General features: G+C 63.2%; 49 protein-coding genes and 2 pseudogenes (1 of these 51 only partly in view). 27 read left to right on the top strand and 24 right to left on the bottom strand.

Annotation, left to right across the window (positions count from 1 at the left end):
• Positions 1-247 carry the 3' portion of a YkgJ family cysteine cluster protein gene (locus tag ACIPZF_RS17210; protein ID WP_400801495.1) on the top strand. Its footprint begins 107 nt before the window's first position, so only the last 247 of its 354 coding nucleotides appear in the window; the start codon falls outside the window, past its left edge; the stop codon is at positions 245-247.
• 2 nt (positions 248-249) lie between these two features.
• Here the strand turns inward: ACIPZF_RS17210 and dadR are convergent, their stop codons facing one another.
• On the bottom strand, positions 250-738 hold the full coding sequence (gene dadR, locus ACIPZF_RS17205) for a transcriptional regulator DadR (protein ID WP_003258963.1): 489 nt from the start codon (positions 736-738) through the stop codon (positions 250-252).
• A gap of 153 nt (positions 739-891) precedes the next feature.
• Between dadR and dadA the strand changes: the two genes are divergently transcribed.
• The 5 genes from dadA to ACIPZF_RS17180 all read left to right on the top strand — a co-directional run bounded on the left by dadA (position 892) and on the right by ACIPZF_RS17180 (position 6,709).
• Positions 892-2,196, top strand: a complete 1,305-nt coding sequence (dadA, locus tag ACIPZF_RS17200; RefSeq protein ID WP_400801493.1) for a D-amino acid dehydrogenase — start codon at positions 892-894, stop codon at positions 2,194-2,196.
• Positions 2,197-2,341: 145 nt separating this feature from the next.
• The gene (gene alr / locus ACIPZF_RS17195; protein WP_400801491.1) at positions 2,342-3,415 is read left to right on the top strand and encodes an alanine racemase; all 1,074 of its coding nucleotides are present in this window, start codon (positions 2,342-2,344) and stop codon (positions 3,413-3,415) included.
• A gap of 109 nt (positions 3,416-3,524) precedes the next feature.
• A complete protein-coding gene (locus ACIPZF_RS17190) occupies positions 3,525-4,073 on the top strand; it encodes a cupin domain-containing protein (RefSeq protein ID WP_400801490.1) in 549 nt (182 codons plus the stop codon).
• Between the two features lie 154 nt (positions 4,074-4,227).
• Positions 4,228-4,632, top strand: coding sequence for a c-type cytochrome (locus tag ACIPZF_RS17185; protein ID WP_400801610.1), 405 nt, complete (start codon positions 4,228-4,230; stop codon positions 4,630-4,632).
• 217 nt (positions 4,633-4,849) lie between these two features.
• The gene (locus tag ACIPZF_RS17180; RefSeq protein ID WP_400801488.1) at positions 4,850-6,709 is read left to right on the top strand and encodes an acetyl-CoA hydrolase/transferase C-terminal domain-containing protein; all 1,860 of its coding nucleotides are present in this window, start codon (positions 4,850-4,852) and stop codon (positions 6,707-6,709) included.
• A 127-nt stretch (positions 6,710-6,836) separates the two neighbouring features.
• Here the strand turns inward: ACIPZF_RS17180 and ACIPZF_RS17175 are convergent, their stop codons facing one another.
• Positions 6,837-7,409 (bottom strand): xanthine phosphoribosyltransferase, encoded by a 573-nt coding sequence (locus ACIPZF_RS17175; protein WP_400801486.1) that lies wholly within the window; start codon positions 7,407-7,409, stop codon positions 6,837-6,839.
• A 64-nt stretch (positions 7,410-7,473) separates the two neighbouring features.
• On the bottom strand, positions 7,474-9,483 hold the full coding sequence (gene rep, locus ACIPZF_RS17170) for a DNA helicase Rep (RefSeq protein ID WP_400801485.1): 2,010 nt from the start codon (positions 9,481-9,483) through the stop codon (positions 7,474-7,476).
• 300 nt (positions 9,484-9,783) lie between these two features.
• Between rep and ACIPZF_RS17165 the strand changes: the two genes are divergently transcribed.
• A complete protein-coding gene (locus ACIPZF_RS17165) occupies positions 9,784-11,451 on the top strand; it encodes a putative bifunctional diguanylate cyclase/phosphodiesterase (protein ID WP_400801483.1) in 1,668 nt (555 codons plus the stop codon).
• Between the two features lie 89 nt (positions 11,452-11,540).
• Here ACIPZF_RS17165 and ACIPZF_RS17160 read toward each other — a convergent pair whose 3' ends face one another.
• Positions 11,541-12,923, bottom strand: a complete 1,383-nt coding sequence (locus tag ACIPZF_RS17160; protein WP_400801481.1) for a NorM family multidrug efflux MATE transporter — start codon at positions 12,921-12,923, stop codon at positions 11,541-11,543.
• Positions 12,924-13,078: 155 nt separating this feature from the next.
• Between ACIPZF_RS17160 and ACIPZF_RS17155 the strand changes: the two genes are divergently transcribed.
• The 3 genes and pseudogenes from ACIPZF_RS17155 to ACIPZF_RS17145 all read left to right on the top strand — a co-directional run bounded on the left by ACIPZF_RS17155 (position 13,079) and on the right by ACIPZF_RS17145 (position 16,176).
• Positions 13,079-14,005, top strand: a complete 927-nt coding sequence (locus ACIPZF_RS17155) for a LysR substrate-binding domain-containing protein (RefSeq protein ID WP_400801480.1) — start codon at positions 13,079-13,081, stop codon at positions 14,003-14,005.
• A gap of 269 nt (positions 14,006-14,274) precedes the next feature.
• Positions 14,275-15,315: pseudogene (locus tag ACIPZF_RS17150) on the top strand (Cache 3/Cache 2 fusion domain-containing protein); the annotation flags it as partial.
• Complete coding sequence (locus ACIPZF_RS17145) at positions 15,313-16,176, top strand: methyl-accepting chemotaxis protein (RefSeq protein ID WP_400801608.1); 864 nt, start codon at positions 15,313-15,315, stop codon at positions 16,174-16,176. The pseudogene ACIPZF_RS17150 and the gene ACIPZF_RS17145, both read left to right, overlap by 3 nt.
• 103 nt (positions 16,177-16,279) lie before the next feature.
• Here ACIPZF_RS17145 and ACIPZF_RS17140 read toward each other — a convergent pair whose 3' ends face one another.
• Positions 16,280-17,665, bottom strand: coding sequence for a VOC family protein (locus tag ACIPZF_RS17140; protein WP_400801479.1), 1,386 nt, complete (start codon positions 17,663-17,665; stop codon positions 16,280-16,282).
• A 151-nt stretch (positions 17,666-17,816) separates the two neighbouring features.
• A complete protein-coding gene (locus ACIPZF_RS17135; RefSeq protein ID WP_400801477.1) occupies positions 17,817-18,701 on the bottom strand; it encodes a LysR family transcriptional regulator in 885 nt (294 codons plus the stop codon).
• Positions 18,702-18,837: 136 nt separating this feature from the next.
• Between ACIPZF_RS17135 and ACIPZF_RS17130 the strand changes: the two genes are divergently transcribed.
• Positions 18,838-20,328 carry an aldehyde dehydrogenase family protein gene (locus tag ACIPZF_RS17130; RefSeq protein WP_400801475.1) on the top strand — a complete coding sequence of 497 codons (1,491 nt, stop codon included), beginning with the start codon at positions 18,838-18,840 and terminating at the stop codon, positions 20,326-20,328.
• 151 nt (positions 20,329-20,479) lie between these two features.
• A complete protein-coding gene (locus tag ACIPZF_RS17125) occupies positions 20,480-21,766 on the top strand; it encodes an NAD(P)/FAD-dependent oxidoreductase (protein WP_400801473.1) in 1,287 nt (428 codons plus the stop codon).
• Positions 21,767-21,863: 97 nt separating this feature from the next.
• Here ACIPZF_RS17125 and ACIPZF_RS17120 read toward each other — a convergent pair whose 3' ends face one another.
• The gene (locus ACIPZF_RS17120) at positions 21,864-23,291 is read right to left on the bottom strand and encodes a mechanosensitive ion channel domain-containing protein (protein WP_400801471.1); all 1,428 of its coding nucleotides are present in this window, start codon (positions 23,289-23,291) and stop codon (positions 21,864-21,866) included.
• A gap of 293 nt (positions 23,292-23,584) precedes the next feature.
• Here ACIPZF_RS17120 and ycaC (ACIPZF_RS17115) point away from each other — a divergent pair, with 293 nt between their 5' ends.
• From ycaC (ACIPZF_RS17115) to ACIPZF_RS17105, 3 genes are all read left to right on the top strand, one after another.
• The gene (ycaC, locus tag ACIPZF_RS17115; RefSeq protein ID WP_400801469.1) at positions 23,585-24,214 is read left to right on the top strand and encodes an isochorismate family cysteine hydrolase YcaC; all 630 of its coding nucleotides are present in this window, start codon (positions 23,585-23,587) and stop codon (positions 24,212-24,214) included.
• 114 nt (positions 24,215-24,328) lie between these two features.
• A complete protein-coding gene (locus ACIPZF_RS17110) occupies positions 24,329-24,637 on the top strand; it encodes a hypothetical protein (RefSeq protein WP_400801468.1) in 309 nt (102 codons plus the stop codon).
• Between the two features lie 129 nt (positions 24,638-24,766).
• Positions 24,767-26,749 (top strand): amidohydrolase, encoded by a 1,983-nt coding sequence (locus ACIPZF_RS17105; RefSeq protein ID WP_400801467.1) that lies wholly within the window; start codon positions 24,767-24,769, stop codon positions 26,747-26,749.
• A 66-nt stretch (positions 26,750-26,815) separates the two neighbouring features.
• Here ACIPZF_RS17105 and ACIPZF_RS17100 read toward each other — a convergent pair whose 3' ends face one another.
• From ACIPZF_RS17100 to ACIPZF_RS17090, 3 genes are all read right to left on the bottom strand, one after another.
• Entirely contained in the window at positions 26,816-26,965 is a 150-nt protein-coding gene (locus ACIPZF_RS17100) for a hypothetical protein (RefSeq protein WP_400801466.1), read from the bottom strand.
• A gap of 176 nt (positions 26,966-27,141) precedes the next feature.
• The gene (locus ACIPZF_RS17095; RefSeq protein WP_400801465.1) at positions 27,142-28,404 is read right to left on the bottom strand and encodes an OprD family porin; all 1,263 of its coding nucleotides are present in this window, start codon (positions 28,402-28,404) and stop codon (positions 27,142-27,144) included.
• Between the two features lie 209 nt (positions 28,405-28,613).
• Positions 28,614-29,525 (bottom strand): LysR substrate-binding domain-containing protein, encoded by a 912-nt coding sequence (locus ACIPZF_RS17090; protein ID WP_400801463.1) that lies wholly within the window; start codon positions 29,523-29,525, stop codon positions 28,614-28,616.
• Positions 29,526-29,660: 135 nt separating this feature from the next.
• Between ACIPZF_RS17090 and ycaC (ACIPZF_RS17085) the strand changes: the two genes are divergently transcribed.
• Positions 29,661-30,290: an isochorismate family cysteine hydrolase YcaC gene (ycaC, locus tag ACIPZF_RS17085; protein ID WP_400801461.1), complete on the top strand. Its 630-nt coding sequence runs from the start codon at positions 29,661-29,663 to the stop codon at positions 30,288-30,290.
• 178 nt (positions 30,291-30,468) lie between these two features.
• On the opposite strand, the pseudogene ACIPZF_RS17080 reads toward ycaC (ACIPZF_RS17085), so the two are convergent.
• Positions 30,469-30,763: pseudogene (locus ACIPZF_RS17080) on the bottom strand (DUF3077 domain-containing protein).
• Between the two features lie 514 nt (positions 30,764-31,277).
• Here ACIPZF_RS17080 and ACIPZF_RS17075 point away from each other — a divergent pair.
• Positions 31,278-31,556 carry a type II toxin-antitoxin system RelE/ParE family toxin gene (locus ACIPZF_RS17075; RefSeq protein WP_400801606.1) on the top strand — a complete coding sequence of 93 codons (279 nt, stop codon included), beginning with the start codon at positions 31,278-31,280 and terminating at the stop codon, positions 31,554-31,556.
• Positions 31,557-31,568: 12 nt separating this feature from the next.
• Entirely contained in the window at positions 31,569-31,853 is a 285-nt protein-coding gene (locus ACIPZF_RS17070; protein ID WP_400801459.1) for a HigA family addiction module antitoxin, read from the top strand.
• Between the two features lie 4 nt (positions 31,854-31,857).
• Here the strand turns inward: ACIPZF_RS17070 and ACIPZF_RS17065 are convergent, their stop codons facing one another.
• Together ACIPZF_RS17065 and ACIPZF_RS17060 are read right to left on the bottom strand one after the other, a co-directional pair.
• Entirely contained in the window at positions 31,858-33,645 is a 1,788-nt protein-coding gene (locus ACIPZF_RS17065) for a monovalent cation:proton antiporter-2 (CPA2) family protein (protein WP_400801457.1), read from the bottom strand.
• 122 nt (positions 33,646-33,767) lie between these two features.
• Positions 33,768-34,742, bottom strand: a complete 975-nt coding sequence (locus tag ACIPZF_RS17060) for a GlxA family transcriptional regulator (RefSeq protein WP_400801455.1) — start codon at positions 34,740-34,742, stop codon at positions 33,768-33,770.
• A 153-nt stretch (positions 34,743-34,895) separates the two neighbouring features.
• On the opposite strand from ACIPZF_RS17060, the gene ACIPZF_RS17055 reads away from it, so the two are divergent.
• Both ACIPZF_RS17055 and ycaC (ACIPZF_RS17050) read left to right on the top strand, forming a co-directional pair.
• Positions 34,896-35,267 carry a helix-turn-helix domain-containing protein gene (locus ACIPZF_RS17055; protein WP_400801453.1) on the top strand — a complete coding sequence of 124 codons (372 nt, stop codon included), beginning with the start codon at positions 34,896-34,898 and terminating at the stop codon, positions 35,265-35,267.
• Between the two features lie 75 nt (positions 35,268-35,342).
• On the top strand, positions 35,343-35,969 hold the full coding sequence (ycaC, locus tag ACIPZF_RS17050) for an isochorismate family cysteine hydrolase YcaC (protein WP_004375560.1): 627 nt from the start codon (positions 35,343-35,345) through the stop codon (positions 35,967-35,969).
• A gap of 102 nt (positions 35,970-36,071) precedes the next feature.
• On the opposite strand, the gene ACIPZF_RS17045 is transcribed toward ycaC (ACIPZF_RS17050), so the two are convergent.
• Positions 36,072-41,117 carry an AAA family ATPase gene (locus tag ACIPZF_RS17045; protein WP_400801451.1) on the bottom strand — a complete coding sequence of 1,682 codons (5,046 nt, stop codon included), beginning with the start codon at positions 41,115-41,117 and terminating at the stop codon, positions 36,072-36,074.
• A 228-nt stretch (positions 41,118-41,345) separates the two neighbouring features.
• Here ACIPZF_RS17045 and ACIPZF_RS17040 point away from each other — a divergent pair, with 228 nt between their 5' ends.
• Complete coding sequence (locus ACIPZF_RS17040; protein WP_400801450.1) at positions 41,346-42,338, top strand: response regulator; 993 nt, start codon at positions 41,346-41,348, stop codon at positions 42,336-42,338.
• Positions 42,335-42,715 carry a response regulator transcription factor gene (locus tag ACIPZF_RS17035; RefSeq protein ID WP_400801448.1) on the top strand — a complete coding sequence of 127 codons (381 nt, stop codon included), beginning with the start codon at positions 42,335-42,337 and terminating at the stop codon, positions 42,713-42,715. Before ACIPZF_RS17040 ends, ACIPZF_RS17035 begins: the two co-directional genes overlap by 4 nt.
• Here the strand turns inward: ACIPZF_RS17035 and ACIPZF_RS17030 are convergent.
• From ACIPZF_RS17030 to ACIPZF_RS17020, 3 genes are all read right to left on the bottom strand, one after another.
• Complete coding sequence (locus ACIPZF_RS17030) at positions 42,692-43,993, bottom strand: Nramp family divalent metal transporter (protein WP_400801446.1); 1,302 nt, start codon at positions 43,991-43,993, stop codon at positions 42,692-42,694. The two genes, ACIPZF_RS17035 and ACIPZF_RS17030, sit on opposite strands and share 24 nt — an antisense overlap.
• A 157-nt stretch (positions 43,994-44,150) precedes the next feature.
• Entirely contained in the window at positions 44,151-44,399 is a 249-nt protein-coding gene (locus ACIPZF_RS17025) for a DUF2790 domain-containing protein (protein WP_400801444.1), read from the bottom strand.
• Between the two features lie 153 nt (positions 44,400-44,552).
• Positions 44,553-46,043 (bottom strand): YifB family Mg chelatase-like AAA ATPase, encoded by a 1,491-nt coding sequence (locus ACIPZF_RS17020; protein ID WP_400801442.1) that lies wholly within the window; start codon positions 46,041-46,043, stop codon positions 44,553-44,555.
• 253 nt (positions 46,044-46,296) lie between these two features.
• On the opposite strand from ACIPZF_RS17020, the gene ACIPZF_RS17015 reads away from it, so the two are divergent.
• On the top strand, positions 46,297-48,318 hold the full coding sequence (locus tag ACIPZF_RS17015; RefSeq protein WP_400801440.1) for a DUF4034 domain-containing protein: 2,022 nt from the start codon (positions 46,297-46,299) through the stop codon (positions 48,316-48,318).
• Here the strand turns inward: ACIPZF_RS17015 and ACIPZF_RS17010 are convergent.
• Complete coding sequence (locus ACIPZF_RS17010) at positions 48,315-48,578, bottom strand: accessory factor UbiK family protein (RefSeq protein WP_400801439.1); 264 nt, start codon at positions 48,576-48,578, stop codon at positions 48,315-48,317. The genes ACIPZF_RS17015 and ACIPZF_RS17010 overlap by 4 nt on opposite strands.
• A 25-nt stretch (positions 48,579-48,603) precedes the next feature.
• Here ACIPZF_RS17010 and ACIPZF_RS17005 point away from each other — a divergent pair, with 25 nt between their 5' ends.
• The 4 genes from ACIPZF_RS17005 (at position 48,604) to sutA (ending at position 51,418) form a co-directional block, all read left to right on the top strand.
• Positions 48,604-48,807, top strand: a complete 204-nt coding sequence (locus tag ACIPZF_RS17005; RefSeq protein WP_400801437.1) for a hypothetical protein — start codon at positions 48,604-48,606, stop codon at positions 48,805-48,807.
• Between the two features lie 134 nt (positions 48,808-48,941).
• The gene (gene glnK / locus ACIPZF_RS17000; RefSeq protein WP_002555808.1) at positions 48,942-49,280 is read left to right on the top strand and encodes a P-II family nitrogen regulator; all 339 of its coding nucleotides are present in this window, start codon (positions 48,942-48,944) and stop codon (positions 49,278-49,280) included.
• Between the two features lie 47 nt (positions 49,281-49,327).
• Entirely contained in the window at positions 49,328-50,659 is a 1,332-nt protein-coding gene (locus ACIPZF_RS16995) for an ammonium transporter (RefSeq protein WP_400801436.1), read from the top strand.
• Between the two features lie 429 nt (positions 50,660-51,088).
• Positions 51,089-51,418 (top strand): transcriptional regulator SutA, encoded by a 330-nt coding sequence (gene sutA / locus ACIPZF_RS16990; RefSeq protein WP_172286945.1) that lies wholly within the window; start codon positions 51,089-51,091, stop codon positions 51,416-51,418.
• A 160-nt stretch (positions 51,419-51,578) separates the two neighbouring features.
• Here the strand turns inward: sutA and ACIPZF_RS16985 are convergent, their stop codons facing one another.
• The 6 genes from ACIPZF_RS16985 to ACIPZF_RS16960 are packed head-to-tail and all read right to left on the bottom strand — an operon-like array spanning position 51,579 to position 56,189.
• Entirely contained in the window at positions 51,579-52,274 is a 696-nt protein-coding gene (locus ACIPZF_RS16985; RefSeq protein WP_400801435.1) for an HAD family hydrolase, read from the bottom strand.
• Positions 52,271-53,170 carry a tyrosine recombinase XerC gene (gene xerC, locus ACIPZF_RS16980; protein WP_400801434.1) on the bottom strand — a complete coding sequence of 300 codons (900 nt, stop codon included), beginning with the start codon at positions 53,168-53,170 and terminating at the stop codon, positions 52,271-52,273. The genes ACIPZF_RS16985 and xerC overlap by 4 nt, the downstream gene beginning before the upstream one ends.
• Positions 53,170-53,880 (bottom strand): DUF484 family protein, encoded by a 711-nt coding sequence (locus ACIPZF_RS16975; protein WP_400801432.1) that lies wholly within the window; start codon positions 53,878-53,880, stop codon positions 53,170-53,172. The genes xerC and ACIPZF_RS16975 overlap by 1 nt, the downstream gene beginning before the upstream one ends.
• A 13-nt stretch (positions 53,881-53,893) precedes the next feature.
• A complete protein-coding gene (gene dapF, locus ACIPZF_RS16970) occupies positions 53,894-54,724 on the bottom strand; it encodes a diaminopimelate epimerase (protein WP_400801431.1) in 831 nt (276 codons plus the stop codon).
• A 4-nt stretch (positions 54,725-54,728) separates the two neighbouring features.
• Positions 54,729-55,976 (bottom strand): diaminopimelate decarboxylase, encoded by a 1,248-nt coding sequence (gene lysA / locus ACIPZF_RS16965; RefSeq protein ID WP_400801429.1) that lies wholly within the window; start codon positions 55,974-55,976, stop codon positions 54,729-54,731.
• 9 nt (positions 55,977-55,985) lie between these two features.
• Positions 55,986-56,189, bottom strand: coding sequence for a lipoprotein (locus tag ACIPZF_RS16960; protein ID WP_400801427.1), 204 nt, complete (start codon positions 56,187-56,189; stop codon positions 55,986-55,988).
• Between the last annotated feature and the right edge of the window lie 64 nt (positions 56,190-56,253).

The raw sequence follows: 56,253 nt of genomic DNA, 5'->3' as shown, positions 1-56,253 counted from the left end.
AGAGATGGCGCGCCTGCCGCGCAAGTCGCAGGGCGAGCAGGACGCCGCGCTGGAACGCCTGGACTGCGTACACCTGGGCCCCGACGGCTGCACCGTGTACGAAGAGCGGCCGATGATCTGCCGTCTGTTCGGTACCACGCCGCGCATGGCCTGCCCGCGCGGGCGCGGCCCGCAACCGATGATCGAACCCGAAGCCGAGCAGCTGGTGCACCGGTTCATCGCCACCACCCGCCAGGTGCTGGTCTAGCCTCAGTCCGGAATCGGCAGGCAGAGGCTTTCCTTCACTTCTTCCATCACGATATAGCTCTTCGATTCGCGCACGTGCGGCAGCTTGAGCAGGATGTCGCCCAGCAGCTTGCGGTACGACGCCATCTCGGAAATGCGCGCTTTCACCAGGTAGTCGAAATCGCCCGAGACCAGGTGGCATTCCAGTACGTGCGGCAGTTTGAGCACCGCGCGGCGGAACTCCTCGAAGGTGTCGCCCGACTTGTAGTCCAGGCTGATTTCGACGAACACCAGCAGGCTGCCCTTGAGGTGCTGCGGATTGAGCCGGGCGTTGTAGCCCATGATGATGCCCTCGCGTTCCAGGCGACGAACGCGCTCGGTGCAAGGGGTGGTGGAAAGCCCAACTTTCTCGCCCAGTTCGGTGAAGGAAATACGCCCGTCATTCTGCAGGATCCGCAGGATGTTGCGGTCGATCTTGTCCAGTTCACGCTTGCTCTGGTGCTGGGTTCTCATAGGGGATGCCCCTCCGTGAAAGGCGATTTTGCCGAGAATTCTCGCCAAATATAGGCTTTTATATAGTGAATTGCACTGGGCTGTAATTTTTATACTGCGCGCATCCATGCTATTTCAACAAAAATGCGGTGCGCCGCGTGCGAGGGATCAACGATGCGAGTTCTGGTACTTGGTAGCGGTGTCATCGGAACCGCCAGTGCCTATTATCTGGCCCGGCAAGGTTACGAGGTCACGGTGGTCGATCGCCAACCGGCGGTGGCCATGGAAACCAGCTTTGCCAACGCCGGCCAGATCTCGCCCGGTTATGCCTCGCCCTGGGCTGCCCCAGGCGTGCCGCTCAAAGCCATCAAATGGCTGCTGGAGCGTCACGCGCCGCTCGCCATCAAGCTGACCGGCGACGTCGACCAGTACCTGTGGATGGCGCAGATGCTGCGCAACTGCACCGCCAGCCGTTACGCGGTAAACAAGGAGCGCATGGTGCGCCTGTCCGAGTACAGCCGCGACTGCCTCGACGAACTGCGCGCCGAAACCGGTATCGCCTACGAAAGCCGCACCCTCGGCACTACCCAGCTGTTCCGCACCCAGGCCCAGGTGGACGCCGCCGCCAAGGACATCGCCGTGCTCGAGCAGTCCGGTGTGCCTTATGAACTGCTCGACCGCGATGGCATCGCCCGCGTCGAACCCGCCCTGGCCGGGGTCAAGAACATCCTCGCCGGTGCCTTGCGCCTACCCAACGATCAGACCGGCGACTGCCAGCTGTTCACCACCAAGCTGGCCGACATGGCGCTCAAGCTGGGTGTCGAATTCCGCTTCGGCCAGGACATTCAGCGCCTGGACTTCGCCGGCGACCGCATCAACGGTGTGTGGATCGACGGCAAGCTGGAAACCGCCGACCGCTACGTGCTGGCGCTGGGCAGCTACTCGCCGCAGATGCTCAAGCCGCTGGGCATCAAGGCGCCAGTGTACCCGCTCAAGGGCTACTCGCTGACCGTGCCGATCACCAACCCCGACATGGCGCCGACCTCGACCATTCTCGACGAGACCTACAAGGTTGCCATCACCCGTTTCGACAACCGCATTCGCGTGGGCGGCATGGCGGAGATTGCCGGTTTTGACCTGTCGCTGAACCCGCGTCGGCGCGAAACGCTGGAGATGATCGTCAACGACCTTTATCCTCGCGGCGGTGACCTGAGCGAAGCCAGCTTCTGGACCGGCCTGCGCCCGGCGACTCCGGACGGCACACCGATCGTGGGCGCCACCCCGTTCCGCAACCTGTTCCTCAACACCGGGCACGGTACCCTGGGTTGGACCATGGCTTGTGGTTCCGGTCGCCTGCTGGCCGACCTGATTGCGCGCAAGAAGCCGCAGATCAGTGCTGAAGGCCTGGATATTTCCCGGTATGGCAATACCCGGGAAGTGGCCAAGCACGGGCAGACAGCGCCGGCTCACCAGCAATAAGTTTGTCTGTACCGGCCTCTTCGCGGGCAAGCCCGCTCCCACAGATTCAGTGCAACCTGTGGAACTGCACAGATCCTGTGGGAGCGGGCTTGCCCGCGAAGAAGGCAACACTTATTTCAACCGGAACCACCATAAGGCAGCCGCCATGCGTCCCGCCCGCGCCCTGATCGACCTCCAGGCCCTGCGCCACAACTACCGCCTCGCCCGTGAACTGACCGGCGCCAAAGCTCTCGCCGTGATCAAGGCCGACGCCTACGGCCACGGCGCCGTGCGCTGCGCCCTGGCCCTTGAGCCCGAAGCCGATGGCTTCGCCGTGGCCTGCATCGAAGAGGCGCTGGAACTGCGTGCGGCCGGTATCAAAGCCCCGGTGTTGCTGCTCGAAGGCTTCTTCGAAGCCAGCGAACTGGCGCTGATCGCCGAGCACGACCTGTGGTGCGTGGTGCATTCGCTGTGGCAATTGGAAGCCATCGAACAAACCTCGGTACACAAGCCGCTGACCCTCTGGCTCAAGCTCGATACCGGCATGCACCGTGCCGGCCTGCACCCCAAGGACTACCACGCGGCCTACCAGCGCTTGCTGGCCACCGGCAAGGTTTCGCGCATCGTGCTGATGAGCCACTTCGCCCGCGCCGACGAGCTGGATGCCGACGCCACCGCCCAACAGATTGCCGTGTTCGACGCCGCCCGCCAGGGGCTGGCCGCCGAATGCAGCCTGCGCAACTCGCCCGGCGTGCTGGCCTGGCCGCAGGCCCCGAGCGATTGGGTACGCCCAGGCATCATGTTGTACGGCGCCACGCCGTTCGAAGTGCCGCAGGCCCAGGCCGAGCGCCTGCAGCCGGTCATGACCCTGCAATCGCGGGTCATCAGCGTACGTGAACTGCCCGCTGGCGAGCCGGTGGGCTACGGCGCCAAGTTCATCAGCCCGCGCCCGACTCGCGTGGGCGTGGTCGCCATGGGCTACGCCGACGGCTACCCGCGCCAGGCCCCTACCGGTACCCCGGTGATGGTCGCCGGCAAGCGCAGTCAGCTGATCGGCCGTGTATCCATGGACATGCTGTGCATCGACCTGACCGACGTGCCCGAGGCCACCATCGGCAGCCCGGTCGAGTTGTGGGGCAAGCAGGTGCTGGCCAGCGAAGTGGCCATGCACGCCGGGACCATTCCCTATCAGATCTTCTGCAACCTGAAGCGCGTGCCGCTGGACTATTTCGGCGAATGACACGCTGAAGCGGACAGCCTGAGGGCGGTGTGTTGTAAATACTGAACGGCATTGCCATGATATCGTTCACATTCACCCCGCCATCACACCGTTTCAGGAGGCTCCAGCTTTGGACGTCGGCGAACGACTGCAAGCCATCCGCAAGCTCAAGGGCCTGTCCCAGCGTGAACTCGCCAAGCGCGCGGGGGTGACCAACAGCACCATCTCGATGATCGAGAAAAACAGCGTGAGCCCTTCGATCAGCTCGCTACGCAAAGTGCTGAGCGGGATTCCCATGTCCATGGTCGAGTTCTTTTCGGTCGAGCTGGAGGCCGAAAGCCCCGCGCAGATCGTCTACAAGGCCCACGAGCTGATCGACATTTCCGACGGCGCGGTGACCATGAAGCTGGTCGGCAAGTCGCACCCCAACCGGGCCATCGCCTTTCTCACCGAGGTCTATCCACCGGGTGCCGACACCGGCGCCGAAATGCTCACCCACGACGGCGAAGAAACCGGCATTCTTCTCGAAGGCCGCCTGGAGTTGGTGGTGGGCACCGAGATCTTCATCCTCGAAGAAGGCGACAGTTACTACTTCGAAAGCACCCGCCCGCACCGTTTTCGCAACCCGTTCGATGAGCCGGCCCGGCTGATCAGCGCCGCCACGCCGTCGAATTTTTGATCCAGCGCAGTGCATTGATTCGGCAATACCCCTTTCCCGAGTAGGGTCGTTTCACGGCTTCTGGGTTCCCGCTATACTTTTCAACGCTCGCATTACCGTGGCCGCGGGCGTGATTAGCCACCATGAGGGTGTACGCGTGAACCAAATCAAGAAGATGCTGGCCGTACCAGCAGCCGTATTCGCCCTTTGGGCAATCAGTGCAACAGCTGCGACCAATGACGACCTCGCCAAACGGCTGGAGCCGGTTGGTCAGGTGTGCGTCCAGGGCCAGGAATGCAAAGGCATGGAAGTGGCTGCCACGGCGGGTGGTGGCGCTGCCAAGACGCCAGATGACATCATCGCCAAGCACTGCAATGCGTGCCACGGCACCGGTTTGCTGGGGGCGCCGAAAATTGGGGATACCGCCGCGTGGAAAGAGCGTGCCGATCATCAGGGCGGGCTCGACGGGATCCTGGCCAAGGCCATTACCGGCATTAACGCCATGCCACCGAAGGGCACCTGCGCCGATTGCTCGGATGATGACCTGAAGGGTGCGATCAAGAAGATGTCTGGGCTGTGAGCCACGGCTGAACTTCATAAAGCCCGCCATTTCTGGCGGGCTTTATTTTTGGGTCGCCAGTGCCGGCCCTTTCGCGGGGCAAGCCCGCTCCCACAGAGTCCGCAGCGCAGCAGAACCTGTGGGAGCGGGCTTGCCCCGCGAAGAGGCCCGCACTGGCAACGAATCAGCCCAAGCTCCTGTCCAACCCCTGAACCCCTAGAAGACTCAGGAGGCCCAGATGCACCTCTGCTCCATCGACCAAGCCGTAGAGCAGGTTCTATCTCGGCTACCGGCCCATATCCACATGGGCCTGCCACTGGGCCTTGGCAAACCCAACGCCTTCGTCAATGCGCTATATGCCAAGGTTCGCGATCTGCCCGAGCGCCGCCTGACCATCTACACAGCCTTGTCCCTGGGCCGCCCACCCTTGGGCGATGGCCTGCAGCGACGCTTCCTCGAACCCTTCATCGAACGCGTCTTCGCCGACTACGAAGAACTCACCTATCTCGCCGACCTGCGCAACGACACGCTGCCGCCGAACATCCGCGTCGAGCAGTTCTTCATGCAGCCCGGCAGCCTGCTGCACAGTGATGCCGCGCAGCAGGACTACGTCAGCAGCAACTACAGCCACGCCGCCCGCGACATCAACGCCAAGGGCCTGAACCTGATCGCCCAGCTGGTGGCTGCCACACCTGAAAAGCCGGTACACCTGAGCCTTTCCTGCAACCCCGACATCACCCTCGACCTGCTGCCGATGATCGCCAAGCGCCGCGAAGCCGGCGAAACCATCCTCATGCTTGGCCAGGTGCACGCCGAGCTGCCCTACATGCCCGGCGACGCGGAGCTGGGCATGGAAGCATTCGACCTGCTGATCGATCAGGCCGAGCAACGCCGGTTGTTCTCCACGCCAAACATGCCGGTCACCACCCAGGACCACTGTATCGGCCTGCACGCCAGCACCCTGGTGCGCGACGGCGGCACGTTGCAGATCGGCATCGGCGCCATGGGCGATGCCGTGGCCGCCGCATTGCTGGCGCGCCAGGGCGACAATGCGGGCTACCGAGCGCTGATGGATGAGCTGGATGTAAGCTCATGGCAAGCGTTGATCGAGCGGGAAGGGGGGCTGGACGCCTTCGCTCAAGGTCTGTACGGATGCAGCGAGATGTTCGTCAACGGCCTGCTGGCGCTGGCTGAAGCAGGCGTGGTGCGGCGCCCGGCAGACGAGCAGGGCGTGCTGGTGCATGGCGGATTCTTCCTTGGCCCGCGGGCGTTCTACCAGCGCTTGCGCGAGATGCCGCTGGAGCAGCGCGCGCAGTTTGCGATGACCCGCATCAGCTACATCAACGAGCTGTATGGTCAGGAAGAACTCAAACGCCGCCAGCGGCGGGATGCCCGCTTCATCAACACGGTGTTCAGCATGACCCTGCTCGGCGCCGGGGTGGCGGACCAGCTCGAAGACGGCCGCGTGCTCAGCGGTGTCGGCGGGCAGTACAACTTCGTCGCCCAGGGCCATGCACTGGAGGGCGGGCGGTCGATTCTGCTGCTGCGCAGCTGGCGTGAGGCGGGGGGCGAGGTCAGTTCAAACCTGTTGTGGGCCTACGGCCACTGCACCATTCCTCGGCACCTGCGCGATATCGTCGTGACCGAGTACGGTATCGCCGACTTGCGCGGGCAGACCGACAGTGAAGTGATTGCGCGGTTGCTGGCGATCAGTGATTCGCGGTCCCAGGGCGAGCTGATGGAGCAGGCTAAAAAGGCCGGCAAGCTGGCCAGGGACTTTGAACTGGATGCGCGGTTTACCGACAACACGCCTGAGCGGCTGGAAGCGATCAGGGCACGGCATCAGCGGCTGTTTCCCGAGTATCCGTTGGGGACTGATTTCACGGCCGAAGAGCGGGACTTGCTACGGGCGTTGAACTGGCTGAAGAGCAAGTTTCGTTTGAGCGAGGTGTTGGAGCTAGGTAAGGCTGCGCTGGATGCGCCTGGGCCGGAGGGGTATGAAGCGCATTTGGCGAGGATGCAGCTGGATAAGCCGCATGGGCTGAAGGATGAGCTTTATCAGCGGTTGCTGCTCGCGGGGTTGGCAGCAGCCAGATAGGGCAGTGTGAAGCCATTCGCGGGACAAGTCGGATCGCCGCACCGCCGCTCCCACAGGTTATCCACCAGCCTTAAGGGCGGCGGAGTCTCTGTGGGAGCGGGCTTGCCCCGCGAAACAGGCGCCGCGATCAATCGATGAACGAAACGACACCACCTTCCAGCGACTTCACCCGAGCCAGCGATTCAACGCGGTAACCCTGGCTGTCCAGCTCGGCACGGCCGCCCTGGAACGACTTCTCGATGACGATGCCCAGTCCGGCAACAGTGGCGCCAGCCTGCTTGATGATCGAGATCAGCGCCTGCGACGCCTTGCCGTTGGCCAGGAAGTCGTCGATCACCAGCACGCGGTCGCTGCTGTTGAGGTGGCGTGGCGAGATGGCCACGGTGTTCTCGGTCTGCTTGGTGAAGGAATACACCGAGGCGGTCAGCAGGTTCTCGGTCAGGGTCAGCGACTGGTGCTTGCGCGCGAAGATCACCGGCACGCCCAGCTTCAGGCCGGTCATCACCGCCGGGGCAATGCCCGAGGCTTCGATGGTGACGATCTTGGTCACGCCGGCATCGGCGAACAGGTGGGCGAACTCGTCACCGATCAGCTGCATCAGCGCAGGGTCGATCTGGTGGTTGAGAAACGCGTCGACTTTGAGAACTTGATCGGAAAGCACGATGCCTTCTTCGCGAATCTTCTGCTGCAGTGCTTCCACTGTGGTTTCCTCGATGTAGCAAAGGTGGCCGCATAACGCGGCAAAGTTAAAGAGTAAGGGTTGATCAGCGTTTGAGCATTGCCCGAATGTCGGCCAGTGCGTTGTTGCCGCGCGCGGCTTTGACTTCCACGGGCGCATCGTCCAGGCCTTCCCAGGCCAGGTCGTCCGGCGGCAGTTCGTCGAGGAACCGGCTGGGCGTGCAGTCGATGATTTCGCCGTATTGCTTGCGCTTGGCGGCAAAGGTGAAGGCCAGGGTCTGGCGCGCGCGGGTGATGCCCACGTAGGCCAGGCGGCGTTCCTCTTCGATGGTGTCGGCTTCGATGCTGGAGCGGTGGGGGAGGATTTCTTCCTCCATGCCCATGATGAACACGTAGGGGAATTCCAGGCCCTTGGAGGCATGCAGGGTCATCATCTGCACGCCCTCGGCGTTCTCTTCCTCTTCCTGCTGACGCTCGAGCATGTCGCGCAACACCAGCTTGCCGATGGCGTCCTCGATGGTCATGTCACCCTCTTCGTCTTTTTCGAGGGTGTTTTTCAGCGCTTCGACCAGGAACCAGACGTTGCTGATGCGGAACTCCGCCGCCTTGTCGCTGGCGGTCTGCTGGCGGATCCAGTTTTCGTAGTCGATGTCGCGGATCATCTCGTGCAGCGCGGCGATCGGGTCTTCCAGGGCAACCTTGTGGCGCACGCCGTCGAGCCAGTGCTTGAAGCGCTGCAGGCGCTCGGTGTAGCGCGCGTCCAGGTGTTCGCCCAGGCCCAGCTCTTCGCTGGCGGCGTACATCGAGATGCCGCGCTCGGTCGAGTAGTTGCCGAGCTTTTCCAGGGTCGTGGAGCCGATTTCCCGGCGCGGCACGTTGATCACCCGCAGATAGGCGTTGTCGTCGTCGGGGTTCACCAACAGGCGCAGATAGGCCATCAGGTCCTTGACCTCCTGGCGGCCGAAGAAGCTGTTGCCGCCCGACAGGCGATACGGCACCTGGTGGTGCTGCAGCTTCAGTTCGATCAGCTTGGCCTGGTAGTTGCCGCGGTAGAGGATGGCGAAATCGCTGTATGGGCGGTTGGTGCGCAGGTGCAGGGTGAGGATTTCCATGGCCACGCGTTCAGCCTCGGCTTCCTCGTTCTTGCAGCGGATCACGCGGATCTCGTCGCCCACGCCCATTTCACTCCACAGCTGTTTCTCGAAAGCATGCGGGTTGTTGGCGATCAGCACGTTGGCGCAGCGTAGGATGCGGCTGGTGGAGCGGTAGTTCTGTTCGAGCATGACGATCTTCAAGGAAGGGTAATCCTCCTTGAGCAGCATCAGGTTCTCTGGGCGCGCGCCACGCCAGGCGTAGATCGACTGGTCGTCGTCGCCCACCACGGTGAACTGGTTGCGCATGCCGATGAGCATTTTCACCAGCAGGTACTGGCTGGCGTTGGTGTCCTGGTATTCGTCCACCAGCAGATAGCGCACGCGGTTCTGCCAGCGCTCCAGCACCTCGGGGTGCTCCTGGAACAGCTTGACCGGCTGCAGGATCAGGTCGTCGAAGTCCACTGCGTTGAACGCCTTGAGCGTGCGCTGATAGTGGGTGTAGACGATGGCGGCGGTCTGCTCGCGTGGGTTGCGGGCTTTTTCCAGGGCTTCGGCGGGGAGGATCAGGTCGTTCTTCCAGGCACCGATCATGTTCTTGATCTCGTCGATGCCGTCGTCGCCGGAATATTCCTTCTGCATGATGTCCGACAGCAGCGCCTTGATGTCGGACTCGTCGAAGATCGAGAAGCCTGGCTTGTAGCCGAGCTTGTCGTGCTCCTTGCGGATGATGTTCAGCCCCAGGTTGTGGAAGGTGCACACCGTCAGGCCCCGGCCTTCCCCCGGCCGCAACAGCGTGCCGACCCGTTCCTTCATCTCGCGCGCGGCCTTGTTGGTGAAGGTCATCGCGACGATGTACTGGGCACGGATGCCGCAGTTCTGGATCAGGTGGGCAATCTTGCGCGTGATTACGCTGGTCTTGCCGGAGCCTGCACCGGCGAGCACCAAAAGAGGGCCGCCGACGTAGTCACGGGCTTCCTGTTGCCTGGGATTGAGTCGGGACATGCTAGAAACCGGGGGTCGCCAGAAAATAGCCGCGCATTCTAACAGGCATGGGGCGGTTGTGGCGCGACCGTCTGACGTCTGAGTCAGACTTTCTGCCAGCCTGATTACCATTAGTCAGGCTCATGCTATTCACGAAAAAAATCGTAATTGCCGGTTTCACGACTTTCGAGCAGGATGCACGTCAAAATGTGTCGGGACGCGCTGTGGGCAAGGATATGTCTAAAAGTGAAAATCATTTTCATTTATGCAGTAGCATACCTGACCTCCCTCGTGTCACCGTCCATGCTTTAAGGAGCCCGCTTGTCCACGCCTGTCGAACCTCTGCGTTTGCTGTTGTTGGCTGATGAGCCGGAATGGGCCGCCTTGCTGCGCGAGTGCCTGCTGCCGCTGGACGGCACGGCAGTGCTGCTGACCGCACCTAACTGGGCGGCGGTCGACACCCTGTTCAGCCATGACCGCCAGGCGGTGATATTGGCCACCCCGGATCTGCAACCAGCGCCGGGGCGCTGCGACTTGCCGACCATCCTGCTGCTCGACCATGAGCCTGAGGCGCCACCCACCGGCGTCAGCGACTGGCTGGTGCGTGACCAACTCAACGCCGACGCCCTGCGCCGTTCGTTGCGCCATGTGCGCGAGCGCGGTGTGCTGGTCGCGACCTTGCAGCGTCTGGCCGAACAGGACCCATTGACCGGTATCGCCAACCGCCAGGGTTTTCAGGCGCTGCTGACTGCACGCCTGGCCGAAAACGACGGCCGCGGCGTTGCCCTCGGGCACCTGGACCTGGACAACTTCCGCCACGTCAACGATGCCCTCGGCCACCAGGGCGGCGACCGCCTGATCCTGCAAGTGGTATCGCGCCTCAAGCAGCAACTGGAGGCCGGCGACCAGCTGGCGCGCCTGGGCAGCGACGAGTTCGCCCTGCTGATCGATACCCGCCGCGACACTGGCCGCGCCGAGTGGATCGCCGAACGCATCGTCGAAGCCCTGGCCGAACCTTATTGGATCGACGGTGAAAGCCTGCTGCTCGGCTGCAGCCTGGGCCTGGCCCACGCCCGCGCGCAGAGTGGCGCCGACCCGTTGATGTGGCATGCGCACATTGCCATGCGCCAGGCCAAGAGCAGCCAAGGCTGCACCTTCCATGTGTTCAACGAACGGATCAACCGCAACGCCCGCAGCCTGGCCGACCTGGAAGGCGAATTGCGCCGCGCCCTGCGCCGCGACGAGCTGGAGCTGCACTATCAGCCGCGGCTGAACCTGGCCGATGGCCGCATCGTCGGCCTGGAGGCCCTGGTGCGCTGGCGCCATGCCGAGCGCGGCCTGCTGCCACCGAGTGAATTCGTGCCGCTGGCCGAGCAGAGCGGGCTGATCGTGCCGCTGGGCTACTGGGTGATTTCCCGCGCCTTGCGCGACATGCAGGCGCTGCGCGAGAGCGGCCTGGCGCCGCTGCACATGGCGGTGAACCTGAGCTTTCGCCAGTTCCAGGACAGCCAGTTGCTGGCGACGCTGAGCCGCCTGATCATCGAGCACGGTGTCGATGCCCGCTGGCTGGAGTTCGAGTTGACGGAAACGGCAGTGATGCGCCGCAACGAGCTGGTGCGCCAGACCATGGATGCCCTGGGGCGACTGGGCGTGCGTTTTTCGCTGGATGACTTTGGCACCGGCTTCTCTTCGTTCGTGCACCTGAACAGCCTGCCGATCACTCTGCTCAAGGTCGACCGCAGCTTCGTCGCCGAGATGGAGATGCGCGAGGAGAACCGCAAGCTGGTGCACGCGATGATCAACCTGGCGCACAACCTCAATCTTGAGGTGGTGGCCGAAGGTGTCGAGAGCCACGAGCAAATGGCCTTGTTGCGTGGGTTTGGCTGTGACCAGGTGCAGGGTTTTCTGGTCAGCAAGCCGCTGCCGGTGGAGGAGTTGGTGGAGTATCTGCAGCAGGCGTCAGAGCGCAAGCTGGTGGAAGTCATCTAGGCCGTCTTCGCGGGGCAAGCCCGCTCCCACAGGTTGGGGTGAACACTGTACCTGTGGGAGCGGGCTTGTCCCGCGAAGAGGCCATGAAGTCAGGCCGAAGCAGCAGCCCCAACCCCAGCCTTCCCCAGCATCCGCTTCATCCGCCACTCAAAGGCAAAAGTCAGCGCCACCGACGCACAGGCCAGCCCCAACGCCAGCCCCCACCACACTCCGACCGCGCCGCCGCCCAGGGTGAAGGTCAGCAGCCAGGCACTCGGCGCACCGACCAGCCAGTAGCAGCACAGCCCGATCAGGAAGGTAGTCTTGGCATCCTTGAGCCCACGGATCGAACCCATGGCAATGGTCTGCACGCCATCGAACAGCTCGAACCAGGCCGCGACCATCAGCAAACTCACCGCCAACTGGTAAATGCCCGCGAACGCCGGGTCATTAGCATCGATGAACAGGCCCACCAGCATTTCCGGGCGCAGCCAGAACAGCGCGGCAAAAGCGAACATGAGCATCGCGCCGAAACTCATGCCCACCCGCCCGGCACTGCGTGCCGCCAGCAGGTTGCCGGCGCCGTAATAAAGCCCCACACGCATGGTCACCGCATACGAAAGCCCGGTCGGCACCATGAACGCGGTCGAGACGATCTGCAGCGCGATCTGGTGCGCCGCCAGTTCGGTGCTGCCCAATACGCCCATGCACAGCGCGGCGAAGGCGAACAGGCCGACCTCGACCATGTAGGTGCCACCGATCGGCAGCCCCAGCCGCCATAGCTCACGCAAGGCCGGCAGCGAAGGGCGCGACAGGCCCTTGCGCAGCGGGTAGGCGGCGTAGGCCGGGTGCCAGCGGATGTACAGTGCCAGCGCAATGGCCATGCCCATCGACACCACGGCGGTCACCAGGCCAATGCCCATCAGCCCCAGCTTGGGCAGGCCGAACATGCCCTCGATCAGCGCGACGTTGAACAGGTAGTTGAGCACCGTGCCGACCAGGCTGATGACCATCACCGGCGTCGAACGGCCCAAGGCGCTGGTGAAGCCGCGCAGGGCCATGAAGGTCAGGTAGCCGGGCAACGCCAGTGGCAGCAGGGTGAGGAACTGCATGGCCGCGTCGACGTTTTCAGGCTGCTGGCCGAACAGCAGCAGCACCGGCTTCAGGTTCCACAGCGCCAGCGCCGCCACCAGCGCCAGCCCCCAGGCCAGCCACAGACCGTTCTGCGCCAGGCGCGTGGCGCCCTCGATGTCGTTGGCGCCCTTGCGGATCGCCACCAGCGTGCCGACCGCCGCGATCACGCCCAGGCAGAAGATCGACACGAACGAATAGCTCGCCGCGCCCAGGCCGCCGCCGGCCAGGGCCTGCGGGCTGATGCGGGCCATCATCAGGGTGTCGGTGAGCACCATCAGCATGTGCGCCAACTGCGAGGCGATCAGCGGCCCGGCCAGGCGCAGCAAAGCCTTGAGTTCTGTGGTGGGCGCAACGTGCATGGGTGTAGTCCTTTTGGCCTGACTCTGTGAGCGAGGGACGATTCTGAGGCTTCGGTCAACTTTGCACAAAAGGATAAAAACGATGGTTGGCATGAGTTGAACTCATGCCTATATGATTCTGAGCATTCCTTGTCCGCCCCGAATGCAGGTGCCTCATGTCCCGCCAGATGCCTCCGCTGTATGCGCTACGCGCATTCGAAGCCGCCGCCCGGCTCAGCTCCTTCACCCGTGCCGGCCAGGAGCTGTCGATTACTCAGAGCGCGGTCAGCCGGCACATTCGCACCCTGGAAGAGCATTTTGCCTGCCGCCTGTTCATCCGCAGCGGGCGCAGCCTGCAGTTGACCGAGGCGGCGCGGGTGCTGCTGCCTGGCGTGCGTGAAGGGTTCGCGGCGCTGGAGCGGGCGTGCGACACGTTGCGCGGCGAGGACGACATCCTGCGCATGAAGGCGCCTTCGACCCTGACCATGCGCTGGCTGCTGGCGCGCCTTAGCCAGTTCCGCCACCTGCAGCCGGGCAACGAAGTGCAGCTGACCAGCGCCTGGATGGACGTCGACCACGTGGACTTCAATCAGGAGCCGTTCGACTGCGCGGTACTGCTCAGTGACGGCGTGTTCCCGCCGGATTGGGAAGTGCGCCGACTGTTTGCCGAGCTGCTGATCCCGGTGGGTGCACCGGACCTGCTCAACGAAGGCCCGTGGGACGAACGTCGGCTGGCCGGCATCGAGCTGCTGCACCCCACTCCCGACAAGCGTGACTGGCGTGAATGGCTGGAACGCATGGGGTTGACCGACAGCGTTTCGCTCAAGGGCGGGCAGGTGTTCGACACGCTGGAGCTGGGCATGATCGCGGCGGCCCGGGGTTACGGGATCTCCATGGGTGATCTGCTGATGGTGGCCGAGGATGTGGCCCATGGGCGCTTGAGCCTGCCGTGGCCGACAGCGGTGCCCAGTGGCATGGATTATTACCTGGTATGGCCGCGCACCCGGCCGGGTGGCGAGCGGTTGCGGCGCTTGAGTGTGTTTTTGCAGGAGGAGGCGGCGGCGGTGAATTTGCCGGATGTGAAGATTCTGCCCTGTCTTTGATTGCCTGGACTGGCCCTTTCGCGGGGCAAGCCCGCTCCCACAATGCCCCAGGCACCACAGACCACTGTGGGAGCGGGCTTGCCCCGCGAAGAGGCCGGCAAAGATAAACGCAAAGGTTTGCGAATACCCCGGCCCGACACTCAAGTATTCGCCCGCGGCGCCGACCTACTTGCACCAGCGTCCCGGAAAGAGGGCGCGATTCTCCGTCGATAACCAGCAGGCGGTCAGCGTGATCAGGATGATCCCGGCCGTTTGCCAGGAGCTTCTTTATGTCTCAACCGCGTGCCCGCATCGCCTCGCAGCTCGGTATCGCCCTCGCCATCGTGCTGGCGCTGGTGATCACCGGCAGTACCCTTTTCGCCCTGCGTTCCCTGGACGACGCCAACCTCGCCACGCGCCAGGCGCACTTGGCCAGCGAGGCGCGCCTGCTGGCCGACCAGCTGGAAACCTTCCACGGTTCGCTCAAGGACAACACGCAACGCTTGAGCGGCTTGTTCGAGCGTCGCTTTGCCTCGGGGCTGTCGCTGCATGCCGGCGAAACCGTGCAGGTTGCCGGGCAGGCCACGCCTGCGTTGTACCTGGGCGAGCATCTGTTGAACAACGACTTCCAGCAGGTGGATGAATTCCAGCAGATGACCGCGGGCATCGCCACGCTGTTCGTGCGCAGTGGGGATGACTTCATACGCATCACCACCAACCTGAAAAAACAGGACGGCAGCCGCGCGATCGGCACCCACCTCGACCGCCAGCATCCGGCTTATGCAAAGTTGCTGGCGGGGCAGATGTACGTGGGCCGGGCAGTGCTGTTCGAGCGTAACTACATGACCCGTTATGTACCCGTGAGCGACGGCAATGGCCGGGTGATCGCGGTACTTTTCGTCGGCTTCGATTACACCGATGCGCAGAATGCGCAGTTCAACAACCTCAAGCGCTTCCGCATTGGCGAAACCGGGTCGCTGGCCATCCGTGACGACCAAGGTCAGTGGCTGGTGCCGCCCGCCAATGCCGATCAGGACCTGTTCAGCGCCTCGGCACCGTTCGCCGAAGGCCCATGGACCGTGGTTGCCAGCATGCCCAAGGCGGAAATCCGCGAAGTGACCTGGAGTGTGGGGACGCGCCTGGCCATCGGCAGCCTGCTGGCGATGCTGCTGGCCGTGGCCGCCACGCTGTGGCTGCTGCGGCGCAAACTGCGCCCGCTCGACGATCTGGTACGCCAGGCCAATGCACTCGGCGCCGGCGACCTGAACGCGCGCCTGGCGGTGACCAGCCATGACGAAATCGGCCAACTGGCGCGCAGCTTCAACAAGATGGGCGAAGCCCTGGCGACCATGGTCGAGCACATTCGCGGCGCGTCCGAGCAGGTCAGTGGCCGCGCCCGTTCGCTGGCCGGCCTGTCGGCAGGCGCCTGCGAAGGCATGGACCAGCAGTCCGGCGAAATCACCAGCATGGCCGGTGCGGTGGAGGAATTCAGCGCCACCTCGATGAACATCGCCGACAACATGGCCGGCACCGAGCGCATGGCCCGCGACAACGCCCAGCAGACGCGCATTGGCCGCACGGCCATGGATGAAGCGTCGAGCTCGCTGCGCCAGATCGCCGAAGCGCTGGGCGGCACTGCCACAGTGATGGACACCCTGGGCGCCCGTTCGCAGGAAATCGGCGGCATCGTCGGGGTAATTACTGCGATTGCCGAGCAGACCAACCTGCTGGCGCTCAACGCGGCCATCGAAGCGGCCCGTGCGGGCGAGCAGGGCCGCGGCTTTGCCGTGGTCGCCGACGAGGTCCGCGGGCTGGCGGCGCGTACGCGCCAGGCAACCGATGAGATCTCCGGGATGATCGCCAGCATTCAGCAGCAGACCGGCCATGCCATCAGCACCCTGGAGCAGGGCAATCTGCTGATGCAGGAAGGCTTGCAGCGCAATGACAAGGTGGCCGAGGCGCTGGCGCGCATCGATGAGCAGAGCCGCGCGGCGGGCGAGCAGTTCACCGTGATCAGCACTGCGACCCAGGAGCAGAGCAGCACCGCCACCGTGCTCAGCCGCAACCTGCAGAGCATTGCCCAGGCCAACAGCGAGCAGCGCGATGTGGCCAATGAACTGGCCTTTACCGCCCGTGAGCTGGAAGGATTGGCGGCGCAGTTGCGTCAGGAAGTGGATCGGTTTCGGGTGTAGATAGAGGTTGGCTGTGCCGGCCTCTTCGCGGGCAAGCCCGCTCCCACAAGGATTGCACAAGACCCTGTGGGAGCGGGCTTGCCCGCGAAGAGGCCAGGAAGTCTTACATTGCCCTCAGATTCAACGCCTGCGCACACGCCTGCAGCGACCGCCGCTCGCTCTGCGCATACAACGCCAGCTCATCCTGCACCGGCAGCCCCAGCGCCGCCTCGAACGCCTCGCGGTTGGCATTGCTGCCATAGTCTGCCTGGGCCTCATCCCCCAGGTTTGACTGGAAGATCCCCGCCGCGCTCACCGGCAAGAAGTCCTCATACACCAACGCCTCGAAGTGCACATGACCTGCGTCGATCAGGCCTTGCAAAGTGGTCGGCCGACCAGCCTGCTCACGCGCAGCCAGGCCCTTGTCCGTGGCGAAGTAGCGGAAATACGCCAGTCCCTGCTCACGCATCTGCGCCAGGTCATCCGGGAATGCAGCGAACTGTTCTTTCAGGAGTGCCCCATATCGCTCGGCATTCGACTCGGCTGGCGCGCCACCCAATGCCGCCCGGGTAGCGTCGAGCAGCCGGTCATACAGCTGGCGTCCCTTGGGCGTCAGCGCCGCGCCACGTTGTTCGATCTCGCCGAAGCGAGCGGTATGGCTACCCTGGTGGTCGTTGAACGCAACGGTCTCCTGCAGTGCTTTGAAGCTGGTCTGGCGCAGCAGGATCGGATGACGGCGGGTAGGCGGGCCTTCGACCACGGCCTTGGGCGGGATGCCCTTGGCCGGCATGCCAAGTTGAATCGCGTCGATGTCCAGCGTGCGAGGTGTGAGGTGATTGATATGCGGGCCCTTGAACGCCACCACATCGGCAATCAGGCGATGTTGGTCGTGCAGCTGCTGATATTGCTCGGCGCTGACCGTGGCGTCCTGGTGCCAGCGGAAGGTGTGCAGCGCTTCCTGCACGAAGGCGTCGGCGTCGGCCGCGTTCAGGCCGCCCTCGCGCTCGCATTGGGCGATCAGTTCGAGGGCGCGGGCGCTGAAGATCTTGCGCCTGGCCAGGATGCTCCGGGCCAGCTCGCGCAGGGCCGGGTTGTCGATCAGTTCCAGGCGCAGCAACGACGTGAACACGCGGAAGGGGCTGACGTGCAGTGCCTGTTCGTGCACGGCGCGGAACGCGGTGGAGTGCACGGGTACGCCAGCGGAACTGAGGTCGTAGTAGCCGACTGGCTGCATGCCCATGACGGCGAACAGCCGGGCGATGGTGGCCAGCTCTTCGGCCGTGCCGACGCGGATGGCGCCGTGGCGTTCCTGATCCAGGCGCTCGACCTCGCCGGTCCAGCGCAGGGCTTCGGCGACCTTGGGTTGCTGGGCCATGACCTGCTGGTTGATTTCGCTCACCAGCTCCAGCAGCGTGCCGTAGAGCGGCACTTCCTGTTTGTACATGAGCGACATGGCGGCAGAGAACTGCGCGCGTATGCTGTCGGGGCTGACGAAATCGTGGGCGGGCATCGCTAGCTTCCTGATTGGGTTAGGGCGGTTACATGAAAGCTGGGAATGCATTGGCCTCGCAAGCGAAAAAAAGTGGTTGAGTCATTCCTTTTTTGATCGACCTTTAGGGCCTCTTCGCGGGGCAAGCCCGCTCCCACAGAGGCCCTCAAGCCTAGAGCTGCTCCCGAATCCACTCCACCAACGCCCGCACCTTCGGCACCTCCGCCGCATGCTCGGCATACGCCAGGTAATGCTTCCCGGCACTGGGCATCGCATGGTCCCAAGCAATCACCAAGCTCCCCTCGGCCAGTTCCCTGGCCACTAGATAACGCGGCACCAAGGCCACCCCACAACCCGCTTCGGCCGCACTCAAGGCCATGTAGAAGGTATCGAAGCGCGGCCCGTGGTAGGCGTTGACGCTATCCAATCCCAGCTCCAGAAACCACTCGTGCCAGGCCTCCGGCCGCGAGGTGCTCTGCAGCAGCACCAGTTCGGCCAGCTCTGCGGCACTGCTAAGTTCGCGCCCCGCCAGCAGCTCCGGCGCGCACACAGGCAGCACTTCTTCGCCGAACAACTCGATGCAAGTAGCCCCCGGCCAGGTCCCCTGCCCATAGAAGAACACCACATCCGCCGAGCCCTGCAGCAAGGCGAACGGCTCCATCTCGTTGCGGATGTCCAGGTGGATGTTGTTGTGGCGCTTGCCGAAGCCCTTGAGGTGCGGGATCAACCAGCGCACGCCAAAACTCGGTTGAGTAGCTACCTTCAATATCTCGGTCTGCTCGCCGTAGGTCAGCACATAGCGGCTGGACATGTCGACCTGGGTGAGGATCTTGTTGACCTCGGCCAGGTACAGGCTGCCAGCGGGTGTCAGCTGCAAACGCCGGCGGATGCGCAGAAACAGGTGGTGACGCAGCATTTCTTCGAGCTGCGCCACCTGTTTGCTGACCGCGCTCTGGGTCAGGTGCAGCTCTTCGGCGGCGCGGGTGAAGCTCAAGTGGCGGGCTGCAGCCTCGAAACACTGCAGGGCGGTCATGGAAGGCACCAGGCGTTTGGACATAGCGTTCTCTGCGGCTTAAATCATTACCTGACGGAATGATATGCGGAATAAAGGTCGTTTGTTGCACCGATGTGATCGGATTAATACTGATCCCCATCATTTTTCCAACTCATCACCCGATGTAGGAGATGCACAAATGGTTGCTGGATTGCTCGAACGCCTTGGCGTTGCCGCCGCGGCTCACACCCAGGGTGACTACCCTGTTCACACGCCGATCGACGGCAGCCAGATTGCCTCGGTGAAGCTGCTCGGCAAGGTCGAGACCACCGCCATCATCGACCAGGCGCACAGCGCCTTCGAAGCCTGGCGCAGCGTGCCGGCCCCGCGCCGTGGCGAATTGGTGCGCCTGTTCGGCGAAGTGCTGCGTGAGCACAAGGCCGACCTCGGCGAGCTGGTGTCGATCGAAGCCGGCAAGATCACCCAGGAAGGCCTGGGCGAAGTGCAGGAAATGATCGATATCTGCGATTTCGCCGTGGGCCTGTCGCGCCAACTGTACGGCCTGACCATCGCCTCCGAACGCCCTGGCCACCACATGCGTGAAACCTGGCACCCGCTGGGCGTGGTCGGCGTGATCAGCGCGTTCAACTTCCCGGTCGCGGTGTGGGCCTGGAACACCGCTCTGGCATTGGTCGCTGGCAACGCAGTGGTGTGGAAGCCGTCCGAGAAAACCCCGCTGACCGCGCTGGCTTGCCAGGCGCTGTTCGAAAAAGCTCTGAAGGCCTTCGGCGATGCCCCGGCTGGCTTGGCGCAACTGGTCATCGGTGGCCGTGAAGCGGGCGAAGCGCTGGTCGATGACCCGCGTGTGCCTCTGGTCAGCGCCACCGGCAGCACCCGCATGGGCCGCGAAGTCGGCCCGCGCGTGGCAGCCCGTTTCGGCCGCAGCATTCTGGAGCTGGGCGGCAATAACGCCATGATCCTGGCCCCGAGCGCCGATCTGGACCTCGCTGTGCGCGGCATCCTGTTCTCCGCCGTCGGCACCGCCGGCCAGCGCTGCACCACCCTGCGCCGGCTGATCGTGCATCGTTCGATCAAGGACGAAGTGGTTGCCCGCGTCAAAGCCGCCTACGCCAAGGTGCGTATCGGCGACCCGCGCAAGGACAACCTGGTTGGCCCGCTGATCGACAAGCTGTCGTTCGATGCGATGCAGGGCGCGCTGGCACAGGCTCGCGATGAAGGCGGCGAGGTGTTCGGTGGCGAGCGTCAGTTGGCTGCCCAATTCCCGAACGCTTACTACGTATCGCCGGCCATCGCCGAGATGCCCGCGCAGAGCGATGTGGTACGCCACGAAACCTTCGCGCCGATTCTCTACGTGCTGGCCTACGACGACTTCGAAGAGGCCCTGCGCCTGAACAACGAAGTGCCACAGGGCTTGTCGTCGTGCATCTTCACCACCGATATTCGTGAGGCGGAGCGCTTCCAGAGTGCCTCGGGCAGTGATTGCGGTATCGCCAACGTCAATATCGGTACCAGCGGCGCCGAGATTGGCGGTGCGTTTGGGGGAGAGAAGGAAACCGGTGGCGGGCGTGAGTCGGGGTCGGATGCCTGGAAAGGGTACATGCGGCGCCAGACCAACACCGTGAACTACTCGCGCGAGCTGCCGCTGGCGCAGGGTATCGTGTTCGATTGATGCTGTATGGCCGGGGGCACAGCCCCCGGTTCGCGGGCAAGCCCGCTCCCACAATGATCGGTGTTGGCAGGATCATTGTGGGAGCGGGCTTGACCCGCGAAAGGGCCGCACAGCGCGGCCCCAACAAGAATAATACGGTTGGAGCCGGGCCATGTCCGAACTGCGTCAACAATGCTTGTGGGAACACGTCAGCCAGCCGACCGTCGCCGCCCAGACCCTGGCCGGTGAGCACAAGGCGGATGTTTGCATTATCGGCGGCGGCATAACCGGCCTGTCGGCGGCCATTCACCTGCTCGAACAGGGCAAGTCGGTGATCCTGCTGGAGGCTTGGAAGATTGGCCATGGCGGCTCCGGTCGCAACGTCGGCCTGGTCAACGCCGGCACCTGGATCCGCCCCGACGATGTCGAGGCGACCCTCGGCCAGAAGCAGGGCAGCCGCCTGAACAAGGTGCTCGGCGACGCGCCTGGCGAGGTCTTCGCCATGATCGACCGCCTCGGCATCGACTGCCAGGCGCAGCACAAAGGCACGCTGCACATGGCGCACAACGCCACCGGCATCGCCGACCTCGAAGCCCGCCATGAACAGTGGAGCCGGCGCGGCGCCGATGTGCAGTTGCTGACCGGCGCTCAGTGTCAGGAATACTGTGGCACCGACAAGATTTCCGCCGCGCTGCTCGACCGCCGCGCCGGCACCATCAACCCCATGGGCTACACCCAGGGCCTGGCCGCAGCGGTTGTGCGCCTGGGCGGCAAGCTATTCCAGCAATCGGCCGTCGAAGGGCTGGAGCGCGACGGTGACGCCTGGCGGGTCAAGACCGCGAGCGGTTCGGTGCGTGCCGACAAGGTGGTGATCTCTACCGGCGCCTACACCGAAGGTGACTGGAGCAACCTGCAGAAGCAGTTCTTCCGCGGTTACTACTACCAGGTGGCTTCAAAACCGCTGCACGGCGCTGCGGCTGACAAGGTTCTGCCCCACGGCCAGGGTTCATGGGACACCCGCACCGTGCTCAGCAGCATCCGCCGCGACGACCAGGGCCGCCTGCTGCTCGGCAGCCTTGGCCGGGTCGACAACAAGCCGGCGTGGTTCGTGCGCAGTTGGGCTGATCGCATTCAGAGCCATTACTACCCGGAATTGGGCAAGGTCGAGTGGGAGATGCACTGGACGGGTTGCATCGACTTTACGCCAGACCACCTGATGCGGCTATTCGAGCCGGCGCCTGGGTTGGTTGCGGTGACCGGCTATAACGGGCGGGGCAATACCACGGGGACAGTGATCGGCCGAGCGTTTGCCGAGTTCTTGCTCAAAGGTGAAGCAGACAGCTTGCCGATTCCGTTCTCGGCGATGACCGGGGTGAGTGCGCCGTCGTTGCGCACGGCGTTTTACGAGTCCGGTTTTTCGCTGTATCACGCGGGGCAGTGCTTGAGAGTTGTGTTGTAACGACTGGCCTCTTCGCGGGGCAAGCCCGCTCCCACAGTTATCCGCACAACCTGTGGGAGCGGGCTTGCCCCGCGAAGAGGCCATTACAGGCAACAGATTACTTGTGTAACCAGCTGAGAAACCCGCCTTTCTTGACCAATGTCGGCTTCTGCAACAACAACGATTCCCGGCTCTGACGCCTGAACCGCTGCAGCTTGCTCAACGCCGTCTGCACTTCACCACGCTGGACCAGACAGCTCTTCACCTGCTCCTTGTCGATGCGATATAGCACGCAACTGGTCAACGTGCGGAACTCGGCAAACGAGTCATCCTCATCGATGATGCCCTCGATCCCCAGTACTTCCCCCGGCCCCATGCGCCCGGCCTCCAGCAACTTGTCGCCATCGCGCACCGACGCCGAAACCACGCCGCTGCCAATCACCAACAGGTGATCGGAATGCTCGCCCACGCCCAGCACCACCTGGTCGGCCAGGTATTCCACGGCGGTCATGCGCTGGCTCAACGCATCGCGCTCCTCAATGCTCAGCGAACGGAACACTCGCACCTCATCCAGCACCTCGCGCTGGCGACTGCGCGGCGCCATGGCCAGGTCGACATTCCACATCACCCCGCTGGCTTCCAGGTGCCGGTGGGCCAGGTCGAACAGCTGATTGCGTACTTCGGTCTTGCGCGCGACGTCGGCGATAAAGCCGCTGGCCTCGTACTCCACCGACTCCAGCGTCGAGGTTTTCACCGACACCTTGGGCGCAGGCGAAAGGAGCAGGGCGCTGGTGCCTTGCAGGGCTTTTTCCAGCGCGTCGAACACCCGTCTGGGGCGCACCTTGGCGGGCACCACCACGCTGATCGATACGCCGTGCCGGTCAGCCGGGCGGCTATGGTTGAGCAGCTTGGCCTTGGCCGCCACCGAGTTGGGGATCACCGCCAGGCTGCCGGTGCCGGTGATCATCCGGGTGGCGCGCCAGTCGATATCCACCACCTTGCCCTCGGTGCCATCGATGGAAATCGAATCGCCAATCTGATACGGCCGCGTGGTGTTCAGCACGATGCCGCTGAACACGTCGGCCAGGGTGCTTTGCAACGCCAGGCCGATGACGATGGCCATGACCCCGGAGGTGGCCAGCAGGCCCTTGACCGGCAGCTGCAAGACATAGCCTGCGGCGGCCACCACGGCGACCAGGAAGATCAGCGCCCCCAGCACATCCTGCAGCAACCGCCCGCCATGGCTGCCACGCGCCACCAGCAGCAGGCCGAACACCACCGTCACCGTGCGCGCACCGAACAGCCACCAGCCGATCGCCAGCACTGTCGCCATCAGGTTGCGTGACACATCGTCGACCCAAGGTGGTGGTTGCAGCGGGCTCATACCGGCGGTCACCAGCACCCAGCTGAACAGCAGGAAGATCGCCAGCCGCGCGCCGATGCGCCAGGCGCGGCGCTGGATGGGGATGAGTTGCCAGAGGATGAGGTCGAGCAGGATCAGGGTGGTGCCGAGCAACAACGGGGAGGACTGGATGAAGGCCAGCATGATGGTCTCGGGGGTGAGGGGGCTGGGGGTAGTAATAAAGCAGGTTGGGCAGGCAAGCAATGGGTGACTGAATTGGCCCTTTCGCGGCTAAAGCCGCTCCCACTGCGACGGTGCCGTGGGAGCGGCTTCAGCCGCGAAAGGGCCGGTCCAGATACACAAAATCCATCGTTCCTAAAACAGAACGCTAAAGCCAAAAACCACTATCTACCGCTCAAAAGGTGATGGTTTTAATCTTCTCCCATCAACGCGAAACACCCAACTTACTGAACATCAAAACCCTTAGGAGCACGACCATGACCAACTTCAAATACAACCGCCTGAACAAAGACGACGCCGCCGTTCTGCTGGTCGACCATCAGGCTGGCCTGCTGTCCCTGGTCCGCGACATCGAGCCGGACGCGTTCAAGAACAACGTGCTGGCCCTGGCCGACCTCGCCAAGTTCTTCAACCTGCCGACCATCCTCACCACCAGCTTCGAACAAGGCCCCAACGGCCCACTGGTGCCAGAGCTGAAAGAATTGTTCCCGGACGCCCCCTACATCGCCCGCCCAGGCCAGATCAACGCCTGGGACAACGAAGACTTTGTCAAAGCCGTGAAAGCCACCGGCAAGAAGCAGCTGATCATCGCCGGTGTGGTCACTGAAGTGTGCGTCGCCTTCCCGGCCCTGGCTGCCCTGGAAGAGGAGTTCGATGTGTTCGTGGTGACCGACGCTTCCGGCACGTTCAACGCCATGACCCGCGACGCCGCCCACGACCGCATGAGCCAGGCCGGCGCGCAATTGATGACCTGGTTCGGCGTGGCCTGTGAGCTGCACCGTGACTGGCGCAACGACGTCGAAGGCCTGGCCGCGCTGTGCTCCAACCACATCCCCGACTACCGCAACCTGATGACCAGCTACAACGCCTTCAACGCCAACAAGTAAGCCGAGCCCGGGGCACCGCCAGTCGGTGCCCGCCCAGGGCAGCACACCCATCCAATCCTCCGCCCGTCCGCCGTTGCACAGTGGATGCGGGCAAGCTCATCCCAAGGAACGCCGATGAACACCGCAATCCAAGACAACCGCGAAGTAGTGACCGTATGCCTGCAACACCAGGTGCTCGACAGCCCGCTGGGCACACCGGCAGCACAACCGCCACGCTGGAAGCAGGCGCTGCTGACGTATCTGGTGATCTGCCCGATGACCATGGTCATTCCGCAATTGCTGGCGCCGCTGTTCGCGCGCTTCCCGCAATTGGGCGGGCCGGTCACCGGCAACCTGATCGTCAACCTGTTCGTCATCCTGCCCGTGGTGTTCTACATCATGCCGTGGGTTACACGCCGCTGCGCCAACTGGCTGCGTGGCTGAGCCGAGACAGGCTGCACAACACCTGATCAAGGCTAACCTTCACCCACCGCACATCCATGCAATCCCGGCCAGGCTGGAACCGGCATGCTCCACCGTTGCGCCTGCCGCCTCACATAGACGGAGAAGACCATGTCCCAGGACCCCAACGACAACAGCCGTCGCCAGTTCCTCGCCAAGAGCACCGTGCTCGGTGCCGCTGGCGCGCTCTGGTCGGCACTGCCCTTCACCGGCTCCGCCGGTTCCGCCCACGCATCCATCCAAGGAGGTTCCATGACCGCCGACCTGATTCTGTTCAACGGCAAGCTGCACACGGTCGACCGTGAAAACCCCACGGCCACCGCCGTCGCCATCAAGGACGGCCGCTTCATTGCCGTGGGCAACGACGCCGAGGCCATGGCCCACAAGGGCAGCGCCACGCAGATCATCGACCTCAAGCAGCGCACGGTGATCCCGGGCCTGAACGACTCGCACCTGCACCTGATCCGCGGCGGCCTGAACTACAACCTGGAACTGCGCTGGGAAGGCGTGCCGTCAGTGGCCGATGCCCTGCGCATGCTCAAGGACCAGGCCGCACGCACGCCAACCCCGCAGTGGGTGCGTGTTGTCGGTGGCTGGAACGAATTCCAGTTCGCCGAAAAACGCATGCCGACCCTGGAAGAAATCAACCAGGCCGCGCCCGACACCCCGGTGTTCCTCCTGCACCTGTACGACCGCGCACTGCTCAACCGCGCCGCACTCAAGGCTGTGGGCTACGACAAGGCCACGCCGAACCCGCCGGGCGGCGAGATCCAGCGCGACAAGTTCGGCAACCCGACCGGCATGCTCATCGCTCGCCCCAATGCGATGATCCTATACGCCACCTTGGCCAAAGGGCCGAAGCTACCGCTGGAATACCAGGTCAACTCGACCCGCCAGTTCATGCGCGAGCTCAACCGCCTGGGCCTGACCAGCGCCATCGATGCCGGCGGCGGCTATCAGAACTTCCCGGACGACTATTCGGTGATTCAAGAGCTGGCCGACAACAACCAGCTGACCGTGCGCATCGCCTACAACCTGTTCACCCAGAAGCCCAAGGAAGAGCTGGACGATTTCAAGAAGTGGACCTCCAGCGTCAAGCTGCACAGCGGCACCGACTTCCTGCGTCATAACGGTGCTGGCGAGATGCTGGTGTTCTCCGCCGCCGACTTCGAGGACTTCCTCGAACCGCGCCCGGACCTGCCGCAAACCATGGAAGAAGAACTTGAGCCGGTGGTCCGCCATCTGGTCGAGCAGCGTTGGCCGTTCCGCCTGCACGCGACCTACAACGAATCGATCACGCGCATGCTCGACGTGTTCGAGAAGGTCAACCGCGACATCCCGTTCAACGGCCTGCCGTGGTTCTTCGACCATGCCGAGACCATCACCCCGCAGAACATCGAACGCGTTCGGGCCCTGGGCGGCGGTATTGCCATTCAGGACCGCATGGCCTTCCAGGGGGAATACTTCGTCGACCGCTACGGCGCCAAGGCCGCCGAGCAGACCCCGCCAATCAAGCGCATGCTCGAGATGGGCGTGCCGGTAGGTGCCGGTACCGACGCCACCCGCGTCTCCAGCTACAACCCGTGGACATCGCTGTACTGGCTGGTCAGCGGCAAGACTGTCGGTGGCATGGAGCTGTACCCGCAAGGCCTGGACCGCGACACCGCGCTGCAACTGTTCACCCAGGGCAGTGCCTGGTTCTCCAGCGAGCAGGGCAAGAAGGGCCAGATCAAGGTGGGCCAGTTGGCCGACCTGGCGGCACTCTCGCTGGACTTCTTCAGTGTCGAGGAAGAGGCGATCAAGGGTATCGAGTCGGTGCTGACCATCGTCGACGGCAAGGTGGTATACGGCGCTGGCGAGTTCGACAGGCTCGGCCCACCGCAAGTGCCGGTGCTACCCGAATGGTCGCCGGTGGCCAAGGTGCCAGGGCATTGGCGCGTCGGTACGCCGTCGTTGGCGGCGGCGGTGCACGTGTGCAGCGGCCCATGTGGGGTGCATGCGCACAGCCATGACACGGCGCGCAAGTCGAGCGTGCCGGTGAATGACTATCAGGGTTTCTGGGGGGCGCTGGGTTGTTCCTGCTTCGCTTTCTAAGCGGATTCGAAGCAGGCCCCTTTCGCGAGTAAGCCCGCGAAAGGGGATAAGCCCGTTAACAGGCTGTCAATCAAATTCGAAGTCCGGCTGACAATGGCCAGCCGGCGTCGGATAAGTGCCTGCCGGGCATTCAATGGATGGCGGTGGGAACTGTGCGTAGGCAACCTGCGCCATTCCGGCGGTGGCCAGCAGTGCAATCAATGCGATCTTCTTCATGGTGATTTCCTTAGGGTATGGTTGGCGTTGCCCGAGAAATCCTATGCCTGCCCTGTCCAGTGGGCTTTAGCCAAAGTCCGCTGGATCTTTCAGAAGCATGAGCCCTTATTGTGGGAAATCTCATGCAATTAGCACACTGACCGTGGTCGCCAATCGGTCCTCTCTTCAGCCATTTGTCACCAGCCACCTTTGAGTGGGTACTCGATGATCAGGTAGATCCGGTCGATGTCATCGCCAGCCTGAGCTTGGTTGGCGCGATGGCTGACGTGGGCGATCGACAGGCTGAGGTCTTTGGTCGCGCCCGACTGCACGACGTATTTCATCTCGATATCGCGTTCCCAGTGCTTGCCACCCTGGCCTTGCTGCTCGACGTAGACGCCGTTGGCCGGAGCATGGGTGCCATCGATATCGCGGCCGCTGACGTAGCGGCCCATCAGGCTCAAGCCGGGGGCGCCGAAGGTCGTGAAGTTCAGGTCGTAACGCAGTTGCCACGACGCTTCGCCGGGGCCGTTGAAATCGGCGTACTTGATCGCGTTGGCCAGGTAGATCGAATCGCCGCCGACGAAATCGAACGGGGTGTCGCCTTCCACTTTCTGGTAGGCCAAAGTCAGCGCCTGGGCGCCGAAGCTGTATTTGGCCAGCAGGCTATAGGCTAGGGTGTCGATAGCGCCGGCGCTGGCTTCGCCCGTGTCGCGGGTCCTGTAGAGGTTGCCATCCAGGTGCCAGTTGCCTTCGGCCAGGTTCAGATTGAGATAGGCCTGGCGCCAGGTGTCTTGTAACTCGCCGGTATACAGCGAGCCACCGAATACGTCACTGAATGCGTAGGTAGCACCGGCCAGGCTGATGGCGCGGCCCTGGGTGGTGGCGCCGTAGCCGCTGAAGTCGTCGTGGGTCGAGCTGTTGTCCTGGTTGTTGAATGCGGTGAAGCGGCCGGCCTGCAGGCGCCAGTCGGGCAGGTCGGTGCTTTCAACGAACCAACCGCTGGCGTACTCCGGGTGCAGGCGTTTGTCACCCGTGTCGAACACCGGAGTCTCAACGGTCATTTCGCCGTAGCGCAGTTGGGTATTGCCCAGGCGCAGCTTCAGGGCGGCGCCGGCGCTGGAATAATCCGACTCGGCGCGGCCATCGCTGTCGCGGGGCAGCAGGCCGGTGCCGGCATGGCCACGACCGCCGTCGAGCTTGAGGCCGAGGAAGCCGTGGGCGTCAATGCCGACACCGACGGGGCCTTCGGTGAAGCCCGAACGGAGTTCGCCGATGAAACCCTGGGCCCATTCCTGGCGGTAATTCTGGCCGCTGGCGGACGGGTGGCGGAAGTCGCTGTGCAGGAAATAGTTGCGGCTGAGCAGCGACCAGCCGGGTTCTTCTGCCTGGCTGAGTGCCGGGCAGAGGGCGAGGGTGGCGAGCAGGGCGCGGCCTGGTCCGTGGGTGGCGCGGATCATGGGGGCTCCGGGATGAATGATCCGGGAGTGTGGGGTTACGAAAGGACAGGGTCTTGTAAGCGTGTGCTGGCTGGGGATCTGCTGTGCCTGTTGCGGCCTCTTCGCGGGGCAAGTCCGCTCCCACATGTACTCCGCTCAGACTGAATGTAGCGGTGAATCTGTGGGAGCGGGCTTGTCCCGCGAAAGGGCCGGAACTGACAGTAACCGACTCAAGCCATGTCGCTGATGGCGAATTCCTCTGCCAGGTGATCGATCAGCGAGCGCACCGACGGCAACAACCCGCGCCGTGACGGGAAGATCGCATGCACGATGCCGCAGCGTGGATGCCAATCGGGGATCAGTTCCACCAGCCGTCCGGCCGCCAGGTCTTCGCGCACTGCAACCCGCGGCAGATGCGCAATGCCGACCCCGGCCACGACGAAATGGCGCAGCGCGAACAGATCGTCGGTGACCATGCGCGGTGTGTGCGGGATGACGATGCTGCGGCTCATGTCCTCGCCCTGGAACAGCTCCCACTGGTACTCACGCTGGGCGCTACCCCAATGCACGCTGGGCAGCGTGCCGAGCAGTTGCGGGTCAAAGCCTTCGGGCAGTTGTTCCAGGTATTGCGGTTGGCCCACCAGGCATTGGGTACTGTTGCTCAGTACCTTCATCACCATGTCGGTGTTTTCAAGCGGCGGGAAGCGCACCCGCAGCGCCACGTCGAAACCTTCGTGCAGCAGGTCGACGCGGCGGTTGGTGCTCTCGATGAACAGTTCCACCTGCGGGTACTTGAGCATGTAGCGGGTGAGCATCGGCCCGACCCAGGAATTGAGCAGGGTGGTCGGGCAGCTGATGCGCACCAGGCCGCGCGGTTCGCTGCGGTTGCGCTCGATGATCTCCGCCGCGCCCTCGGCCTCCACGCGCATGGCCAGGCAACGGTTGTAATAGGCCTGGCCAATCTCGGTCAGCGAGCAGTGCCGGCTGGTGCGGTGCAGCAGGCGCACACCCAGGCGGTCCTCAAGGTCGGCGATGCGCCGGCTGAGTTTCGACTTGGGCATGTCCAGCGCCCGCCCGGCCGGCGCGAAGCCGCCGTGCTCTACCACTTGGGTGAAGTAATAGAGGGAGTTGAGGTCTTCCAATGATCGTTCTCCAGATGGAACGCTAAAGGCAATTTTCGCCGTCTACCGCTGCTAAGGTGAAGATTTTAATCTGTGCCCATCAACGCGAAACACCCCAGATTGCTGAAAACTTCATAAACCTTAGGAGCACAGACCATGAGCAAATTCACCTACAACCGCCTGAACAAAGATGACGCCGCCGTACTGCTGGTCGACCACCAGGCTGGCCTGCTGTCGCTGGTGCGTGACATCGAGCCGGACAAGTTCAAGAACAACGTGCTGGCCCTGGCTGACCTGGCCAAGTTCTTCAACCTGCCGACCATTCTCACCACCAGCTTCGAGCAAGGCCCGAACGGCCCGCTGGTCCCAGAGTTGAAAGCACTGTTCCCGGATGCCCCCTACATCGCCCGCCCTGGCCAGATCAACGCCTGGGATAACGAAGATTTCGTCAAGGCGGTGAAGGCCACTGGCAAAAAGCAGCTGATCATTGCCGGTGTGGTGACCGAGGTGTGCGTGGCGTTCCCGGCGCTGTCGGCGTTGGAAGAAGAGTTTGACGTGTTCGTGGTGACCGATGCTTCCGGGACCTTCAACGAAATGACCCGTGATGCGGCTCATGACCGCATGAGCCAGGCGGGTGCGCAGATGATGACCTGGTTTGGTGTAGCTTGTGAGCTGCACCGCGACTGGCGCAATGACGTGGAAGGGCTGGCGGCGCTGTGCTCGAACCACATCCCGGATTATCGGAATTTGATGACCAGCTATAACGCCCTTACTGCGGGTAAGTAATAGCTAACAAGCTTTAAGTGAAAAGGCCGGTTCCCTCTGTGGGAGCCGGCCTTTTTTTGTTGGTGAGCCGGCCCTTTCGCGGGATAAACCCGCTCCCACAGGCACAGCGCTCAACCAGAGAGCGGTGATGATTCCAGTGGGAGCGGCTTCAGCCGCGAAGGGGCCAGCACAGACCACATCAATTCACAGGCTGTGACTCAATCCCATTCAGCAAAAGCCTCGACCACGCCTTCAGCCATTTCTACGGCATTGAGATTGCTCCAGAACAGACTCTTGCCTGTTTCATCCAGATGCTCAAGCGCTTTATAGCCAGACTCGTATGCACCGCGCAGGTATTGCGCCACATGTACCAAGGCATCGTGGGCAGGGACGTAGGGATTGACGGAGAACAGGGGTGGATGGCCAGCGCCGCAGCGGTCGAAAGCGCGGTGGGCTGTGGATGGTAGGGGCGGATCTGGAACAATCTTTTTCATAGTCAATTTCCGATAGAGATTGACCGGCACCGTCCGTTTCCACGCGAAGGGTGGCGGCTGTACGCGGGGTGGAAAGCCAGGCTATCGGAACCCCGGCAGGCCATTCGGCCTCCCGCGCACAGCTGCCATATCGACAGCCATTCCAATAGCACCTCCCGGGTTTCCACACCCGATCGCTGAACCGACAGCGACCGGGTCAGCCTAGAGAGCAGGCCTTCCCCGGACAATCAGACGGGCGTCGACACGGTTTGTAGGGTAATTCCTCAGGCACTTCGATTGCGTAGGAATTGGTCAGAAAAACAGTAGGACACTGCTGAAGCTCGGGTTATCGGATCTAGCTATGACTTATCTCTCTTTTGGGAAATGTCTGACGCCAAGAACGGATGGCATAAAGGCGCCAAACCGGGAAGCCAAGACCAAAATAGGCAACCCGGAAATGCTTCAGGAATACGTCGATGAACCTCCCAACAGCAAACTTGAAAAGTGTAAGGCTTGGCCTTACACTCGATTTCACATGATCAAGAGTTTCAGGCACAAGAGCCTGAGGCTTCTTCACTGGCAAGGCGATTCATCAGGTGTGCGCGCAGACCATGTTGCTCGCTTGCGGCGTTTGCTCGCTTCTCTTGAAATTGCACAAACGCCTGCAGACATGAACCGTCCTGGTTACCGTCTTCATTCCTTGCAGGGAAAGCTGGATTGCTTTTGGGCAGTGAATGTTTCGGGGAACTGGCGTCTGGTGTTCCGCTTCGTTGGAACCGATGTGGAGCTCGTCGATTATCTGGACTACCACTAGGAGGCATGAGTCATGCCCATGTTCGATCCTCCCCATCCTGGGGAGTCCTTGCGAGAAGACGTGTTGCCCGCCATTGGCATGAACGTCTCTGAGTTGGCTCGCCACCTGGGCTATTCTCGGGGGCAGTTATCCACCGTGCTCAATGGGCGCGCCGCTATTTCAGCTGATCTTGCTTATCGTCTAGAGTTGGCAGGCCTTGGTCCTGCTCGGCAGTACCTTGCCGAACAGGCAGCCTACGATCTGTGGCAGGCCGCGCACCGTGAGCATCCTCAAATAGCGCGGCTGGTGCTCGCCTGATCAATCAATCCGCATCCGAATCAAACAACCGCTCCAACTCCACCCGCGCCTCCTTCGCCGTCTGCATCACCTTGGCCCGATCGTCCCGCACCTGCCCCTGCGCCTCCAGCACTTCCTCATCATGCTGGGTGAACCGTGCGATGCGGTCCGCCGCCTGTTCACCGCTCAACCCCAGCCCAACCAGCGCCCGCCGGCTCATCTCCAGGCTCGAATAAAACGTCTCACGAATCGGCTCCGCACCCACGTCCACCAACTTGTGCACATGCTGCCGGTTACGTGCACGGGCCAGCACTTTCAGGTGTGGGTACAGGCGCTTGACCCGCTCCGCCGTGCGTGTGGTGACTTCCGGGTCGTCAGTTGTGATCACGAAATACTCCGCCTCGCCAACCTTGGCCGCATGCAGCACCTCGGGGCGCAGCGGGTCGCCGTAGAACACCGGGGCCTGTTCGAACATGCGGGTCATCTCGATGGCGTCCACCGAGGTCTCCAGTGCGACGAAGGGAATTTTCTGCGCACGAAGGATGCGCGAGACGATCTGGCCCATGCGGCCCATACCCACGATCACCACTCGCGGGGTGCCGGCATCGATGCTCTTGTATTGCTCGGGCACTTCACGCGCCGGTTGCGGGCGCTTGAGGGCGCGGGCGCAGCCGAGCATCAGCAGCGGGGTGATGGCCATCGACAGGGTGATGGTCATCAGCAGCAGGTCGTAGGTCTGGGTGTCGAACAGCCCTTGGTCCTTGCCCAGCTTGAACACCACGAAGGCGAATTCACCACCGGCCGCGAGCACCATGCCCAGGCGCAGGGCGCTGGCGCTGTTGAGGCCACCGGCCAGGCGGCCGACGCCGATCAGCAGCGCGAGCTTTACCCCCACCAGCAGCAAGGTCAGGCCCAGCAGCACCCACGGCATTTCCAGCAGCAGGCTGAGGTTGGCGCCCATGCCGACGCTCATGAAGAACAGCCCCAGCAGCAGGCCTTTGAAGGGCTCGATCTGCGACTCCAGTTCATGCCGGTATTCCGAATCGGCCAACAGCAAACCGGCGAGGAAGGCACCCAACGCCATGGAAACGCCAGCTTCTTCCATCAGCCAGGCGGTGCCGATCACCACCAGCAGCGCGGTGGCGGTGGACACTTCCGGCAAGCCGGTGCGGGCGACGATGCGAAACACCGGGCGCAGCAAATAGCGACCACCGACGATCACCACGGCAATGCTGGCGAACACCTTCAGGCCATGCTCCAGGCTGTCACCCTGACTGGTGTCCGGGCCACTGGCGGCCAGCAGCGGAACCAGGGCGATCAGCGGGATCGCGGCGATGTCCTGGAACAGCAGAATGGCGAACGCCAGGCGACCATGCGGGGCATTGAGCTGCTTGCTTTCGGCCAGGCTCTGCAGGCCCAGGGCGGTGGACGACAGCGCCAGGCCCAGGCCGACCACGATGGCTGCCGCCAGCGATTGACCGAAGCCGAACAGGGCGATGGCGCCTATGGCTGCGCCGGTCAGCAGCACCTGGGCGGTACCCACGCCAAACACCGACTTGCGCATCAGCCACAGGCGTTTGGGCGACAGTTCCAGACCGATGATGAACAGCAGCAGGACCACGCCAAGTTCGGAAATGTGCGCCACGCTCTCGGTGTCGCGGATCAGGCCCAGCGCTTGCGGGCCAATGGCCACGCCGGCCAGCAGGTAGCCGATCACAGCCCCCAGCTGCAGGCGTTTGGCCAGGGGAACGGCGAGGACAGCGGCGAACAGGAAGATCACCGCAGTTTGCAGAAGGCTGCCTTCGTGTGGCATTGGCTCGTACTCCATGAGCTGCCGGGGCAGCGTTTGAACAGTGTGGCGGACAATTCTGGGGATTGCGGGCGGTTAAGACAATCAGGCTGCGGGGTGAAACATTGTCCTGTCAAAGCTGACAGTCAGCCACCGCCAAACTGCGCCCGGTACTGCGCCGGCGTCATCCCGATCCGCTCGCAGAATACCTTGCGCATATGCCGATCGCTGCCAAACCCGCACTGCGCCGCCACCACCTTCAACGGCAGGTCGCTGCCTTCCAGCAGCCGGCGCGCCTGGTCTATGCGGGCGTTCTGCAGGTACTGCAGCGGCGTGATGCCCACTTCGCGCTGGAAGGTGCGGGCGAAATTGCGCGCACTCATCGCCACCAGGTCAGCCATGGTCTGCACGGTAAACGCCTGGTCGATGTGGTCGACGATATACGCCTGCACCCGCGCAATCGCCGAACCATCGCGGGGTACCGCTGCCAGCAGCGGCCCGTAGGGCGTTTGCCCACCTTGGCGATGGCGGGCCACCAGCAACACCTTGGCCACTTCCAGGGCCAGCGCCTTGCCGTGGTCTTCGGCAACGATGGCCAGTGCCAGGTCTATGCCGGCCGTGATGCCGCCGGAGGTGACCAGGTTGCGGTCGACCACGTAGATCTGTTCGGTCTCGACCTTCGCATCTGGGAACGCCCGGGCCAGGCGTTCGACATAATTCCAGTGCGTGGTACACCGGTAACCGCCGAGCAGCCCGGCCCGCCCGAGCACGAACACCCCGGTGCAGATGGCGCCGAAGCGTTTGGCACTGCGCACGGCCTTCGGCAACCAACGCTCCAGCGCCGGCAGAGCGACGTCATAGGCGCCCGGCCCGCCGGGTACCAGCAGCAGGTCGACAGCGGTCGGCAAGTCTTCCAGGGGCAGGTCGGCGATCACCCGCAAGCCGCATGAGCCGCGAATGGTCGCCTGACTGTCCGCCACGGTGACCAGCCGGTAATGCCGCTCTGCGGGCAAGAACCGGTTGGCGATGGCGAAGGCATCCATGGGGCCGGTGACATCCAGCAGCAGCACATCGTTGAACAGCACCATGGCCACGGTGCGATGAGCGCGGGTTTCTTGCATGGCTCTTTCGCCTGAAACTGAATACGACGTGCATCTTAAGGTATCACCATGGCGGAGTGACCAGCCGCGCTTAATTAAGAACTATTCAGGTTTGGCTCAGGACTTTGTCATGCGCCAAGGGCGAGACTTTCTGCATTGAACAGGAGAGTCGCCATGCACCCTGGGACGCCCCATGACAACCCCCGTGCCTGCGGCGCGCTGACCTTTGCGCGCCTGCACCAGGCCAAGCAGCTGATGTTGCACAGCTCGCTGTCGATCATCGAGATCGCCGGGGTGTGCAACCTCACCCGAAGCCATTTCTCCCGTGCCTTCAAGGTCACCACTGGCCTGTCGCCCCAGGCCTGGCGCCTGCTGGCGCGCATGGAGAAAGCCAAGCGCCTGTTGGCTACCGAGGCGCCGATCACCCATGTCAGCCTTGAGTGTGGCTTCTGCGACCAGGCCCATTTCACTCGCGCCTTCAGCCGCCTGGTCGGTCAGCCGCCCAAGGCCTGGCGCCAGGCGACGCGGATGGACGCACACCCTTAAGCCGGCTTAATCCCTCGGTATAAACCCTTGCGAACAGTGCCGGGCCCGTTTTCCCAACCCAAGGAGTCACCCCCCATGAGCCAACCTGATTACAAGCGCCTGAACAAAGATGACGCCGTGGTCCTGCTGGTCGACCACCAGACTGGACTGATTTCGCTGGTTCAGGACTTCTCGCCGAACGAATTCAAGAACAACGTACTGGCCCTGGGCGACCTGGCGAAGTTCTTTGGTCTGCCGACCATCCTCACCACCAGCTTCGAGCAAGGCCCCAATGGCCCGCTGGTGCCGGAACTCAAAGAGATGTTCCCCGACGCCCCGTACATTGCCCGCCCTGGCCAGATCAACGCCTGGGACAACGAAGACTTCGTCAAGGCGATCAAGGCCACCGGCCGCAAGCAACTGATCATCGCCGGTGTGGTCACCGACGTGTGCGTGGCGTTCCCGACCCTGTCGGCGCTGGCCGAGGGCTTTGAGGTGTTCGTGGTGACCGATGCTTCGGGCACCTTCAATGAAACCGTGCAGCAAGCGGCATGGGTGCGCATGACTCAGGCAGGCGCGCAGATGATGAACTGGTTCTCGGTGGCCTGCGAGCTGCATCGCGACTGGCGCAATGACATTGAAGGGCTGGGTAATCTGCTGTCGCAGCGCATTCCCAACTACCGCAACCTGATGAACAGCTATGCGGCGTTGAGCGCGCGTTGATCTGAAGTCTTCGCCGTCCCTTTCGCGGGGCAAGCCCGCTCCCACAAGGTTTAGTGCAGGCCCTGTGGGAGCGGGCTTGCCCCGCGAAGAGGCCGGTACAGACTATGAGTGACCCACAGGTAAACTGAACCTGATCTGGCACCCACCCAGCTCCGAAACCTCTGCCTGCAACTGCCCACCATGGGCCTGCACCACTGAACTGCAGATCGCCAGCCCCATCCCCAGTCCGGCACTCTTGGTGGTGTAGAACGCCTCGAATACGCGATCACGTTCCTCCGGTACGATCCCCGGCCCGTTGTCGTCCACGCAAATCTCCACCCTGTCCCCCTGCACCGCAGACGAAATCCGCAGCACCCCATCACTGCGGTACCCCGCCAGGGCTTCCAGCGCATTGGTGATCAGGTTGAACACCAATTGCTGGAGCTGCACGGTATCGGCCATCACGCTCACCTGCGCCTGCAACCGGGTCTGCACGTTCACCGCGCATTTGCCGGCATCTGCCGAGGTCAGCCGCACCACCTGCAGGATCAGCTCATCGAGTTTCACCGCCTTGAGCTGCATCGGCGCTTGCTTGGCCAATGAACGCAACGCCCGCACGATGTTGGCGGCACGTTCGCTGTCGTTACGGATATCCTCCAGGCCGGCGATGGCCTCGTCCAGGTCGGGTTGTTCACGCTTCAGCCAGCGCAGGCTGGCCGAGGCATTGGAGGCGATGCCCAACAGCGGCTGGCTGATTTCGTGGGCGATCGATGCTGACAGTTCGTTCATCACCTGCAGGTGCGCACTGCTGGCCAGCTCCGCGCGCGAGCGGCGCAGTTCGGCCTCCATCTGCACGCGGGCCTGGGTATCTTCGGCCAGCCGCGTATAAAACTTGGCCGTCTGCAGCGACACCGCCGCCTGCGAGGCCAGTATCTCCAGCATGGCCAGGCGCTGACTGCCGAACAGGTTCGGCACCAGGCGGTTTTCCAGATAGACCAGGCCGATCAGCACACCCTGGATCACCAGCGGCAGGCACAGCACCGAGCGTGCATTGCGCGCGTGCAGCTCCTGGCGGAAGGCTTCCGGGCAATCGCTGAGCGCGTCGTTGAGCACCAGCGGCTTCTTGGTGCGCAGGGTGGCATTGACGACCGACAGAGGGGCCTGGGTGAGGAATTTCTGGCAGTTGTCCATGTGCACGTGCAGGCCGGCGTCGTCGATGTACGCCAGGGCCGCCATCTGAAACTCGGCACCACTGACGATCAGCAGGGCGCCGTGGTCGGCGCCGGAGTGCTGGGTCAGGTGGCCCATCAACGTTTCGATCAGCCCTTCGAGCAGCACTTCTTCGGACAAGGCCCGCGCAGCTTCGATACCGGCCTCCAGGTCCAGCCGCGCCTGGCTGGAGGTGCGGTAGGTTTCCTGCACCGGCTGCGTGCGCAGGAACGGGTGCAGGGTCTCCAGCTGGCGCACCTTGCCGGTCGCGCCCCAGATATGAAAACAATCGCGGGCGATACGCAGGTGCAGGTTGGCACCGGAGATCAGCCCGCTGGGGATGCACACTTCGGCCAGTTGTTCGTGGGCCAGGGCCTGTTCGTGAATGAAGCCGGCAGCCGTGGCGGCGATTTGCGCCTGGTCGAAGCAGCGGATGGCGGCCAGGCCATCGCCGTCGAGCTTGGCGATGACCCCTTCGATCAGCAGCAGCTTGCTGCGGAAGGTCTGCGGGTTGAAGTTCGCCCAGGCGGCGAATCGCGCGTGTATGCCGTGCAATGTGGCCCGTTTGCTGGCGACGCTGCCCGGGGCTTGCGCACTGCCCAGGGTCAGGCCGTGGAACAGGTGGTAGTCGGCCAGGTTGATGTGCGCGGGTGCTGCCCAGGCGTGTTCGCCGGCACATGCCAGGCTGCCCATGGCCTGTTCGACGTTGCCCAGGTAAAAGGCCGACATGCCGCTGAACAGGTGCCTGAAGAACAGCGTCGTGCGCGAGCTTGTCGCGACGCTCGAGTCCAGGAGGGCGCTGCCTGTCAGGTTGGCCACGAATACCTGTTGGGCCAGCAGAATCTGCTCGACATCGCTATAACCAACGCGGCGCACGGTGGCCAGGCCTTGCTCCACTTCGTCGGCCACCTCGCGCAGCTCGCGGCCCATGAACAACGAGTCCGAGACCAGGTGATTGCAGGCATAGCAGCTCATGGCCAGATCGCCGCTCAAACGGCCGGAATCGACCGCCTCCAGCGCCGTGCGCCGGGCGAACTCCATGGGCGCGGTCCAGGCGCTGACCTGGTCGAGAGCGAGCAGGGCGCAGGTCAGGTCGGCCTCGAAGCCATGCCGCTCGATCAGCTTGAGCGCCGCCAGGCTGTAGGCATGCCCATCATGGTAGGCACCGAAGCGCTCGGCGATCATCACCCCGTACCAGGCCAGGCCGTAGGTGCTGCCTGGCGCGACACCGTGGATCAGCGACAGCTCCATGAGCTTGGCCAGATGCAGAAAGCAGATGTCGTCCTGCACGAAAAAAGAGGACGACAGGGTCGCCAGCAGGCTGATGGCAACCGCCACATCTTCCGAATCGGTGCGCGGCAACGATTCCAGGCAGTGACGGCCTTTCTGCTCGATCAGGGCCTGCACGCGGGCATGGCTGGCTTGCACCTGGGCCGGATCGGAGCCGCGGGCGAGGTTGATGCCCAGTAGTTCGAGGCCGCCCACCGCCGCACTGATGGCCGCCTGGTAATCGCCCTGCATGGTGTGCAAGCGGGCTTGCAGCCTGCAGACCCTGGCTTGGTCCAGGGTCGTGCTCGCCCGTCGCTGGCATTCGATGATATGCGCGTGCGCCTGTGGCATGCGCGACAGTTGCATGTCGCATTCGGCCGCCATGCAGGCGACGGCGAAGGCATGGGTGGCATGGGTATCGGGCCCTGCCGCCAGCCGCAGCAGGTGGTCGGCGGTGTTCAGGTAGCCGGCGGTCTGGTCGATGGCGCCATTGTCGCGGGCACGCTGTGCAGCTTCGCGCAGCAATGGCAGGAACGCCTCGCAATCATCGGCTGCAAAGGCCCGTGGGTTGGCGCGTTGCAGCTGGTTGGCGATAGCGAAAACCGTATCGTGTGGCTGGTTTATCCAGGTTCGGTGCATGGTTTGGGCAACACGCGTGTGCAGCGTTTGTCGCTCGTGTTCGGGCGTGAGTGCGTAAGCGGCCTCCTGCACGCGATCATGGGCGAAGGCCAGGCCCTTTGCGCCAGGCAGCAGGAAGCCTGCGGCAACCAGAATTTTTATTGGCCCGCCAGGGTTGGCAAGCAGGTTCTCCAGCAAAAGCTCATCGCAATGGTTGCCGACAGCACTGGCGACACGCAGCACGTCGCGCTGGGCAGCAGGCAGGCGCGTCAGGCGCTGGATCATGAGGTCGGCAACGTTGTCGGCATACCGGTGCCTGGCCACGGCTTCCAGCGACCAGGTCCAGCACATGGCTTGGGTGTCGAAGGTGAACAGCCGATCCTCGACCATGGCCGTGAGAATCTGATTGATGAAAAAAGGGTTGCCGGCGGTCTTTGCGTGTACGAGCTCGGCAACCTGCAGAGCCATTTCCGGCGGCACACGGTAGCGCTCGGCGATCAGTTCCATCACGGCGCCTGTGGTGAGCGGGCGCAGGTTCATGGTTGTACGGCGGATACTCGCTGGGGCGCTGATGACTGCGCTGGCAGGTCGAGTATCGTTTCGTTGAGCGACGATCAACAGCAAATTGCCCGGGGCGTTGGCGAACAGCTCCGTCAGCAAGTGGCGGGTGGCATCGTCGGCCCATTGCATGTCGTCCAGAAACAACGTCAGCGGCTGCCCTGGCCGGCTGAACACGTGAAGGAATTCGACGATGGCTCGCAGCTCTTTCTGCAGGGCAAGCCGTGTCGGTTTCTCCGGCAGTTCGGGCAAAGGGCCGATGATCAGCTTGAGCTCCGGGGCCAGCTTGCCCAGCAACCGGCCACGACCCTTGATGCGATGCAGGATCTCGCGGCACAGTGCATCCAGGTCCTGGCTGTTCTTCGCCAGCAGCTGGGTGGTCAGCGACTGGAGGATTTCTCTCCAGGGGCCGTAGGGCACCGCCTGATCAGAATTGTTGCACTTGCCGGTCGCCCAGTAACCGTTCGCGCCCGCCTTGAGCGCGCTAGCGACCAGGCTGGACTTGCCCATGCCAGCGGCGCCTTCTATGAGCAATGCTTGCGCAGTGCTGCTGCGGCGCAGCGACTTCAGCAACAGGGCGATAGCATTCAGCTCGGCGCTGCGGCCATACAGGCGCTCGTGGCTGGGCGCGTTGCTGTCGGCGATGCCCGGTTCAAAATCTTCGATCGCCTTGTTCGAGGCCCACTGCCGGCGGCAATGGGCGAGGTCGATGGCCAAGGCTTGGGCGCTCTGATAGCGGACGTCCGGCTCTTTTGCCAATGCCTTGGCGAGAATGCGGCTGAGCGCCAGTGGCACCTTGCTGTCGACTTCGCCTGCAGCCCGAGGTTGCACGCCTGCATGCAGCTGGCGCCAGTGCGGCTTGTCGCGTCCGCTCAGTGGCAGCTCGCCCAGCAACAGTTGGTAGAGAATCGCGCCGAGGGCGTAAATATCGCTGCGTTGATCAGTGCTGCTGCCATGGGGGCAGATCTGCTCGGGCGCCAGGTAGGACCAGTTGCCGATCGGTGCGTTCTGCCCGCTGACCCGCTGCGCACCGTCGGCGCGAAAGCAGCTCAGCCGGACGCGTTTTGGTTGCTGGATGCACACGTGTTCTGGCTGCAATGCGCCATGCAGCACGTTATCTTCGTGGGCCTGCGCCAATGCGCTGGCGGCGTTTACTGCCACCTCGAAAAATTCCTCAAGCGGCGCAGGGCCCCGGGCAATGAGGTCGGCGACGGAGCGGTCGGCTGGGTACACCAGCAGCGGGCCTTCGGCGGAGCGCAAGAAGGCCGAGGGGATGACGGCCCATTGTGGGTCCAACTGCAAGCGATAGTCGCGTTCGAGGCGTTGGCATGCGCCCGGGGCTTCGACCGGTGCGCGTATAGCCAGCCAGGCTTGGCGGGTGACGGGGTCGCGCAGGCGGAAGTAAGTGAGGTCGCCCTCCTGGCCCTCCTGCGTGATGTCGCACCGGGTCAACCAGGTTTCGTCGATCGACTGGTCATAATCGACAGGCCTTTGCGCAAGGCGTTCATCAAGCATCAAGTACCCCCTGCCAGCGACATCCCGAGGCGCGAGTATACCCAGCGCAACCCCTCAGCTTGCCAGGTGCGGGCGGCTTGGCAGGAACGGGCACCATCTTGACCGGAATGGTCCCCAGGCAGTTTGTATCCTGAGGGCCAACCTATCCCTCGGGATAATTGTCTGAATGCGGACGCTGGCCTAGATTGCACGAGGCCGCGCAACCGCCCGCGCCTGCGAGAGAAGTCGATGATCCGATTAGGCAATGCCCAGGTGTCGCTGGAGCGGCGAGAAGCGTTTCTCGACGGCACGCCGATCCCGTTGGGCGGCCGTGCGTTCGAAGTGCTGGCGATGTTGATCGAGGCCAGGGGCCGGGTAGTTGCCAAGGACGAGCTGTTCAGCCAGGTGTGGGCGGGCACGGTGGTCGAAGACAACAACCTGCAGGTGCAGGTCTCGCTATTGCGCAAGGCCTTCGGCAACCCTGGGTTGATCCAGACGGTGCCACGCCGGGGCTACCGGTTGGCCGCCGAAATTACCCTCGACGTGCCGTGCATGGCCTTGGCCAAATCAGTGCTGTGCGATGTTGCCGAGGCCATCGAACCGGTTGGCGACTACGCGCGCGTGCCGGTGCTGGTGGTCGATGACGACCCCTCGGTGCGCAACGCGTTGGGGCGCTTGTTTCGCTCCCAGGATATTGCCCATCGGCTGTATGCCTCGGCCGAGGCACTGTTCGACGACCAGGTCGACACCCCCTATGCCTGTCTGCTGCTGGACATGAACCTGCCCGAAGCCAGTGGCCTTGAGGTGCAGGAGGCCCTGCGCCGGCTCGATTTGCCCTGGCCGATCATCTTCATGACGGGCTTCGGCACCATCCCCCTGACCGTGCAGGCCATGCGCGCCGGCGCGGTGGAGTTTCTGACCAAGCCTTTTGACGAAACCCAGCTGCTGGCGGTGCTCGATGCGGTGCGCGCCCGAGCCCTTGTTCAAGGCCGCAAATGGCAGCACGCGCGGCAGGTGAAGGAAAAGTACCAGCGTCTCACCCAGCGTGAGCGCCAAGTGTTCGCCCTGGTGGTCGATGGCCTGTCACATAAAGAGATTGCCAGGCACATCGGTACCAGTGAGGTGACGACCAAGGTCCACAAGAAGAACATCATGAACAAGATGCAGTCCCGCTCGCTGGTCGACCTCGTCGCCATGCACAACCTTATCGAGGCACGCGCCGAGGGCCAGGGCGCCGCATGAGCAGAGGGGTGTGCATCGTCGACGACGATGCTTCGGTGCGCAAAAGCCTGGCCAACCTGTTGCGATCGGCCGGGTTTGTCACGTTGCTGTTCGCCTCGGGTGAGGAACTGCTGGCGTCGGACCAGGCGCCGACGGCGGGGTGCGTGCTGCTGGACCTGAAGATGCCTGGGCTGACCGGCCTGGACGTGCAGCGTGAGCTGGCACGTCTGGGCTGGCGGTTGCCGGTGATCTGCATGTCCGCGCATTGGGATGACCTGGCGATTGAGGCATCGCTGCGCCAGGGGGCGGTGGCTTGCCTGGGCAAGCCGTTCAGTGAAGAGGCGCTGCTCAAGGTGGTGGAAGAGGCACTGGCGTCAGGCGAACAAATCCACACCTAACTGAAATGCCACCCACAAGGCCAGCCCTGTGGCAAACGCCAGTGCAATGTTCTCGAACAGGTTGTTGCGGTATTCCTTGCTCAGCAGCGACTTCTGGTTGGACATGATCAGCAGGCCCAGGGAAATCACTGGCAAGCCGATGATGTTCAGCGCACTGACGCCAATGGTCAGCGTCACGAAGTCGGGCATGCCTGGGATGGACCAGATCAGTGGTGTGACCAGAATGAACAGCATGAACCACTTGTGCATCGGGTCTTTGTGAAACTCTTTGCCGTACCGCTCACGCCGCTGCGGTTGTACATGCTGGAAAGCATCGGTGATGAGCATCGGGAAGGCCGTGGTCTTGCCCGAGATGCTGGCGAACAACGTGGCGAACACACCGATGAAGAAGATGTACCAGCCGATTGGGCCGAAGAAGATTTCCAGTGCCTTACCCAGGTCGCCGAGGGTCTTCACTTCGATACCGTTGGGGCGCAGGATCTCCGCGCCGACGATCCAGATTGCCAGGTTGATGACGATACCTACGAACACCGCGAACAGCAGGTCGTTGCGCTGGATGCGTTTGTGCTGCGGGCCGACCCAGCCTTTCTGGCGCATCACATACGGGTGCACGAAGTTGGCCACCGAGCCTGCCACCGCGCCGATTACCGATACCGCCACCAGCAAGGCGCCGTGCACACCTTCGTCGGCCGGGATGCTGAAGCCGATGGTGCCTTTGACGATGCCGGCCACATCCGGGCCTGACATCACTGCCAGGGCCAGGAAAGCCAGAGTCATCACGGCCAGCAGTACTTTCATTACCCCTTCGATCATCGCGTAGATGTTGCGTCCGACCAGCATCCACACCGCAAGCACCACGGCCATCGAACACAGCAAGGGATAATCGATGCGCAAGAGCATCGCCAACGCTTCGCCTGCGCCTTTGATCATGTAGGCGTTCATCAGATGGCCCATCAGCAACGCATAGGCCAGCATGAACCAGGCGAATACTGGATGCAGCTGCGCGTAGCCCTGGAGGATGGTCATGCCTTGGTTATTGCAGAGTTGAAAGCGAGCGATGATGTTGACGATCAGGTACCTGAGCAGCAACGAAACGGCCAGTACCCACATCATGGCGTAGCCGTAGTTGGCGCCAGCAACGGATGAAGTGATCAGATCACCTGCGCCAAGCCAGGACAGCACCGCGATGATGCCGGGGCCTAGCAGTTTTATTAGCCGTGTTACTCGACTTTGAGGGGGTGCGACAGTACTGCCCTCGGCCGAATGAATGCTCGACATGGGATGTCTCCGGTTATTGTTCTTGTTGAAACGTGCGCAGTCGAACACAGTAGATAGGACGTCGTACAACTACATTTTTGCAGAAGATATTTCTAATTATTTCAGGGTTTCATGTAAAAGGCCGTTTTCGCGGCCTTTTTCGGGTTTCATGTCCGTGTCAGTTCTGGTTGGCTTGCGCCGTGTCGGGCTGGTAGTAGCGAACGCTGCGTACCTGGCCCGTGGTGTCGCGGTAGGTCATTGTGGCCGTGCTGGCATGACCCTGTGTGCTGGCTGAGGGCTCCAGCCTGATCACCTCGGCAATATCCAGATCCATGCCGTAGCGGTAAGTCGTTGCTTCGGACTTGGCAAATGCGCCAGCGCTGGTGCCGAGGGCGAGGGTAAGGGCGAAAACGTTGCGAAGGGTCATGATCGTTCTCCAGTTTCAGTGAGGGGTGTTGACGATTGCTTGCTGTCTGGAGTTAAGATTGCGCGCAATTGTTTAGCGCGCAAAACATATTCTGACTATCGCTTGCATCGAGTGAGTCAATCGAGTGCTATGTGGTGAAGAGGCTCTCACACGTCATGGACTGCCTGGCCGGTACTGCAACGCTTCGGCCAGATGCGCTCGGCCGATCGACCTGACGCCCTCCAGGTCCGCCAGGGTGCGTGCCACTTTCAATAGCCGGTGGGCGGCGCGCAACGACAGCGTCAGTCGCTCGCAGGCGCTTTCCAGCCAGGCCTGGTCGACCGCTGCAAGCGGGCAATGCCGACGCAGGCCCTCGAGGTCGAGAAACGCATTGGCACAGCCTTGCCGGCGTTGCTGAAGTTCGCGCGCCTGAGCGACCAGGGCAGCCACAGCGGCACTGGTTTCGCCGCTGGGCTGGTGGTTGAGGGTGGTGGTTTCACGCGCCACGGTCAGGTGCAGGTCGATGCGGTCGAGCAGGGGGCCGGACAGCTTGTTGCGGTATCGCGCAATCTGCTCGGTGCTGCAGCGGCAGCGCGCGGTGGGGTCGCCGAGGTAGCCGCAAGGGCACGGGTTCATGGCCGCCACCAGCTGAAAACGCGCCGGAAAGCGCACTTTGTCGCGCGCCCGCGCGATCACGATCTCGCCGGACTCCAGCGGCTCACGCAGCACTTCCAGCACGCGACGCTCGAACTCGGGCAGCTCGTCCAGAAACAGCACGCCATGATGCGCCAGGGTGATTTCACCGGGCTGCGGCCTGCTGGAGCCACCGACCAGCGCCGGGCCGGAAGCCGAGTGGTGCGGGTGGCGAAAGGGCCGCTGGGGCCAACTGCTCAAGGGCGTGTGCCCGCTCACCGACTGAATGGCAGCCACTTCCAGCGCCTCCTGTTCATCCAACGGCGGCAGCAGGCCAGGCAAGCGGCTGGCGAGCAGGGTCTTGCCTGTTCCGGGTGGCCCGGTGAACAGCAGGTTATGTGCCCCCGCTGCCGCCAACAGCAAGGCGCGTTTGGCGGCGATCTGCCCCTGTACTTCGCTCAGGTCAGGGTAGGGCTGACTTCGCAGAATCAGGCCATTGGCGGCAAAGGGTGGCAGTGGCACCTGGCCGTTCAAGTGTGCCACCAGCTCCAGCAGATGGCCTATTGCATACACCACCAGGCCACCCGCCAGGCTCGCTTCTTCGGCGTTTTCTCTTGGCACCACCAGCGCCCGGCCCGCCTGCCGCGCAGCCAGTGCGGCAGGCAGTACCCCCTGCACCGGCCGCAGCTGACCGGAAAGCGCCAGTTCACCCAGGCATTCGATGTCGACCAGCCCCGCTACGGGCACTTGGCCGTCAGCGGCAAGTATGCCCAGGGCGATGGCCAGGTCGTAGCGCCCCCCATCCTTGGGCAGGTCGGCTGGGGCCAGGTTCTGAGTAATACGCCTTTGCGGGTAGTTCAGCCCGGAGTTGACGATGGCGCTGCGCACCCTGTCCTTGCTTTCCTTGACAGTGGTTTCCGGCAGGCCGACCAGCGTGAGGTGAGGCAGGCCGTTGGCCAGGTGGGTTTCAACGCTGACCGCCGGGGCCTGCACACCGACCTGGGCGCGGCTGTGGACGAGGGCTAGGGACATGGACGCTCCGTTGTCGCTGGTAGGAACCGCTTCCTGCGGCTTGGCAAGCATAGCGAATGCGGTCGTTGCGGCCGCAAGAAGAGTGCGTCCTTGTTTTTCAGGTCAGGGTTTTTCCCTGGTATCTCACACAATCTGACAAGTAATGGATCCAATATCTTTGCGAGATGCAAAGCTATGGCTTAGTGTTCAAGCGTCAACGCCGTTGCCATGGGATGGCAACACGGCTCCTATAAATGGACTTAAGGTACTGCCTGTGCAAACGCTCACTCGTACCCGCCAGCAGATCCGTGAACGGGTGCTGGCCAATGAGTTCAATGAACTCAACCGATTCTTCGACACTCTCCAGGCGCAGTGGCAGCAAGCCCCGCCTGGGGAGTGCCCGGCATACCTGGAAGCCGTGCAGGGGCATATGCTGGTCGATTGGGACGTTGACAGCAGCAAAGGGCTGACGCGGCGGCTCAAAGCCTGGATCGACGCCTGCCCCAAGGCTTATCACCCGCAGGTTGCCATGGGGTTTCACTGCTTCAATCGTGCATGCCACATCCGCGGAACGCGGGCGGCCGATGAAGTATGCGCAGAGCGCTGGTTGGCCGCTGAACAAGCGTGTGAAAAGGCTGCGGCGCACTTTTTACGGGCTTTCGAGCGCTGCTCACACCCTGTGGCGGCGGCGATTGGCATGCTGCAGATCAGCGCGCATTTTCGTGAACCGGGCTGGCTGGTGGAATTGTTCAATGGCCAGGCGGCGCGGTTTCGGCCTAGCACCCATGCCGATGTCGAAGTGCAGGAGTCCGCAGCTCCCTTGCTCGTCAAATATGGCCTCGCGCCCTTGGTCGAGTTGCCGCAAGTATTGCCCGCGTGCCTGAGCGCGCGCGCCAGGCAAGAACGTGCGGAGGATTACTGGCTGCGTCATGCCGTGGCCTGGTTTCCCGGTTGCTTCGAGGTAATCGAAGCTTATGCCCGTTACCTGACACCTCGTTGGGGCGGGAGTCATGAAGCCATCGAAGCGCTGGCCAGTGGACCTTTATGTGAAGGGTGGAGCGAAATGCAGCGTAATGCGATCCGCTGGCTTTCACTCGAAGATCAGCTCTGGCTGCCTGACGCCAGCCAGTCGCAGCAGGCTGCGGCCTGGCAGCGCATTTTCGATACGTGGGCGACACGCGCGCTCAGGCCCAGGGAGCAGGCTACGATGCTGGCCCATCGAGCTGCGTTTCGCAGCAATTCGCTGCATGACTATCCCGGGGCAATGCGCGACTTCGTGACCAGTGTCGGCGTTTATCCCGACCAAGGTTACGTTCCGGCCATCGGTGAGCCGTTCCGCAGTTTTGTCTCTCTCGTACTGTTTCACGACCCGCGGGATGATTCGCAAGCGTTCCGTGTCGCCATCGAGCGACTGTGTGACAACCGCAGGCAAGCAGCGGCCTGTGCATTGCGGGCCGTCGGCCATCAGTTCGGGCTTTGGGGTTTCGGCCAGTGCGCCGAGCAGGCATGCATCTGGCTGCACGCGGCGGTGAAACGCCAGTGCGGGCGAGAAGGCATGGGTTTCGACGTACTCGAAATACCGCGCCTGTTATGGGCTGCACAACACCACGAAGCGGCATTCTTTCTTTACGAGGGCTGTGCCGAAAGGGAGCTGCCTGAGGCTGCCGCTGCGCTTTATGCACTGCACAGCGGACGGCTGGACGCCACGCCGGCCCACTACCTCGATGCCGGGGCGGCGGCGCACTGGTTATTGCGTGCCGTGGAATCAGGCAGCCAGATGGCCAAGTACGACCTGGCGTGCCAACGGATGCGCGGCGATGAAGACTTGAGCGAGCGCAGCGCGCTGTTGGCGGTCAGGCGCTTGCTGCTCGATTGCCTGGGTCATGAAACGCTCGACGCCCAGGCTCGCCTGCAGGTAGCCATACTGCAGCGTAAGTTCGGTGAGCCTCGCGAACGTGAGGAAGCGGTCGCCTACCTGCTCGATCTGGTCGAATTCCCGGACTGTCGCATCGCTGCACGTGCCAGCGCTGAACTTGGCCTGGCCTGGATGCATGGGCAGGGAACACGCAAACAGAGCCGCTTCGCGGCCATCGAGTGGGTCGACCGCGCGGCCGTGCTGCAGCCGGAAGACCCGGCCATCGAAGCGATTCAGGCCGAAGTACGCAATTCGCACAACCTGTTCAAAACGCTGGTCACAGCGTGCGCAGCGGCATTGTTCCGCGGCGACCTGCAAGCCAGTGAGCTGCCGCCCAAGGTAAGTGGCGCGGAGCATGATCGGTTGCGCGCCTCCGCTTAATCCTGCGGTGCTGTCGTAAGGCGGGCTTCCAGCTCGGCGACTTGTTTCTCCAGCGCTTCAAGGCGTGCGCGGGTGCGCGCCAATACGACCATCTGGCTGTCGAATTCGTCGCGGCTGACCAGGTCGAGCTTGCTGAAGGCACCCTGCATCAGCACCTTGAACTGGCTTTCCAGTTCGGCGCGAGGCTGGGCGGTGTCGCCACTGAACAGGCGCGAGGCCTGATCGCTCAGGGCGTCGAGAAGGGCTTTGGGCGCGAGCATGTTCGGCTGTCCATGGAGGTTGAAAATGGCCCGCAGTGTAGCACGGCTCGGTTTTGCTTCCGGTTGCACGCTTTTCGAGCGGCGCTGCGCATCACAGCGCACCAAAGCCGTGCATCTTTTCGATGCTGGCGACTGGCCAATCCTGAGCTGTTCGCATAACTCGCTGTTTTCCAGTGGTTTAACGGAACTGGCAAGGTTTCTGCAAAGACCAGTACGAGCCATGCACTGATGCAGTTCCTTGTGACCAGGCAGTGCGCACGCGGAGCCGGATGCCGACGACGCGTTACAAAGCCAACCGCTGCGCTTAGACTTGAGACGGGTTTGTTTTCCTGGGGCAAGTCCACCAAATCGGGAGAGAGTTTCATGAAGCTAGTCACAGCCATCATCAAGCCGTTCAAGCTGGACGACGTGCGCGAGTCGCTGTCGGAAATCGGCGTGCAGGGCATCACCGTCACCGAAGTCAAAGGCTTCGGTCGGCAGAAGGGTCACACCGAGTTGTACCGCGGTGCGGAATACGTGGTCGACTTCCTGCCCAAGGTGAAGATCGACGTCGCCATTGACGACAAAGACCTCGATCGCGTGATCGAAGCCATCACCAAGGCGGCCAACACCGGCAAGATCGGTGACGGCAAGATCTTCGTGGTGAATCTGGAGCAGGCAATCCGCATCCGTACCGGCGAAACCGATACCGACGCGATCTAAGCGCCAAACAAAGCCTCACCAAACCCAACGCCCCAGGAGAAAACAACATGACTCTGCGTAAGATCGCAGGGCTAGGAGCCCTATTGTCCCTCGCAATGCCAGGCCTTGCCCTGGCAGAGGAGGCTGCCCCAGCGCTGAACTCCGGTGACACTGCGTGGATGCTGACCGCAACGGCGCTGGTGCTGTTCATGACCATTCCGGGTCTGGCCCTGTTCTACGGCGGCATGGTGCGTTCCAAGAACGTGCTTTCGGTGATGATGCAGTGCTTCGCCATCACCGGCCTGATGAGCATCCTGTGGGTCATCTACGGCTACAGCATGGCCTTCGATACCACCGGTATGGAAAAGGGCGTGCTCAACTTCAATTCCTTCGTCGGCGGTTTCTCCAAGGCCTTCCTCAGCGGCGTCACGCCAGAGGGCCTGACCTCGGCAACCGCGCTGTTCCCAGAAGCCGTGTTCATCACCTTCCAGATGACCTTCGCCATCATTACCCCGGCGCTGATCGTCGGTGCCTTCGCCGAGCGTATGAAGTTCTCCGCGATGCTGGTGTTCATGGGTATCTGGTTTACCTTGGTCTACGCACCGATCGCGCACATGGTGTGGAGCGGTGACGGCGCGCTGATGTGGGACTGGGGCGTGCTCGACTTCGCCGGTGGCACGGTGGTGCACATCAACGCCGGTATCGCCGGCCTGGTCTGCTGCCTGGTGCTGGGCAAGCGCAAAGGCTTTCCGACCACGCCGATGGCCCCGCACAACCTGGGCTACACCCTGATGGGCGCGGCGATGCTGTGGATCGGCTGGTTCGGCTTCAACGCCGGTTCCGCCGCCGCCGCCAACGGCACCGCCGGCATGGCCATGCTGGTGACCCAGATCGCCACCGCCGCCGCCGCGCTGGGCTGGATGTTCGCCGAGTGGATCGGCCACGGTAAGCCAAGCGCCCTGGGCATCGCCTCGGGTGTGGTCGCGGGCCTTGTCGCCATCACCCCGGCCGCCGGTACCGTGGGCCCGATGGGCGCCCTGGTGATCGGCCTGGCGTCTGGCGTGATCTGCTACTTCTGCGCCACCACCCTCAAGCGCAAGCTCGGGTATGACGACTCGCTGGACGCCTTCGGCGTGCACGGCGTCGGCGGCATCATCGGCGCGATCCTCACCGGTGTGTTCGCGGCACCGGCCCTGGGTGGCTTCGGCGCGGTCACCGATATCGGTGCGCAGGTCTGGATCCAGGCCAAAGGCGTGATTTTCACCGTGGTCTACACCGCCATCGTCACCTACGGGATCCTCAAGGTACTGGACGTGGTGATGGGCCTGCGGGTCAATGAAGAAGAAGAGTCGGTCGGCCTCGACCTGGCTCAACACAACGAACGCGGCTACAACCTGTAACTGCGACGCTGGAAAAACTTGCCCGGCTTGCCGGGCATTTTTTTGCCTGTTTTTTGCGATTTCCCGCAGAGCAAACGGTTTATCACTCACGTTCGCGACGTACGCCAAAAACTTACAGGTTGTAGGGCGTTTATGGAGCTTTGCTTTTTCCACGGGCGCGCTAGAATGCGCGCCGAGGGGTGTGGGGCGAGATCGCCGCACGCTCGCTCAGCCTTTGCTAGGCTTGCCAATAGCGCGTGGCCAGCAAGGGCTAAAGGATTTGTCAGGCCCTGCCAGGAGCAGGGCCTGCTGGGTGCCGCCTCCCATCAGGAGCGCCGACCCAAGGGCAGTGGCCTAACCCACGGCCAGTTGAATTTTCACTGGTGGCTGCCGGTCTACGGCTGCACTGGTCTATAACTAACCTGCTTTTCGCAAGTCATGAGGTAGAACATGAGCGACGACGATCTGGAAAATGATGACCTCGAAGTAGGTGACGATGACGAGGCTGATGAGGGCCTTGAAGCGGCGGCTGACGATGGCGCCGAAGACGCTGGCGATGACGACAGCAGCCCGGCACCCGCTGCCAAGGGCAAATCCAAGGCGGCTGTCTCGGTAGACGAGATGCCGAGCATGGAAGCCAAGCAGAAGGAGCGTGATGCCCTGGCCAAGGCGATGGAAGAATTCCTTTCGCGCGGTGGCAAGGTGCAGGAAGTCGAGGCCAACGTAGTCGCCGACCCGCCCAAGAAGCCGGACAACAAATACGGCAGCCGCCCTATCTGAGTGTTCGCATGCAAAAAAGCCCGCCGTCGCTGCGGGCTTTTTTGTGGGTTACTTTTGTGTGGGCCTCTTCGCGGGGCAAGCCCGCTCCCACATTGGAAGGTGGCCATTGCGGTCTGTGGGAGCGGGCTTGACCCGCGAATGGGCCGCAAAGCGGCCCCTTTCAGCGCCAGCGCGATAGCACGTCAGGCAATTGCGACAAACGCTGAATCTCGGCATCCGGCGCCTGCTCGCCGGTCCAAGCCTTGCATTGAGGGTTGAACCACACCGCACGCAATCCGGCACGCTGGGCGCCGCCGATGTCATCGCCCGGGTGATCACCCACATGCACCGCAGCAGCGGCCTCGACCTCGCCGCGTTTCAGGGCCTCCAGAAACGGCGCCGGGTCCGGTTTGCCGATCCCCAGATCTTCCGCACACAGGGCGAATTTGAAGTAATCCGCCAGCCCCAGGCGGCGCACGTCGGCATTGCCGTTGGTCACCACGCCCAAGGTGTACTGGTGGCGCAGAATCTCCAGCACCGGCTGAACCTCGGGAAAAACCTCGACCTGGTGCCTTGCATGCAGAAACACTTCAAACCCTTCATTGGCCAGTTCCAGGGCCTGCTTTTCGCTGTAGCCGACTTCTTCCAGCGCATGGAACAGCACGCGCCGGCGCAGTGCACTGATGCGGTGCCTGAGCCCAGGCTCCGCCTGCACCAGGCGTTCACGGATGGCGAACAGATGCTCCACCGGCACCCCGCCCAGGATCGGCGCGTTGGCTTCGAGCCAGTCGCGCAGCACGACCTCGGCGCTGGCAATCACGGGTGCGGTGTCCCACAGGGTGTCGTCGAGGTCGAAGGTGATCAGCTGGATGCTCATGAGTCTGTGCCTTTGCTGCGTTTGGCCCGAGGGTGGGCGCTGTCGTACACCGCGGCCAGGTGCTGGAAGTCCAGATGGGTATAGATTTGCGTGGTGCTGATGTCGGCATGGCCGAGCATTTCCTGTACCGCACGCAGGTCCTGGGACGATTCCAGCACGTGGCTGGCGAATGAGTGGCGAAGCATGTGCGGGTGCAGGTGCTGGCCCAGTTCGCGTTCGCCGGCCGCCTTGACGCGCATCTGAATGGCCCGCGGGCTCAGGCGGTTGCCTTGGCGGGTGATGAACACGGCGCTGTCACGCGGGCCACCGATGCCGCGCAGGCGCAACCATTGCTGCAGCGCCTCGCGCGCCTTGCTGCCAACCGGCAATACCCGGGCCTTGCCGCCCTTGCCGAGTACCTGGACCAGCCCCGCGGCAAGGTCGAGCTGTTGCAGGTCGAGGTTGGTCAGCTCGGACAGGCGCAGGCCGGATGAATAGAAAAGCTCGAGAATGGCCTGGTCACGGCGGGCGATGAAGTCGTCGTCCACGCCACCCTCGAGCAATTGCAGGGCGCGATCGGTATCGAGCACCTTGGGTAGCCGCCGCTCGCCTTTGGGCGCACTCAGGCCGGTGGCCGGGTCGTGCTGGCACAGGCCTTCGCGGTTGAGGTAACGGTACAGGCCGCGCACCGCCGACAGCAGCCGGGCGAGGCTGCGGGAGGACTGGCCTTGATGGTGCTGGCGGGCGATCAGCTGGCGCAATTGCTGGATCTGCAGCGCGCCCCAGCCGGCGATGCCCTGGGTATTGCAGTATTCGATGACCTTGCCGAGGTCACGGCGGTAGGCCAGCAGGGTGTGTTCGGACACCTGGCGCTCGTTGCGCAGGTGGGCGCAATAAGCCTCCAGCTGGCGCTCCATCAGCGCACCGGACGCAAGGTCTGGGTAACGCGGGGGACCACGCGGCCCAGCACTTCGGCGATGTAGCCGAGGAACAAGGTACCGACGCTGCTCTTGTAGTGCAGAGGGTCGCGGCTGCCGATCGCCAGCACGCCATGCAGCCCCTGGTACTCCAATGCCGCGACGGCGCTGGAGCCCACTTCGAGGCGTTGCTCATCGCCAAACAGGAAGGCCAGTTCTTTCTCGCGCAGGTTGCCGCTGACCGTCTTGCCACCGCCGAGCAATCCGCCGATCGCTTGCTGGGCCTCGGCGTTACTGACCCAGCGACCAACCGGCGCGGCGTTGTCGCCGAACAGGATCAGGCTGACGAACGGCACCTGAAACTCCTGGCGCAGGCTGTCTTCGACGGCCATCACCACTTCTTCAAGACTACCGGCATCGAGCAGGTCGAGGATCAGCCGACGGGTCTTGTCGAACAGCCGGTCATTGTCCCGGGCCACGTCCATCAATTGCGACAGGCGATGGCGCATCTCGATGTTGCGGTCGCGCAACAGCTTGAGCTGGCGCTCCACCAGCGACACGCTGTCGCCGCGCTGGTGCGGGATCTGTTGCTCGACCAGCAGCTCATCGTGTTCGGCGAAGAACGTGGGGTGGGCGCGCAGGTAGGCGACCACCGCTTCGGCGTCGAGCTCGGTAGTGTGCTGGGGTACAACCTTCGGCTGATCGGTCATGGCGGTTACTCGCTTAGAGACGAATCTGTCCTTCGTAGACGCGTACGGCCGGGCCGGTCATCAACACAGGCTTGCCGGGGCCGGCCCATTCAATGTGCAGGCGGCCGCCGGGCAGGTCGAGTGAAACCGGAGAATCCATCCAGCCCTGGCTGATGGCTGCCACGGCCGCAGCGCAGGCGCCGGTGCCACAGGCCTGGGTCTCACCGGCACCACGCTCCCAGACCCGCAGGTTGGCGCGATGGCGATCGATGACCTGGATAAAACCGGCATTCACCCGCTGCGGGAAGCGTGGGTGATTTTCGATTTTTGGCCCCAGTTCATGCACCGGCGCGGTATGCACATCGTCTACGCGCAGCACGGCATGCGGATTGCCCATGGACACGGCGGCGATCGAATGCATCTGGCCGTCGACTTCCAGCGGGTAATTCAGCGCCTGTGCATCGGCCATGAAGGGGATGTCGGCCGGAGCCAGGCGCGGCGGGCCCATGTCGACACACACCTGGCCGTCGTTCTGCACGTCCAGCTCGATGATGCCGCCCTTGGTTTCCACGCGGATGCGCTTCTTCGCGGTCAGGCGCTTGTCCAGTACGAAGCGGGCAAAGCAGCGCGCGCCGTTGCCGCACTGCTCGACCTCGGAACCGTCGGCATTGAAGATCCGGTAGCGGAAGTCCACTTCCGGGTTGTTCGGCGCTTCGACGATCAGCAGCTGATCGAAGCCGATGCCGGTATGGCGGTCACCCCATTGCTTGGCATGCTTGGGCTGGATGTGCGCGTGCTGGCTGACCAGGTCGAGGACCATGAAGTCGTTGCCCAGGCCGTGCATCTTGGTAAAGCGCAGCAGCATGGGGTCACTCCGGCAGCAGGCTTTCGCCAGCGTACAATTCGGCGATGGTCTCGCGGCGACGCACTTCGAACGCCTGGTCGCCGTCGACCAGGATTTCTGCGCAGCGGCCACGGGTGTTGTAGTTCGAGCTCATGACGAAACCATAGGCGCCCGCCGACTGCACGGCCAGCAGGTCACCTTCGGCCAGGTTCAGTTCGCGGTCCTTGGCGAGGAAGTCGCCGGTCTCGCAGATTGGCCCGACCAGGTCGTAGGCGCGGCCTTGGCCTTCACGTGGCTTGACCGCGCTGACACCCATCCAGGCCTGGTACAGGGCCGGGCGGATCAGGTCGTTCATCGCCGCATCGATGATGGCGAAATCTTTGTGTTCGGTGTGCTTGAGGTATTCCACGCGGGTCAGCAGGGCACCGGCATTGGCCACGATGTAGCGGCCCGGCTCGAACACCAGGGCCAGGTCGCGGGTGCCGACGCGCTCGCGGATGGCCTTGATGTAATCGGCCACCAGTGGCGGCTCTTCGTCGCGATAACGCACGCCAACGCCGCCGCCCAGGTCCAGGTGGCGCAGGTGGATGCCGCAGTCGGCCAGGCGATCGACCAGCTCCAGCAGGCGGTCGAGGGCGTCGAGGAACGGGTCGACGGTGGTCAGCTGCGAGCCGATGTGGCAGTCGACACCGACCACGTCCAGGTTCGGCAGCTGCGCGGCGCGCACGTAGATGGCTTCGGCGTCTGCGATCGCGATACCGAACTTGTTCTCTTTGAGGCCGGTGGAGATGTACGGGTGGGTACCGGCATCGACGTCCGGGTTGACCCGCAGCGAGACCGGGGCGACCTTGCCCATCTCGGCGGCCACCACTTGCAGGCGTTCGAGCTCGTCGGTGGACTCGACGTTGAAGCAGTGCACGCCGACTTCCAGCGCGCGGCGCATGTCTTCGCGAGTCTTGCCGACGCCGGAGAACACCACGCGGTCAGCACGCCCGCCAGCGGCCAGCACACGCTCCAGCTCACCGCCGGAAACGATGTCGAAGCCTGCGCCCAGGCGCGCCAGCACGTTCAGCACGCCGAGGTTGGAGTTGGCCTTGACCGCGAAGCACACCAGGTGCTCGACGCCCTGCAGGGCATCGGTGTAGCTGCGGTACTGGGCTTCGATGTGGGCGCGCGAGTAGACGTAGGTCGGGGTGCCGAAACGTTCGGCGATGGCCGACAGGGCCACGCCTTCCGCGAACAGTTCACCGTCGCGGTAATTGAAAGCGTTCATCTGAATTCCTTACTGCTCTGGCGTCTGCTCGGGCTGGATCGGCTGCTCATCTTGCGGCTGGACCGCCGGAGCGTGCTGGTGCTGGTGCGACTTGTGGCTGCCCTTGCCGTCCTTGCCGTCTTCTGGCAGGTACAGTGGGCCTTTCTGACCGCAGGCCGAAACGAGGCAGGCAACCGCGACCAGCGCCGCGAGCGAGGAAATCAGGCGCTTCATGGGTGAAATCCTTTGAAATATGCAGTATTGCGCCCGAGTATACCGAGCGACCGCCGGATTGCCT

This window comes from Pseudomonas sp. NPDC089752 (genome assembly GCF_044748725.1).
In the GTDB taxonomy this organism is placed as follows: Bacteria; Pseudomonadota; Gammaproteobacteria; order Pseudomonadales; family Pseudomonadaceae; genus Aquipseudomonas.
This window is presented reverse-complemented; position numbering and strand designations above follow the sequence as displayed.

Coding starts and splice junctions, on each gene's coding strand:
- dadR (WP_003258963.1), bottom strand. CDS start 738: ATGAGAACCCAGCACCAGAGCAAGCGTGAACTGGACAAGATCGACCGC.
- dadA (WP_400801493.1), top strand. CDS start 892: ATGCGAGTTCTGGTACTTGGTAGCGGTGTCATCGGAACCGCCAGTGCC.
- alr (WP_400801491.1), top strand. CDS start 2,342: ATGCGTCCCGCCCGCGCCCTGATCGACCTCCAGGCCCTGCGCCACAAC.
- ACIPZF_RS17185 (WP_400801610.1), top strand. CDS start 4,228: ATGCTGGCCGTACCAGCAGCCGTATTCGCCCTTTGGGCAATCAGTGCA.
- ACIPZF_RS17180 (WP_400801488.1), top strand. CDS start 4,850: ATGCACCTCTGCTCCATCGACCAAGCCGTAGAGCAGGTTCTATCTCGG.
- rep (WP_400801485.1), bottom strand. CDS start 9,483: ATGTCCCGACTCAATCCCAGGCAACAGGAAGCCCGTGACTACGTCGGC.
- ACIPZF_RS17160 (WP_400801481.1), bottom strand. CDS start 12,923: ATGCACGTTGCGCCCACCACAGAACTCAAGGCTTTGCTGCGCCTGGCC.
- ACIPZF_RS17155 (WP_400801480.1), top strand. CDS start 13,079: ATGTCCCGCCAGATGCCTCCGCTGTATGCGCTACGCGCATTCGAAGCC.
- ACIPZF_RS17145 (WP_400801608.1), top strand. CDS start 15,313: ATGGGCGAAGCCCTGGCGACCATGGTCGAGCACATTCGCGGCGCGTCC.
- ACIPZF_RS17140 (WP_400801479.1), bottom strand. CDS start 17,665: ATGCCCGCCCACGATTTCGTCAGCCCCGACAGCATACGCGCGCAGTTC.
- ACIPZF_RS17135 (WP_400801477.1), bottom strand. CDS start 18,701: ATGTCCAAACGCCTGGTGCCTTCCATGACCGCCCTGCAGTGTTTCGAG.
- ACIPZF_RS17130 (WP_400801475.1), top strand. CDS start 18,838: ATGGTTGCTGGATTGCTCGAACGCCTTGGCGTTGCCGCCGCGGCTCAC.
- ACIPZF_RS17125 (WP_400801473.1), top strand. CDS start 20,480: ATGTCCGAACTGCGTCAACAATGCTTGTGGGAACACGTCAGCCAGCCG.
- ACIPZF_RS17120 (WP_400801471.1), bottom strand. CDS start 23,291: ATGCTGGCCTTCATCCAGTCCTCCCCGTTGTTGCTCGGCACCACCCTG.
- ycaC (WP_400801469.1), top strand. CDS start 23,585: ATGACCAACTTCAAATACAACCGCCTGAACAAAGACGACGCCGCCGTT.
- ACIPZF_RS17110 (WP_400801468.1), top strand. CDS start 24,329: ATGAACACCGCAATCCAAGACAACCGCGAAGTAGTGACCGTATGCCTG.
- ACIPZF_RS17105 (WP_400801467.1), top strand. CDS start 24,767: ATGTCCCAGGACCCCAACGACAACAGCCGTCGCCAGTTCCTCGCCAAG.
- ACIPZF_RS17100 (WP_400801466.1), bottom strand. CDS start 26,965: ATGAAGAAGATCGCATTGATTGCACTGCTGGCCACCGCCGGAATGGCG.
- ACIPZF_RS17095 (WP_400801465.1), bottom strand. CDS start 28,404: ATGATCCGCGCCACCCACGGACCAGGCCGCGCCCTGCTCGCCACCCTC.
- ycaC (WP_400801461.1), top strand. CDS start 29,661: ATGAGCAAATTCACCTACAACCGCCTGAACAAAGATGACGCCGCCGTA.
- ACIPZF_RS17075 (WP_400801606.1), top strand. CDS start 31,278: ATGATCAAGAGTTTCAGGCACAAGAGCCTGAGGCTTCTTCACTGGCAA.
- ACIPZF_RS17070 (WP_400801459.1), top strand. CDS start 31,569: ATGCCCATGTTCGATCCTCCCCATCCTGGGGAGTCCTTGCGAGAAGAC.
- ACIPZF_RS17065 (WP_400801457.1), bottom strand. CDS start 33,645: ATGCCACACGAAGGCAGCCTTCTGCAAACTGCGGTGATCTTCCTGTTC.
- ACIPZF_RS17060 (WP_400801455.1), bottom strand. CDS start 34,742: ATGCAAGAAACCCGCGCTCATCGCACCGTGGCCATGGTGCTGTTCAAC.
- ACIPZF_RS17055 (WP_400801453.1), top strand. CDS start 34,896: ATGCACCCTGGGACGCCCCATGACAACCCCCGTGCCTGCGGCGCGCTG.
- ycaC (WP_004375560.1), top strand. CDS start 35,343: ATGAGCCAACCTGATTACAAGCGCCTGAACAAAGATGACGCCGTGGTC.
- ACIPZF_RS17045 (WP_400801451.1), bottom strand. CDS start 41,117: ATGCTTGATGAACGCCTTGCGCAAAGGCCTGTCGATTATGACCAGTCG.
- ACIPZF_RS17040 (WP_400801450.1), top strand. CDS start 41,346: ATGATCCGATTAGGCAATGCCCAGGTGTCGCTGGAGCGGCGAGAAGCG.
- ACIPZF_RS17035 (WP_400801448.1), top strand. CDS start 42,335: ATGAGCAGAGGGGTGTGCATCGTCGACGACGATGCTTCGGTGCGCAAA.
- ACIPZF_RS17030 (WP_400801446.1), bottom strand. CDS start 43,993: ATGTCGAGCATTCATTCGGCCGAGGGCAGTACTGTCGCACCCCCTCAA.
- ACIPZF_RS17025 (WP_400801444.1), bottom strand. CDS start 44,399: ATGACCCTTCGCAACGTTTTCGCCCTTACCCTCGCCCTCGGCACCAGC.
- ACIPZF_RS17020 (WP_400801442.1), bottom strand. CDS start 46,043: ATGTCCCTAGCCCTCGTCCACAGCCGCGCCCAGGTCGGTGTGCAGGCC.
- ACIPZF_RS17010 (WP_400801439.1), bottom strand. CDS start 48,578: ATGCTCGCGCCCAAAGCCCTTCTCGACGCCCTGAGCGATCAGGCCTCG.
- ACIPZF_RS17005 (WP_400801437.1), top strand. CDS start 48,604: ATGGCCCGCAGTGTAGCACGGCTCGGTTTTGCTTCCGGTTGCACGCTT.
- glnK (WP_002555808.1), top strand. CDS start 48,942: ATGAAGCTAGTCACAGCCATCATCAAGCCGTTCAAGCTGGACGACGTG.
- ACIPZF_RS16995 (WP_400801436.1), top strand. CDS start 49,328: ATGACTCTGCGTAAGATCGCAGGGCTAGGAGCCCTATTGTCCCTCGCA.
- sutA (WP_172286945.1), top strand. CDS start 51,089: ATGAGCGACGACGATCTGGAAAATGATGACCTCGAAGTAGGTGACGAT.
- ACIPZF_RS16985 (WP_400801435.1), bottom strand. CDS start 52,274: ATGAGCATCCAGCTGATCACCTTCGACCTCGACGACACCCTGTGGGAC.
- xerC (WP_400801434.1), bottom strand. CDS start 53,170: ATGGAGCGCCAGCTGGAGGCTTATTGCGCCCACCTGCGCAACGAGCGC.
- ACIPZF_RS16975 (WP_400801432.1), bottom strand. CDS start 53,880: ATGACCGATCAGCCGAAGGTTGTACCCCAGCACACTACCGAGCTCGAC.
- dapF (WP_400801431.1), bottom strand. CDS start 54,724: ATGCTGCTGCGCTTTACCAAGATGCACGGCCTGGGCAACGACTTCATG.
- lysA (WP_400801429.1), bottom strand. CDS start 55,976: ATGAACGCTTTCAATTACCGCGACGGTGAACTGTTCGCGGAAGGCGTG.
- ACIPZF_RS16960 (WP_400801427.1), bottom strand. CDS start 56,189: ATGAAGCGCCTGATTTCCTCGCTCGCGGCGCTGGTCGCGGTTGCCTGC.